The 56190-nt window shown below is 60.1% G+C and carries 50 protein-coding genes, 1 tRNA gene and 2 pseudogenes (2 of these 53 running past the window's edge); 15 read left to right on the forward strand and 38 right to left on the reverse strand.

Translation table 11 applies throughout. From position 1 onward, the window contains the following. The 7 genes and pseudogenes from PSH65_RS30555 to PSH65_RS30580 form a co-directional block, all read left to right on the forward strand. Positions 1-572, forward strand: partial view of an SfnB family sulfur acquisition oxidoreductase gene (locus tag PSH65_RS30555; RefSeq protein ID WP_305424222.1) — the end only. 622 nt of this gene lie to the left of the window's left edge; only the last 572 of its 1194 coding nucleotides appear in the window; the start codon falls outside the window, past its left edge; its stop codon occupies positions 570-572. Then, positions 572-1924: an LLM class flavin-dependent oxidoreductase gene (locus PSH65_RS30560; RefSeq protein ID WP_305424223.1), complete on the forward strand. Its 1353-nt coding sequence runs from the start codon at positions 572-574 to the stop codon at positions 1922-1924. Before PSH65_RS30555 ends, PSH65_RS30560 begins: the two co-directional genes overlap by 1 nt. Before the next feature lie 127 nt (positions 1925-2051). Further along, a complete protein-coding gene (locus tag PSH65_RS30565) occupies positions 2052-2879 on the forward strand; it encodes a MetQ/NlpA family ABC transporter substrate-binding protein (RefSeq protein ID WP_305424224.1) in 828 nt (275 codons plus the stop codon). A gap of 2 nt (positions 2880-2881) precedes the next feature. Further along, a complete protein-coding gene (locus tag PSH65_RS30570; RefSeq protein ID WP_305424225.1) occupies positions 2882-4003 on the forward strand; it encodes a methionine ABC transporter ATP-binding protein in 1122 nt (373 codons plus the stop codon). Continuing rightward, a complete protein-coding gene (locus PSH65_RS30575) occupies positions 3993-4637 on the forward strand; it encodes a methionine ABC transporter permease (RefSeq protein WP_019581723.1) in 645 nt (214 codons plus the stop codon). The genes PSH65_RS30570 and PSH65_RS30575 overlap by 11 nt, the downstream gene beginning before the upstream one ends. Before the next feature lie 105 nt (positions 4638-4742). After that, positions 4743-5006: pseudogene (locus PSH65_RS32030) on the forward strand (hypothetical protein); the annotation flags it as partial. A gap of 163 nt (positions 5007-5169) precedes the next feature. Continuing rightward, a complete protein-coding gene (locus PSH65_RS30580; RefSeq protein ID WP_305424226.1) occupies positions 5170-5799 on the forward strand; it encodes a bifunctional 2-polyprenyl-6-hydroxyphenol methylase/3-demethylubiquinol 3-O-methyltransferase UbiG in 630 nt (209 codons plus the stop codon). A 197-nt stretch (positions 5800-5996) separates the two neighbouring features. On the opposite strand, the pseudogene PSH65_RS30585 reads toward PSH65_RS30580, so the two are convergent. The 3 genes and pseudogenes from PSH65_RS30585 to PSH65_RS30595 form a co-directional block, all read right to left on the reverse strand. Continuing rightward, positions 5997-9052 (reverse strand): annotated as a pseudogene (locus PSH65_RS30585) (efflux RND transporter permease subunit). Continuing rightward, positions 9049-10116 (reverse strand): efflux RND transporter periplasmic adaptor subunit, encoded by a 1068-nt coding sequence (locus tag PSH65_RS30590; RefSeq protein ID WP_305424227.1) that lies wholly within the window; start codon positions 10114-10116, stop codon positions 9049-9051. The pseudogene PSH65_RS30585 and the gene PSH65_RS30590 overlap by 4 nt, the downstream one beginning before the upstream one ends. Continuing rightward, positions 10113-11216: an efflux RND transporter periplasmic adaptor subunit gene (locus PSH65_RS30595; RefSeq protein ID WP_305424228.1), complete on the reverse strand. Its 1104-nt coding sequence runs from the start codon at positions 11214-11216 to the stop codon at positions 10113-10115. Before PSH65_RS30595 ends, PSH65_RS30590 begins: the two co-directional genes overlap by 4 nt. A gap of 213 nt (positions 11217-11429) precedes the next feature. On the opposite strand from PSH65_RS30595, the gene PSH65_RS30600 reads away from it, so the two are divergent. Further along, positions 11430-12590, forward strand: a complete 1161-nt coding sequence (locus PSH65_RS30600; protein ID WP_305424229.1) for an AAA family ATPase — start codon at positions 11430-11432, stop codon at positions 12588-12590. A 143-nt stretch (positions 12591-12733) separates the two neighbouring features. Here the strand turns inward: PSH65_RS30600 and PSH65_RS30605 are convergent, their stop codons facing one another. The 8 genes from PSH65_RS30605 to PSH65_RS30640 form a co-directional block, all read right to left on the reverse strand. Next, positions 12734-13615 carry a transporter substrate-binding domain-containing protein gene (locus PSH65_RS30605; protein WP_305424230.1) on the reverse strand — a complete coding sequence of 294 codons (882 nt, stop codon included), beginning with the start codon at positions 13613-13615 and terminating at the stop codon, positions 12734-12736. Next, complete coding sequence (locus PSH65_RS30610) at positions 13612-14394, reverse strand: amino acid ABC transporter ATP-binding protein (RefSeq protein ID WP_305424231.1); 783 nt, start codon at positions 14392-14394, stop codon at positions 13612-13614. Before PSH65_RS30610 ends, PSH65_RS30605 begins: the two co-directional genes overlap by 4 nt. Beyond that, complete coding sequence (locus tag PSH65_RS30615) at positions 14391-15050, reverse strand: amino acid ABC transporter permease (protein ID WP_305424232.1); 660 nt, start codon at positions 15048-15050, stop codon at positions 14391-14393. Before PSH65_RS30615 ends, PSH65_RS30610 begins: the two co-directional genes overlap by 4 nt. Next, on the reverse strand, positions 15031-15696 hold the full coding sequence (locus tag PSH65_RS30620; protein WP_305424233.1) for an amino acid ABC transporter permease: 666 nt from the start codon (positions 15694-15696) through the stop codon (positions 15031-15033). Before PSH65_RS30620 ends, PSH65_RS30615 begins: the two co-directional genes overlap by 20 nt. A gap of 638 nt (positions 15697-16334) precedes the next feature. Then, the gene (locus tag PSH65_RS30625; RefSeq protein ID WP_305424234.1) at positions 16335-17117 is read right to left on the reverse strand and encodes a MetQ/NlpA family ABC transporter substrate-binding protein; all 783 of its coding nucleotides are present in this window, start codon (positions 17115-17117) and stop codon (positions 16335-16337) included. A gap of 192 nt (positions 17118-17309) precedes the next feature. After that, positions 17310-18242 carry a sigma 54-interacting transcriptional regulator gene (locus tag PSH65_RS30630; protein ID WP_305424235.1) on the reverse strand — a complete coding sequence of 311 codons (933 nt, stop codon included), beginning with the start codon at positions 18240-18242 and terminating at the stop codon, positions 17310-17312. A 59-nt stretch (positions 18243-18301) separates the two neighbouring features. After that, positions 18302-18883, reverse strand: coding sequence for an alpha/beta hydrolase (locus tag PSH65_RS30635; RefSeq protein ID WP_305424236.1), 582 nt, complete (start codon positions 18881-18883; stop codon positions 18302-18304). Between the two features lie 424 nt (positions 18884-19307). Next, positions 19308-20381: a fatty acid desaturase gene (locus tag PSH65_RS30640; protein ID WP_305424237.1), complete on the reverse strand. Its 1074-nt coding sequence runs from the start codon at positions 20379-20381 to the stop codon at positions 19308-19310. A gap of 100 nt (positions 20382-20481) precedes the next feature. Here PSH65_RS30640 and PSH65_RS30645 point away from each other — a divergent pair, with 100 nt between their 5' ends. Further along, the gene (locus tag PSH65_RS30645; RefSeq protein WP_305424238.1) at positions 20482-21486 is read left to right on the forward strand and encodes an AraC family transcriptional regulator; all 1005 of its coding nucleotides are present in this window, start codon (positions 20482-20484) and stop codon (positions 21484-21486) included. A 154-nt stretch (positions 21487-21640) separates the two neighbouring features. Here PSH65_RS30645 and PSH65_RS30650 read toward each other — a convergent pair whose 3' ends face one another. Continuing rightward, positions 21641-22006 (reverse strand): response regulator, encoded by a 366-nt coding sequence (locus PSH65_RS30650; protein ID WP_030131593.1) that lies wholly within the window; start codon positions 22004-22006, stop codon positions 21641-21643. 75 nt (positions 22007-22081) lie between these two features. Next, positions 22082-22768, reverse strand: coding sequence for a Crp/Fnr family transcriptional regulator (locus PSH65_RS30655; protein ID WP_305424239.1), 687 nt, complete (start codon positions 22766-22768; stop codon positions 22082-22084). A gap of 84 nt (positions 22769-22852) precedes the next feature. Here PSH65_RS30655 and PSH65_RS30660 point away from each other — a divergent pair, with 84 nt between their 5' ends. Continuing rightward, positions 22853-23371 carry a DUF962 domain-containing protein gene (locus tag PSH65_RS30660; RefSeq protein WP_305424240.1) on the forward strand — a complete coding sequence of 173 codons (519 nt, stop codon included), beginning with the start codon at positions 22853-22855 and terminating at the stop codon, positions 23369-23371. Between the two features lie 89 nt (positions 23372-23460). On the opposite strand, the gene PSH65_RS30665 is transcribed toward PSH65_RS30660, so the two are convergent. From PSH65_RS30665 to dibA, 6 genes are all read right to left on the reverse strand, one after another. Continuing rightward, on the reverse strand, positions 23461-24450 hold the full coding sequence (locus PSH65_RS30665; RefSeq protein WP_305424241.1) for a sulfate/molybdate ABC transporter ATP-binding protein: 990 nt from the start codon (positions 24448-24450) through the stop codon (positions 23461-23463). A gap of 3 nt (positions 24451-24453) precedes the next feature. Beyond that, the gene (cysW, locus tag PSH65_RS30670) at positions 24454-25323 is read right to left on the reverse strand and encodes a sulfate ABC transporter permease subunit CysW (RefSeq protein ID WP_305424242.1); all 870 of its coding nucleotides are present in this window, start codon (positions 25321-25323) and stop codon (positions 24454-24456) included. A gap of 13 nt (positions 25324-25336) precedes the next feature. Continuing rightward, the gene (gene cysT / locus PSH65_RS30675) at positions 25337-26155 is read right to left on the reverse strand and encodes a sulfate ABC transporter permease subunit CysT (RefSeq protein ID WP_033058556.1); all 819 of its coding nucleotides are present in this window, start codon (positions 26153-26155) and stop codon (positions 25337-25339) included. A gap of 183 nt (positions 26156-26338) precedes the next feature. Beyond that, positions 26339-27352, reverse strand: a complete 1014-nt coding sequence (locus tag PSH65_RS30680; protein ID WP_305424243.1) for a sulfate ABC transporter substrate-binding protein — start codon at positions 27350-27352, stop codon at positions 26339-26341. Positions 27353-27499: 147 nt separating this feature from the next. Continuing rightward, positions 27500-27682 (reverse strand): sulfur starvation response protein OscA, encoded by a 183-nt coding sequence (gene oscA, locus PSH65_RS30685; protein ID WP_007941032.1) that lies wholly within the window; start codon positions 27680-27682, stop codon positions 27500-27502. A gap of 211 nt (positions 27683-27893) precedes the next feature. Further along, positions 27894-29813 carry a phosphodiesterase DibA gene (gene dibA, locus PSH65_RS30690; protein ID WP_305424244.1) on the reverse strand — a complete coding sequence of 640 codons (1920 nt, stop codon included), beginning with the start codon at positions 29811-29813 and terminating at the stop codon, positions 27894-27896. 148 nt (positions 29814-29961) lie between these two features. Here dibA and desA point away from each other — a divergent pair, with 148 nt between their 5' ends. Both desA and PSH65_RS30700 read left to right on the forward strand, forming a co-directional pair. Further along, the gene (gene desA / locus PSH65_RS30695) at positions 29962-31146 is read left to right on the forward strand and encodes a delta-9 fatty acid desaturase DesA (RefSeq protein ID WP_305424245.1); all 1185 of its coding nucleotides are present in this window, start codon (positions 29962-29964) and stop codon (positions 31144-31146) included. Between the two features lie 271 nt (positions 31147-31417). Beyond that, complete coding sequence (locus tag PSH65_RS30700; RefSeq protein WP_305424246.1) at positions 31418-32407, forward strand: sensor domain-containing diguanylate cyclase; 990 nt, start codon at positions 31418-31420, stop codon at positions 32405-32407. A gap of 26 nt (positions 32408-32433) precedes the next feature. Here the strand turns inward: PSH65_RS30700 and PSH65_RS30705 are convergent, their stop codons facing one another. From PSH65_RS30705 to gabD, 3 genes are all read right to left on the reverse strand, one after another. Then, positions 32434-33654 (reverse strand): response regulator, encoded by a 1221-nt coding sequence (locus tag PSH65_RS30705; protein ID WP_305424247.1) that lies wholly within the window; start codon positions 33652-33654, stop codon positions 32434-32436. A 134-nt stretch (positions 33655-33788) separates the two neighbouring features. Further along, on the reverse strand, positions 33789-35066 hold the full coding sequence (gene gabT / locus PSH65_RS30710) for a 4-aminobutyrate--2-oxoglutarate transaminase (protein ID WP_305424248.1): 1278 nt from the start codon (positions 35064-35066) through the stop codon (positions 33789-33791). A gap of 175 nt (positions 35067-35241) precedes the next feature. After that, positions 35242-36684 carry an NADP-dependent succinate-semialdehyde dehydrogenase gene (gene gabD, locus PSH65_RS30715; protein WP_018929370.1) on the reverse strand — a complete coding sequence of 481 codons (1443 nt, stop codon included), beginning with the start codon at positions 36682-36684 and terminating at the stop codon, positions 35242-35244. Positions 36685-37033: 349 nt separating this feature from the next. On the opposite strand from gabD, the gene PSH65_RS30720 reads away from it, so the two are divergent. Then, positions 37034-37110: transfer RNA gene (locus PSH65_RS30720), tRNA-Arg, on the forward strand. A 76-nt stretch (positions 37111-37186) separates the two neighbouring features. Here the strand turns inward: PSH65_RS30720 and PSH65_RS30725 are convergent. After that, positions 37187-37579, reverse strand: a complete 393-nt coding sequence (locus PSH65_RS30725) for a type II toxin-antitoxin system RelE/ParE family toxin (RefSeq protein WP_370694674.1) — start codon at positions 37577-37579, stop codon at positions 37187-37189. After that, positions 37488-37787, reverse strand: coding sequence for a type II toxin-antitoxin system prevent-host-death family antitoxin (locus tag PSH65_RS30730; RefSeq protein ID WP_019581695.1), 300 nt, complete (start codon positions 37785-37787; stop codon positions 37488-37490). The genes PSH65_RS30725 and PSH65_RS30730 overlap by 92 nt, the downstream gene beginning before the upstream one ends. Positions 37788-38506: 719 nt before the next feature. Here PSH65_RS30730 and PSH65_RS30735 point away from each other — a divergent pair. Beyond that, entirely contained in the window at positions 38507-38800 is a 294-nt protein-coding gene (locus PSH65_RS30735; protein ID WP_305424249.1) for a DUF3077 domain-containing protein, read from the forward strand. A 63-nt stretch (positions 38801-38863) separates the two neighbouring features. On the opposite strand, the gene PSH65_RS30740 is transcribed toward PSH65_RS30735, so the two are convergent. From PSH65_RS30740 to PSH65_RS30765, 6 genes are all read right to left on the reverse strand, one after another. After that, positions 38864-39082, reverse strand: coding sequence for a hypothetical protein (locus PSH65_RS30740; RefSeq protein WP_305424250.1), 219 nt, complete (start codon positions 39080-39082; stop codon positions 38864-38866). Beyond that, a complete protein-coding gene (locus tag PSH65_RS30745; RefSeq protein WP_258671894.1) occupies positions 39079-39348 on the reverse strand; it encodes a hypothetical protein in 270 nt (89 codons plus the stop codon). The genes PSH65_RS30740 and PSH65_RS30745 overlap by 4 nt, the downstream gene beginning before the upstream one ends. 20 nt (positions 39349-39368) lie before the next feature. Further along, complete coding sequence (locus PSH65_RS30750; protein ID WP_305424251.1) at positions 39369-39968, reverse strand: hypothetical protein; 600 nt, start codon at positions 39966-39968, stop codon at positions 39369-39371. Further along, positions 39965-40546 carry an RNA polymerase sigma factor gene (locus PSH65_RS30755; RefSeq protein WP_305424252.1) on the reverse strand — a complete coding sequence of 194 codons (582 nt, stop codon included), beginning with the start codon at positions 40544-40546 and terminating at the stop codon, positions 39965-39967. Before PSH65_RS30755 ends, PSH65_RS30750 begins: the two co-directional genes overlap by 4 nt. An 8-nt stretch (positions 40547-40554) precedes the next feature. Next, a complete protein-coding gene (locus PSH65_RS30760) occupies positions 40555-42276 on the reverse strand; it encodes a VWA domain-containing protein (protein WP_305424253.1) in 1722 nt (573 codons plus the stop codon). A gap of 87 nt (positions 42277-42363) precedes the next feature. Beyond that, complete coding sequence (locus tag PSH65_RS30765) at positions 42364-42924, reverse strand: YbhB/YbcL family Raf kinase inhibitor-like protein (protein WP_305424254.1); 561 nt, start codon at positions 42922-42924, stop codon at positions 42364-42366. 139 nt (positions 42925-43063) lie between these two features. On the opposite strand from PSH65_RS30765, the gene PSH65_RS30770 reads away from it, so the two are divergent. After that, complete coding sequence (locus PSH65_RS30770; protein ID WP_305424255.1) at positions 43064-44593, forward strand: apoptosis inducing factor family protein; 1530 nt, start codon at positions 43064-43066, stop codon at positions 44591-44593. 45 nt (positions 44594-44638) lie between these two features. Here the strand turns inward: PSH65_RS30770 and pgaD are convergent, their stop codons facing one another. The 8 genes from pgaD to PSH65_RS30810 all read right to left on the reverse strand — a co-directional run. Further along, positions 44639-45166 carry a poly-beta-1,6-N-acetyl-D-glucosamine biosynthesis protein PgaD gene (pgaD, locus tag PSH65_RS30775; RefSeq protein ID WP_305424256.1) on the reverse strand — a complete coding sequence of 176 codons (528 nt, stop codon included), beginning with the start codon at positions 45164-45166 and terminating at the stop codon, positions 44639-44641. Beyond that, entirely contained in the window at positions 45163-46518 is a 1356-nt protein-coding gene (gene pgaC / locus PSH65_RS30780) for a poly-beta-1,6-N-acetyl-D-glucosamine synthase (RefSeq protein WP_305424257.1), read from the reverse strand. Before pgaC ends, pgaD begins: the two co-directional genes overlap by 4 nt. Before the next feature lies 1 nt (position 46519). Then, positions 46520-48517 (reverse strand): poly-beta-1,6-N-acetyl-D-glucosamine N-deacetylase PgaB, encoded by a 1998-nt coding sequence (pgaB, locus tag PSH65_RS30785; protein WP_305424258.1) that lies wholly within the window; start codon positions 48515-48517, stop codon positions 46520-46522. A 12-nt stretch (positions 48518-48529) separates the two neighbouring features. Continuing rightward, positions 48530-51010, reverse strand: coding sequence for a poly-beta-1,6 N-acetyl-D-glucosamine export porin PgaA (gene pgaA / locus PSH65_RS30790; RefSeq protein WP_305424259.1), 2481 nt, complete (start codon positions 51008-51010; stop codon positions 48530-48532). A gap of 414 nt (positions 51011-51424) precedes the next feature. Next, entirely contained in the window at positions 51425-52936 is a 1512-nt protein-coding gene (locus tag PSH65_RS30795; protein ID WP_305424260.1) for a YdgA family protein, read from the reverse strand. A gap of 282 nt (positions 52937-53218) precedes the next feature. Beyond that, entirely contained in the window at positions 53219-53854 is a 636-nt protein-coding gene (locus tag PSH65_RS30800; protein ID WP_305424261.1) for an NADH:ubiquinone oxidoreductase subunit N, read from the reverse strand. 81 nt (positions 53855-53935) lie between these two features. After that, entirely contained in the window at positions 53936-55384 is a 1449-nt protein-coding gene (locus PSH65_RS30805) for an efflux transporter outer membrane subunit (RefSeq protein WP_305424262.1), read from the reverse strand. Further along, positions 55381-56190: the 3' portion of an HlyD family secretion protein gene (locus PSH65_RS30810; protein WP_305424263.1), read on the reverse strand. 78 nt of this gene lie beyond the right edge of the window; 810 of the gene's 888 nt are visible here — the last part of the coding sequence; the start codon falls outside the window, past its right edge — the gene reads right to left on this strand; it ends in the stop codon at positions 55381-55383. Before PSH65_RS30810 ends, PSH65_RS30805 begins: the two co-directional genes overlap by 4 nt.

Here is a 56190-nt window from a genome sequence, read left to right on the forward strand (position 1 = left end):
TGGTGTTCGAGGATGTCTACGTCAATGCCGGGGATGTGATCCCGTTTCAAAGCGCGTTCGAACGCCCGACCACCGTCGGCCCGCTGGCACAGATTCTCCACGCCGCCATCGACACCGGCATCGCCCGCGCCGCCTATGAAGATGCCCTGCATTTCGTGCGGACCAAAACCCGGCCGTGGATCGACGCCACGCATGAAACAGCCACCGAAGACCCGCTGACGATCAAGAGTTTCGGCCACTTGAGCATTCGCCTGCACGCCACCGAAGCCTTGCTGAAACGCTCCGGAGAGTTCCTCGACCAGGCCCAGGCCAACACCAATGCCGAGACCGTCGCCGCCGCATCGATTGCCGTCGCCGAAGCCCGGGCCATCAGCACCGAAATCTCCCTCGCCGCCGGCAGCACGTTGTTTGAACTGGCCGGCAGCCAGGCGACCCTGGTCGAACACGGCCTGGATCGCCACTGGCGCAACGCCCGGGTGCATACGCTGCACGACCCGGTGCGCTGGAAATATCACGCGGTGGGCAATTACTACCTCAACGATGAAAACCCGCCGTTGCGGGGGACCATTTAATGAGTAAAAAGAAGATCCTGCTCAATGCTTTCAACATGAATTGCATCGGGCACATCAACCATGGCCTGTGGACCCATCCACGGGACAATTCCACTCAATACAAAACCATCGAATACTGGACTGAACTGGCTCAATTGCTGGAACGCGGACTGTTCGACGGTTTGTTCATCGCCGACATCGTCGGCGTGTACGACGTCTATCAAAACTCGGTGGACGTGCCGCTCAAAGAGTCGATCCAGTTGCCGGTCAACGACCCGCTGCTGCTGGTTTCGGCTATGGCCGCAGTGACAAAAAACCTTGGCTTCGGCCTCACCGCCAACCTGACTTACGAACCGCCGTATCTGTTCGCCCGACGCCTGTCGACGCTCGATCACCTGAGTCGCGGACGGGTCGGCTGGAACATCGTCACCGGCTATCTGGACAGCGCCGCCAAGGCCATGGGCCTGAGCGAACAGGTGGAACACGACCGCCGCTACGACCAGGCCGATGAATACCTGCAAGTGCTCTACAAACTCTGGGAAGGCAGCTGGGAAAACGGCGCGGTACTCAACGACCGCGAGCAACGGATCTATGCCCAACCCGAGAAAGTGCACAAGGTCGAGCACAAGGGTGAGTTCTATCAGGTCGAGGGTTATCACCTCTGCGAACCGTCGCAGCAACGCACGCCGGTGCTGTTCCAGGCCGGCAGTTCCGATCGTGGTCTGCTGTTCGCCGGTCGGCATGCCGAGTGCGTGTTCATCAGCGGCCAGAACAAACCGGCGACACGGGTTCAAGTGGACAAGGTTCGCGCCAGCGCCGTCGAGGCCGGGCGCAATCCTTGGGACATCAAGGTGTTCATGGGCCTGAACGTGATCGTCGGCGCCACCGAAGCGCTGGCCTGGGCCAAGCATGCCGAGTACCTGAGCTACGCCAGCGCCGAGGCGGGCGTGGCGCACTTTTCGGCGTCCACCGGGATCGATTTTTCCGAGTACGAACTCGACGAACCGATCCAGTACGTGAAGAGCAACGCCATCCAGTCCGCCACCAAGAACCTGCAAAACAACGACTGGACCCGCCGCAAACTGCTGGAACAACACGCCCTCGGTGGCCGCTACATCACCGTGGTCGGCTCGCCCGAGCAAGTGGCCGATGAGCTGGAATCGTGGATCGCGGAAACAGGGCTGGATGGTTTCAACCTGACGCGGATTGTCACGCCGGAAAGCTATGTGGATTTCATTGAGCTGGTGATTCCGGAGTTGCAACGCAGGGGGTCGTACAAGACCGCTTATGACGACGGCAGCCTGCGAGAAAAACTGTTTCACGGCGAGGCGCATTTGCCCGAGCAACACACCGGATCGGCTTTTCGCCGCTAAAAGCATCGCGGGCAAGCCCGCTCCCACAGGGATTGTGTGAACACCCGAGAACACTGTGGGAGCGGCTTGCCCGCGATGAGGTCCGAACAGACACCAAAATTTCAATGCACTGACTGGAAAACTCATCATGACCAAAAAACTGTTCAACCACCCAGTCAAAGCACTGGCACTGGCACTGGCACTGGCCCTGGCCCTCGGCCTCTTCAGCTCCATCACCTTCGCCGCCGACGCACCACTGAAAGTCGGCACCACCGCCGCCTTCGCCATTCCCCTGGAAGCAGCCGTAGAAGAAGCCAACAAACAAGGCCTGAAAGTTGAACTGGTGGAGTTCAGCGACTGGATCGCCCCCAACGTCAGCCTCGCCTCAGGCGATATCGACGTGAACTATTTCCAGCACATCCCCTTCCTGGAAAACGCCAAGGCCGCCGCCGGGTTTGACCTGGTGCCGTTCGCCCCAGGCATCATCAATAACGTCGGCCTCTACTCGAAAAAATACAAAAGCTTCGACGCGTTGCCCGAAGGCGCCAGCGTGGCCATCGCCAACGACCCGATCAACAGCGGTCGTGGCCTGCAACTGCTGGCCAAGGCCGGGCTGATCACCCTCAAACCGGGCGTCGGCTACAAGGCCACCGAAGAAGACATCATCGCCAACCCGAAGAAAATCAAAATCCTTCAAGTCGAAGCCGTGCAACTGGTGCGCGCCTACGACGATGCGGATCTGGTCCAGGGTTACCCGGCCTATATCCGTCTGTCGAAGACCTTCGATGCCAGCTCTGCCCTGCTGTTCGATGGCCTCGATCACAAGGAATACGTGATCCAGTTTGTGATCCAGCCGAAAAGCAAAACCGACCCGCGCCTGCTCAAATTCGTCGACATCTACCAGCATTCGCCGGCCGTTCGTGCGGCGCTGGATAAGGCCCACGGCAAACTCTATCAAGCCGGCTGGGAAAGCTGAGTATGACGGCCGCTATCCAACGGCGACTGGAACTTCCGGAGCCACATAACGCCACACAAACCGAACTGCACCCAGACCTCAATCGCGCCCACCTGCGTTTCATCGGCCTGGGCAAAACCTACAACGGCCAGCAAGGTCCGGTGGCGGCCTTGCACGGCATCGACCTGGCGATCCAGCACGGCGAAGTGTTCGGCATCATCGGCCGCAGCGGCGCCGGCAAGTCGTCGCTGATCCGCACTATCAACCGCCTCGAACAACCGAGCAGCGGGCGGGTGCTGATCGATCAGGTCGACATCGGCGAGTTCGGTGAAGACCGCCTGGTGGCGCTGCGACGGAGGATCGGCATGATCTTCCAGCACTTCAATCTGATGTCGGCCAAGACGGTTTGGCAGAACGTCGAATTGCCGCTGAAAGTCGCGGGTATCCCGAAGCAAAAGCGTGAACAGAAGGTCCGTGAACTGCTGGAACTGGTCGGCCTGCAAGGCAAGCAAAAGGCATATCCGGCGCAGCTTTCCGGCGGGCAGAAACAACGCGTCGGCATCGCCCGCGCCCTGGTGCATGACCCGGAAATTCTGCTGTGCGACGAGGCGACCTCGGCCCTTGATCCGGAGACCACGCAATCGATCCTCGGCCTGTTGCGCGAGATCAATCAACGGCTGGATTTGACCATCGTGCTGATCACTCACGAGATGGCGGTGATCCGCGATATCTGTGATCGGGTGGTGGTGTTGGAGCACGGGCGAATCGTCGAGCAAGGGCCGGTCTGGGAAGTCTTTGGCAACCCGCAACATGAGGTCAGCAAGACCTTGCTCGCACCGCTGCAACACGGTCTGCCGCAAGAGCTGCAAAGCCGCTTGCGTCCACAACCGCAGTCTTCGGATGCCGCTGTGGTGCTGCGTTTGCAATTCACCGGCAGCGCGAGCGACGAGCCAGACCTGGCGGCGCTGTTCAGCGCCCTCGGTGGCCGCGTGCGCTTGCTGCAAGGGGGCGTGGAACGGATTCAGGGGCATGCGCTCGGGCAATTGCTGCTGGCTGTGACCGGTTCGTCCCTCGGCACCGAGGAATTGCGTCAGCGCGCCGGCCACTGGGCGCAACAGGTGGAGGTGCTGGGTTATGTGGTTTGATCGGTTGCTTCAGGGTTTTATCGACACCTTTTTGATGGTGGGTGTGTCGTCGCTGATTGCGTTGTTGGCGGGCATTCCGCTGGCGGTGATTCTGGTCACCAGCACCAAGGGCGGGATCTACGAAGCACCGGCGCTGAACCGCGCATTGGGCGCGTTCGTGAATCTGTTTCGCTCGATTCCGTTTTTGATTTTGATGGTGGCGTTGATTCCGTTCACGCGGCTGATCGTTGGCACTACTTATGGTGTTTGGGCTGCCGTGGTGCCGCTGACCATTGCGGCCACGCCGTTCTTCGCACGCATTGCCGAGGTCAGTTTGCGCGAGGTCGACCATGGGTTGATCGAAGCGGCGCAGGCGATGGGCTGCCGACGCTGGCATATCGTCTGGCATGTGCTGCTGCCCGAAGCGCTGCCGGGGATTGTCGGTGGCTTCACCATTACCTTGGTGACCATGATCAACTCCTCGGCCATGGCCGGGGCGATTGGCGCTGGTGGGTTGGGCGACATTGCTTATCGGTATGGGTATCAGCGCTTTGACAGCCAGATCATGTTGACGGTGATTGTGTTGCTGGTGGTGTTGGTGGCGGTGATTCAGTTGGGTGGGGATCGGTTGGCTCGGGGCCTCAACAAGCGCTAAGCATGGTGGAGGTCGCAGGCTTTTGTGGCGAGGGAGCTTGCTCCCGCTCGATTGCGCAGCAATCGCAAAACCTGCCCCCCCGGTTTATCTGACCCACCTCATGGAATGGCTTTGGGGCTGCTTCGCAGCCCAGCGGGAGCAAGCTCCCTCGCCACAAAAGCACCGCTGCCACAGTTAATGACCCACTCCAGAAGGGAATTTTTCGCACAGGTAAATCAGAGTGCCAGCAGGCCAGATCCCTTTGACGTGAGCTTCGAAGATGCCCAGCTCTATGTGGCGGATCTGTTGCGCTGCGCCTCGGTCACGGCGTATCAGTGTGGTGATCAACTCAAGGGCGCCGATCGGGCATTGGTGTTTTCTGTCTGGCATTTTGGTGGCTGTACGCTGGGCACCCTCGGGCGCACCGGTTTTCCTATTGACCGGCCTACTAACCTGCGTACAGCCGCCACCCAACAACCCGCGAATGGCTGCGCAGCAGCCCCCGGCTTCATGGCGTATATTCGACACATCCCCATTGCCTGCGCAGCCAACCATGAAACAGACTCCCGCCGATCTGGAGCAGATCACCTCCACCACGTTGGGCCATTACAACGCGGTGGCTGAAGACTTCCGTGAAGGTACTCGCGATCACGATGTCAGCCAGAACATCGATGCCCTGCTGCGACATATTCAGGGTGAGGCGCCGTTCACCCTTCTCGACTTTGGCTGCGGCCCTGGCCGTGACCTGAAAACCTTCACGCGCCTAGGCCACATCGCAGTCGGCCTCGACGGTTCGGAAAAGCTTGCGCAGATGGCGCGCGAAGACAGTGGTTGCGAAGTCTGGCAGCAGGATTTTCTGAAACTCGATTTGCCGGCCGAGCGGTTTGACGGGATTTTTGCCAATGCGGTGCTGTTCCACATCCCGAGTCAGGAGTTACCGCGAGTATTGAAGCAACTGCGCGAGGCGTTGAAGCCGGGTGGGGTGTTGTTCAGTTCCAATCCGCGAGGGGAGAATCAGGAAGGCTGGAACGGGCCGCGTTATGGCGCGTATTACGATCTTCAGGCGTGGCAGGAGTTGCTGACTGAGGCGGGTTTTGTGGAGCTGGAGCATTACTACCGGCCGGCGGGGCTGCCCCGGGAGCAGCAGCCTTGGTTGGCGAGTGTTTGGCGTAAGCCGGTGTAGTCTGACAGGACGCCATCGCGGGCAAGCCCACTCCCACAGGAACCGAGTTGTCCAGGCGAACGCGATCCAATGTGGGAGCGAGCCTGCTCGCGATGACGCAAGCGTTCGCCCTTACTCTCCCACAGGGACCGAGTTTGCCCGAACGACTCGATCACTGTGGGAGCGGGCTCGCCCGCGATGAGCGCGCAGCGCTCGCCTTACTGCACCTCTTTCTTCGGCTCACGAACCTTGTACCAAGCCACGTACAGCGCCGGCAAAAACAGCAGCGTCAGCAACGTCGCGATGATGATCCCGCCAATCATCGCGTAGGCCATCGGCCCCCAGAACACTTCCCGGGCAATCGGGATCATCCCCAGGCTCGCTGCCGCCGCCGTCAACAAAATCGGTCGGCGCCGATGTTCCGTGGCCTGCACCACCGCGTCCCACGGCGTATAACCACTCTTCTCGAAAGAGTCGATCTGGGTCACCAGAATCACCGAGTTGCGGATGATGATGCCAATCAGCGCCAGAATCCCGAGGATCGCCACGAAGCCCATCGGCGTGCCGGTCGGGATCAGCGCCAGCACCACACCGATCAGCCCGAGCGGCGCGACGCTGGCCACCAGGAACAGCTTCTGCACGCTGTGCAACTGGATCATCAGGAAGGTCGCCATCAAAAACAGCATCAACGGCACGACTTTGGCAATCGGCCCCTGGGCCTTGCCGCTTTCCTCCACCGTACCGCCAGTGGCGACTTTGTAGCCGACCGGCAAACTGGCGGCGAATTTGTCGATGTCCGGTTGCAGCTGTTGCACCAGATCGGTCGGCTGAATCTCGTCGCGCACGGCAGCCTTGATGGTGATGGTCGGTTTACGATCGCGACGCCACACCAGCGGCTGTTCGAGTTCATAACGCACCGTGGCAAATGCCAACAGCGGAATCGAGGTGCCGCCGGGGGTGACGATCTGCAGGTTTTGCAGCGTTTCCGGGCTGCCGCGCTCGGCATCTTCGGCGCGACCGACCACATTGATCAGGTAGATATCGTCATCGACCTGCGTCACCGGCGAGCCGACAACGATGCTGTTCATCAGGTTCGCCACGTCTTCCGACGACAGCCCCAGTTGCCGCGCCTTGTCCTGGGCGATGTCGATGCGCAGCACTTTGCCCGGCTCGTTCCAGTCGTAAATGATCTCGCCGATGTGCGAGTTCTTATCCAGTTCGGTGGCCAAAGCAATAGCGTGTTTGCGCACCTGATCGATGTCTTTGCCGCTGACCCGGTACTGAATCGGCCGCCCCACCGGCGGGCCCATTTCCAGGGCCTGGACGTAACTGCCGACACCGACGAACTCTTCACGCAGGCGCTTTTGCAGACGTGCCGTCAGGGCCGTGCGTGACTCCAGGCCTTTGCTGACGATCACCAGTTGCGCGTAGTACGGGTTCTGCAATTGCTGGTCGAGGGGCAGGTAGAAACGGATCGCCCCTTCACCGATGTAGGTGCTCCAGCGCACGATGTCCGGGTCGCCCTTGAGCGTCGCTTCGAGCTTATCCACGACCATGCGGGTTTCGGCGATCGAAGCGTTTTGCGGCAGGTTCAGGTCGACGAGAATTTCCGGGCGGTCCGAGGACGGGAAGAACTGGCTCTGCACGAACTGCATGGAAAACACCGAGAGAGCACAAACAGCGCCACGGTGATGCCGATGGCCCACCAGCGATTGCGCATCGCCCAGAGCAACCCGCCATTGAACGCCCGACCGATGCGCCCTGGCTCTTCGTCGTGAGGTTTCACATTGGCGCTCAGGATATGCACACCGAGCACCGGGGCGAACAGTACGGCGACGATCCACGACACCAGCATGGCCACCGCGATCACCGCGAACAGCGTGAAGGTGTACTCACCGGCGGAGCTTGCGTTCAAGCCGATCGGCACGAAACCGGCCACGGTGACTAGCGTGCCGGTGAGCATCGGGAACGCCGTCGAGGTGTAGGCGAAGGTCGCCGCTTGCTCTTTGGTTTCGCCCATTTCCAGGCGCGTAACCATCATCTCCACCGTGATCATCGCGTCGTCCACCAGCAGGCCGAGGGCGATGATCAGCGCACCGAGGGAAATCCGCTGCATGGTGATGCCGCTGTATTCCATGAAGAGGAAGACCATCGCCAGCACCAACGGAATCGAACACGCCACCACCAGCCCGGCGCGCACGCCGAGACTGATGAAGCTGACGATCAGCACAATCACCACCGCCTCAAACAACGCACTGGTGAAGCCGCCGACCGCTTCTTCCACCACTTCAGCCTGGTCGGAAACGTTGTGCACGCCAACACCCACCGGCAGGTCGGCCGTCAGCTCGTCCATGCGCAGGTGCAGTGCCTTGCCGAAGTCCTGAATGTTGCCGCCCTTCTTCATGGCGATCGCCAGGCCAATGGCCGGCTGGCCGTTGAAGCGAAACTCCGGGGTGGCCGGGTCGACGTAGCCACGGCTGATGTTGGCGATGTCGGCCAGGCGGTAGAAGCGATCGTTAAGCTTCAGGTTGACGTTGGCCAGGTCTTTCTCAGAGACGAATTGCCCTGAGGTGCGCACCGAAATCCGCTCCGGACCGGCCTCGATCACCCCGGCTGGGGTCACGGCGTTCTGCGATTGCAGGCTCTGCACCACCTGGCGTCGATCGATGCCGAGGGCGGCAAGTTTGCGGGGGGAGAAGTTCAGGTAAAAGACTTCATCCTGCTCGCCGATCATCTCGACCTTGCCCAAGCCCGGGACTTCACGGATTTCGGCACGCACCTGTTCCACGTAATCGCGCAACTGGCGCATCGACAGGCCGTCGGAGGTAAAGGCATACACCGAACCGAACACGTCGCCGAACTCATCGTTGAAACCCGGCCCTTGCAAGCCCTGCGGGAAGTCGCCGCGAATGTCGTTGATCTTCTTGCGCACCTGGTACCAGATTTGCGGAATGTCCTTGCCGCTGGTGGTATCGAGCAGGTTAACGAAAACCGTTGATTCGCCGGGGCGGGTGTAGCTTTTCACGTAATCGAGCGAGTCGAGTTCTTCGAGTTTTTTCTCGATCCGGTCAGTGACCTGCTTGAGGGTTTCCTCCTGGGTCGCGCCGGGCCAGCGGGTCTGGATCACCATGGTTTTGATGGTGAACGACGGGTCTTCTTCGCGCCCCAGGTTCAGGTACGAGAACACGCCCATCAGCAGCGCGACGAACATCAAATACCAGACAAACGACTGATGCTTGAGGGCCCATTCGGATAAGTTGAAACTCCCTTTCATTGCGGGCTGCCCTCATCGATTTTCACTTTCTGCCCCGGTTTGAGGCTGTTCACACCAGCACTGACCACCCGCTCGCCGGACTTCACGCCGTTAGCCAGGACCACCGTGGCATCGGTCCGGCTTATCAGGCTGACCTCCCGTGGCGCAACGGTTTGCGTCTGCGGATCAACGACCCAGATCCGCAACTTTCCATCGACTTCCTGCAGCGCGCTCACCGGCAGTTCGAGGCGTGGCTTGATCGCGGAGCTCAGGGTCACGCTGATCGCCGTGCCGAGGCGAAAGCCTGGCGGTGTATCGGTCAGGCTCAGGCGGGTGCGACGGGTACGGGTCGCACTTTGGGCCTGGGGCTCGATTTCACGCACGACGGCGGTGCTGGTGATACTCGGGTCCAGTTGCGAGGCGACCTGAAACACCACATCGGCAGGCAATTGATCGACCAGGGTGTCGGGCAAATCGATCACCGCTTCCTTGATGTCCGGCTGCGCCAGGGTCACCACTTGCTGGCCGGCCGTCACCACCTGCCCGGCTTCAGCGTTCCACGCGGTGACGATGGCTTTGTGATCGGTGCGCAGCTCGACGTAGTTGAGTTGATCTTTCGCCTGATCGACTGCGGCCCTGGCTTGATCGAGGGAGGCCTGGGTGGTTTTAAGATCGGTCTGGGCGATGTCCAGTTGCGCCTGGGCGCCGACTCCGCGATTGAACAACTCCTGCTGACGCCGGGCGTTGGCCTGAGCGTTGATGAGCTGCGCCTGCACCCGTGCCAGATCACCTTGAGCGGAGCGCAACTGGTTCTGTTGATCGGTGGGATCAAGGGTGGCAAGCAAGGCGCCCTTCTGCACTTCGGCACCGACATCGACGTTACGGCTGGCGATACGCCCCGGCACCCGGAAACCGACGTTGCTTTCGTAACGGGCCTGAATGCTGCCGGCAAACCGGCCGAGGTCTTCTTGATTGAGCGCTTTCACCTCCACGGACAACACCGGCCGAACCGGTTCTGGCGGCGCTTCCTCATTGGAGCAGGCGACCAGTAGTGCAGCGGCGGACAACAGCAACAGGCGCTTCATGGCTGGGCTCCTGTCGTTGGCGTCTTATAGGTGTTTTCGACGATCTCCACCTTCACGCCCGGATGCAGTAATTGGCCGCCTGCGGTGACGACTTTTTCGCCACCGCTGAGGCCGGCGCTGACAATGACTTTGCCGGTCAGATAACGGCCGACCGTGACCGTATGCAACTGCGCCTTGCCCTCGGCGTCCACCAGCCAAACGGCCGGGTCACTGAGGTTTTTGGTCAGGGCCGACCAAGGCAGTTCTACCGCGGTTTTGCCGACTGGCTTGGCGGTGGCGCTCACTACCGAGCCGAGCTGCATGCCCTCGGGAAGACTGTCCAGGGTGACTTTGACTTGTACCGTGCCGGTCTGCGCGGACACTGCCGGCGTGACTTCCCGAACGGTGCCCGTGGTCTTGATCTTCGGATTCTCGAGCAGACTGACCACAATCGATCTATCCGACGGCGGCTCGGCCAGCAGCGATTCGTAAACGTTGAACACCGCGTCACGTTCACCATCCCGGGCCAGGCTGAAAATCGGCACCGTGGCTTGCACCACTTGGCCAACTTCGGCCTGGCGCGCGGTAATCACGCCTGGCGCATCGGCAATCAACGCGGTGTAGCTCAGTTGATCACGGGCGTTGGCCAACTGCGCCTGAGCAGCGGTCAGCGCGCTCTGGCTGCTGCGCAAGGCGGCTTGGGCGGAGTCGTATTCGCTCTGGCTGGTGTAGCCCTTGGGCAGGAGTTTTTGTTGGCGAACGAAGGCGGCGGCGGTTTGTTTGACCCTGGCCTGTTCGGCAACGACCTGGGCCTGGGCCGAGTCGACATTGGTTTGCAGGTCTTTCGGGTCGAGTCTGGCCAGCACTTGTTTGGCCGAAACCCGGTCACCGACATCGACCATACGCTGGATGATCTTGCCGCCCACGCGGAACGACAATTCGGTTTGAACTCGCGCCTGGACGTCGCCGGTGAGGGTCACCGCGGCGGCGTAATCCGATGGCTTGACCTCTTGCACGAAGACTCGCGGGCGGTCCTTCTCGACGGGCTTTTTATCGCCACAGGCGGTCAGCAAGGCGATTAGGCTCAGGCCAACCATTAATTTCAATCCGGGACCCGCCATGCAGACTCCTTTGCGTTGTACCAACGTGCCAGTGACGATACGACTGTGAGCTTAGAACAGGGTTCCACGTCTGCACGAGCGATCCTTATACTCCATTGATCGTTCCCATGCTCTGCGTGGGAACGCCGCCATGGACGCTCTGCGTCCACTGTGACGCGGAGCGTCACGGGATGCATTCCCACGCGGAGCGTGGGAACGATCAATGAGGAACTCATGCTCAAAACCCTCGCGGTGGCCAATTACCGCTCGATCAATAAATTGGTGATTCCGCTTGGCCGGCTGAACCTGATCACCGGCCCCAACGGCAGCGGTAAATCAAACCTCTACCGCGCCTTGCGCCTGCTGGCGGAAACCGCTCAGGGTGGCGTGGTCAATGCGTTGGCACGCGAAGGTGGGCTGGACTCGACGTTCTGGGCCGGCCCCGAAAACATCACCCGACGCATGCGCAACGGCGAAGTCCCGATCGAGGCGACCGTACGACACGGCGCCAAACGCTTGCGCCTGGGGTTTGCCGGCGAAGATTTCAGCTACTCGATCGCGCTAGGCCTGCCAGAGCCAAGTCGTTCCGCGTTTTCTCTGGACCCGGAAATCAAAAAGGAATGCATCTGGTCCGGGCCGTTCTATCGCCCGGCCAGCCTGCTGGTGGATCGCGACGGCCCGATGATTCGCGCTCGGGTCGGTCGCGGCTGGGAAGTGCTGGCGCAGCACACGCCGAACTTCGACAGCCTGTTCGATCAGGTCGGCAGTTTTCGCACCTCGCCGGAAGTCATGCAGTTGCGTGAGTTCATCCGCCGCTGGCGCTTCTACGATCACTTTCGCAGTGACGCCGACGCGCCAGTGCGCCAACCGCAACTGGGCACCCGCACGCCGGTGCTGCACCACGACGGTCGCGACCTGGCGGCAGCCTTGCAGACCATCATCGAAATCGGCGATCCCGAGGCATTGCAGGCGGCTATCAGCGATGCCTTTCCCGGCGCGCGGCTGAGCATCGAACCGTTGCAGGGCGGACGGTTTGCGATCGAGTTTTATCAGGAAGGATTGTTGCGGCCGTTATCCGCCGCCGAGTTGTCGGACGGGACGTTGCGTTATCTGCTGCTGGTCGCGGCATTGCTGACCCCTCGCCCACCGACGTTGATGGTGTTGAACGAGCCGGAAACCAGTCTGCATCCGGACCTGCTGCCGGCGTTGGCGCGGTTGATCATTCGGGCGTCCGAGCAGTGTCAGGTGTGGGTGGTGTCTCATGCGCGGCGCTTGATCTCGGCGTTGCAGCAAGACCCGGAATGCAATTGCATTGTGCTGGAGAAGAACTTCGGCCAGACCGGGATGGTCGGGCAGCGGATACTGGATGAGCCGGCGTGGTACTGGCCGGATTAGACGGTGCCTGATAAACCTCCATCGCGGGCAAGCCCGCTCCCACAGGGTTCAGTGTGGACGCAGATTTTGTGTCTACTGAAGATCATTGTGGGAGCGGGCTTGCCCGCGATGACGGCCGAGAGATCGCCGCAAAGGTTAGAGACTCACCCCTGCCACTTCCCACCCTCGACAATCACGCTCTCCGGCTTGGTGTCATCGCTCAGCTCTTTACGCACATATTGGTCATACAGCTTGAGCAGGTACTTCTCCTCACCCAACTTCGCCAACTCCACATTCACCCAGTCGCGCAGTTCGATATTGCCCTTCTTCACTGCCGGCGCAATTGGCGCTTCAGCACCCAGTTTGTCCTCCAGCACGCGGTAACCCGGGTTCTGCTTGGCCCAACTGAACAACACCAGATTGTCCTGCGCATAAGCGTCGCCACGACCATTGGCCAGGGCTTGCAAAGACTCGGAGTTTTTCTCGAACTTGAGCAGTTTCCAGTCCGGATGATTCTTGGTCAGCCAGATATCCGCCGTGGTGCCCGTGGTCACGATAGTCGTGCGGGTCGCAAGGTCATCGAGGCTCTTCACTGAACTCGCCAGCGGCACCAGTGCCTGCACCGCAACCTTGAGATTCGGATTGGTGAAGTCCACGGCTTCCTTGCGCTCCGGAGTGACGGTCATGTTGGCCAGGATCAGGTCGACCTTGTCGCTTTGCAGGAACGGAATCCGGCTCGCCGGCTCCACCGCCACGAACTCGACCTTGTTCTCATCGCCCAACAGATCCTTGGCGAATTGGCGACCGATGTCGGTATCGAACCCCACGTAGCGCCCGGCCTCATCGACAAAACCGAACGGCGGTTTGTCGGTGAAGACGCCGACGATCAGCTTGTCCCGGGCTTTGATTTTTTCCAGATACCCGACCGGTGCGGTGCTGACGCTGGCGACTTTCGGCTTCGTCGGTTCTTCGGTTTTGTTGCAGCCGGCCAGCAGCGCCAGGCCGAACAGCGGGAGTAACAGCAGAGAAGACTTGGCAGTTTTCATGGCAGTTCCAGTTCCTTTGTTTGAGTCGTTTTGGGTAGTGCGGCGACGTAGGAGAACTTCTCCAGGAACTGCTGCGCTCGTGCGGTTTGCGGGTTCGTAAAGAAAATCTCGGGTGGGTTTTGCTCAAGGATGCGCCCGGCATCCATGAACACAATGCGATCGGCCACGGCGCGGGCGAAGGCCATTTCGTGGGTGACGATCAGCAGCGTCATGCCTTCGCGGGCCAGGCCCTGAATCACCTCGAGCACTTCCTTGACCATTTCCGGATCGAGGGCGGCGGTGACTTCGTCGAAGAGCATGACCTTGGGGTTCATGCACAGCGAACGGACGATGGCGATGCGTTGCTGCTGGCCGCCGGAGAGCTGACGCGGGAAGGCGTCGCGCTTGTCCAAAAGCCCCACACGCTCCAGCAAAGCCTCCGCCTGAGCGCGGGCCTCACGGCGTTCGCGTTTTTGCACCTTGAGCGGGCCGAGCAACAGGTTGTCGAGCACGCTCATGTGCGGGAACAGGTGGTAGCTCTGGAACACCATGCCGATCTGCTGACGCACTTCGCGCCAGTCGGTGCCCTTGTCCAGCAACTCGCGCCCGGCAAAATTCAAGCTGCCGCTGTGAGCGATTTCCAGGCCGTTGAGGCAACGCAGCAAAGTGCTTTTGCCACAGCCGCTGGGGCCGAGGATGACGATCACTTCGCCAGGCTTTACCTTCAGATCAATGCCGTCGAGCACCTGCTGTTCGCCGAAAAACTTGTTGAAACCCTTGAACTCGATCAATGCATTCATGCTTGCGTCCAGCGCCGCTCCAGCACACGCGAGGCGGCTGACAGCGGGTAGCAGATGAAAAAGAAAAACAGGAACAGCGCGCCGTAGATCAGCACTGATTCGTAGGTGCGCTCGATGATCTGTTGGCCGACTTTGATCACGTCCACCACGCCGATCAACACCGCCAGGGAACTGGTCTTGATGATGCGCGTGTAGACGTTGATGGTCGGCGGCGTCATGCGTTTCAGCGCTTGGGGCAACAGCACGTAGCCGTAGAGTTGCGGACCGTCCAAACCGATCGACAACCCCGCTTCACGCTGCCCGCGCGGCAACGAATGCAACGCACCGCGTACCACTTCACCGACTTCGCTGGCGCCCCACAGCGACAACACCAGCACCGCGCACCAGAAGCTCGGAATGCTCAGCCCGAGAAAAATCGGCAGGCCGAAGAACAGCAAATACAGCCAGACCAGCACCGGGATCGCCCGGAACAGTTCCAGATAAATCCGCAAGATTGAGTTGAGCCATTTTGAATTCAACATGCACAACACGCCGTAGAGCACGCCGCCGACGGTGCTGAAGGCGATGCTCAGAAAAGAGATCGACAGGGTTTGCGCAGCGCCCTTGCCCAGTTGCGGCAACGACACCATGAGCAACTCAAGACCCGAACTGGCCATGCTGGAGCCTCCTTTCCAGACGGCTGAGCAGCAGCGACAGCGGCAAAAACAGCAGCACGCAGATCAGCGTCAGCACGGCGAGCATTTCGTAGGTTTTGTAATAGAGCGCGATGTAGCTCTTGGTGGTGTAGAGAATCTCCGGCACCGCCACCGCCGAGACCACGGTGGTTTCCTTGAGCAGGAAAATGAAATTGGCAAACAGCGACGGCAAACTGAGGATGCCGGCTTGCGGCAGGATCACGTAGCGCAGCAATTGCCCGTGGGACAGACCAATGGAGCGGCCGGACTCAAGTTGCGCCTGGGGCACCGCATCCACGCCGGCGCGCAGCACTTCAGTGAGGTAGGCACCGCCAAGGAAAGTCATGGTGATGATCGCCGCTGCGAAGCCCGAGACCTTGATACCCAGGGCCGGCAAGGCGAAGTAGACGAAGAACAACTGAATCAGCAGTGGCGTGTTGCGTGCCAGCTCCACGTACAGCCCGACCAGGCGTTGAAGGTAGGGGGGGCGAAACACCAGAATCGTCGCGTTGATCAGCGCCACCAGCAACGAAGTGCCGATGGCGATAAAGCCGACCTGCAGCGTCACGCCCACGGCGTTGAGAAACGCCGGCAGGGTGCTGAGGATAAAAGCGTAGTCGAAAGTCATTGAACATCCTGTACGCCGCTCGGTAAGCGACGATGGCGCAGTCCATGGGCAGTGGATAACCACCCGGCAGGAACCGACTTTAAAGGTATAAAAAGAACAATTTAAATACCGTTAAAGCATATTGATATCACGCAAAAAACTATCCTGCGGTTTTGCGGAGGCAGTGGAGGACGACTATTTTTCTTTGCGCTGTAGGAAGGATCTTTTTTTCAAAATACCCCTCCAAGGACGTACAGCTTTTGGCCAGACTCCCGGCCGAACCATCACAAGGAAGAGAAAAATGGCTGACGTAAACGTGCCACAGCGGCTGGATCCGCAGGACATCGTGAAATTGCTGGTGGCGTTGCGCAAGGCGTTGAAGGCCAGCGTGGCCTGAACGATCTTGAGGTGAGCAGGTTCCTCGGTGGCGAGGGAGCTTGCTCCCGCTGGAGGCCGAAGGACTCCCAAAGCGTTGGCTGGGTTTCTGATCGTTCCCACGCTCTGCGTGGGAATGCTGCCCGGGACGCTCTGCGTCCCATCCAAAAGCCGAACGCGGAGCGTCCGTTGAGACATTCCCACGCAGAGCGTGGGAACGATCACGCCGACGCTGTATTAGCCGTCGGCGTTGAAATCTGGAAGGAGTTCGAGACTGCGATCGATCAGAACGCCGGCAGTACCGCGCCGCTGTATTTCTTGGCGATGAATGCTTTCACTTCAGGACTGGTCAAAGCCTTGGCCAGTTTCTGGATGGCAACGCTGTCCTTGTTGTCCGGACGAGCCACCAGGAAGTTCACGTAAGGCGAATCGGCACCTTCAATCACTAGCGCATCTTTAGCCGGGTTCAGGCCCGCATCCAGCGCGTAGTTGGTGTTGATCATGTCCAGATCGACCTGATCCAGAACACGCGGCAGCATGGCCGATTCCAGCTCCTTGAATTTGAAGTTGTGCGGGTTCTTGGCGATGTCTTTCGGTGTGGCCACGGCGTTTTTCGGGTCTTTCAACTCGATCAAGCCTGCCTTTTGCAGCAGGATCAGGGCACGGCCGCTGTTGCTGCCTTCGTTCGGGATGGCGATGGTTGCGCCGTTTGGCAGGTCAGCCAGTTTTTTGTACTTCTTCGAGTAGCCGCCGAAAGGTTCGACATGCACGCCGATCACGGTCACCAGATTAGTGCCTTTGCCTTCGTTGAAGTTTTTCAGGTACGGCAGGGTCTGGAAGTAGTTGGCGTCCAGACGCTTCTGGTCGACCTGCACGTTCGGCTGAACGTAGTCGGTGAAGACTTTGATCTCCAGGTCCACGCCTTCTTTGGCCAGGGTTGGCTTGATCAGTTCAAGAATTTCAGCATGTGGAATCGGCGTCGCCGCAACCACCAGTTTCTCGCCAGCCTGGGCCAGGCCCGCAGTCAGGGCAGCCGCCAATGCGGTGAACAACAGAACCTTTTTCATGCAGTGTCCTTATCGAAAAATCACGGTCGTCATCGACGACGGGCTTGTTTAGTACGAGTGCCAGTGAAGTGCCATCGGTGGCGTGACGCGGACAATACCGGGATTTTTTATTCCCGAACAATATCTTTTATTCACTTTCATATTCCATTTTGTTCATGCAACCGCCGCTCCCACGTAGATTGCGCTTCGCGCCTACAAGAGCCCGGTGTCTTTGAGCAGTTGTTTCAAGGTCTCTTTTTCGGTGGAGGAACCGTTGGCGAGGATTTTTTTGAGTTGCTGCTCGATCTGCACCAACGACACAGGCACCTCGGGCAGATTCAGATGCTCCGGCAAAATCTCATCGCCGGTACTCACCAACAGCGCAAAGTGAATGACGTTCTCCAGCTCCCGGGTATTGCCCGGCCAACTGTGCTGCTCCAGCAGATGCTGCGCGGCTTCGCTGATCAATGGCACCGGCAGGTCGAGGCGTTGGCTGTAGATGCCGAGGAAGTATTCGGCCAGCGACAGAATATCGCCCACCCGTTCACGCAAGGCCGGCAGTTCGAGTTGGCCTTCGCTGAGGTAGTGATAAAGCCGTTCATGGAATTTCCCGGCAGCCACCGCCTGAGCCAGATCAATGCTGGTGGCGGCCACCAGACGTACGTCCACCGGGCTTGGCTGCTGAGCGCCGACGCGAGTGACTTCGTGGTTCTCCAGGGCGGCGAGCAACTTGATCTGGATTGGCAACGGCAAGTCCCCGATCTCGTCCAGATAGAGCGTGCCGCCATTGGCCGAACCAAACCAGCCAGCGCGACTGCTGGCCGAACCGCTGTAGCTGCCGGCGGCGTAGCCGAACAGTTCAGCGTCGGCATAGGTCGGGCTGATCGCCCCGCAATTGACTGATACAAACAACCCGCTGCGGTTACTGGCGCGATGGATGTGTCGCGCCAGCAGTTCTTTACCACTGCCGGTTTCACCGCGGATCAACACCGAGATCGAACGTGGCGCCAGTTGTTCCAGCTCCTGGCGCAACTGCCGGGAACGCGGATCGACGAACACCAACGCCTTGGCGCGAATGCTCAGCGGGCTTTTTTCCGCGTCAGGAAAGGTCAGCAGCGGCTGACCGAAGGTTTCATGCAAACTCATGGCAGACTCCCGCCCAAAACCGCCGGGAGACGGGGGCGTTCTAAATCAAGGAAAAAGGTTCAAGCGCGGCGCAGGGCGTGTTGCTCCATGCGGTTTTGCAGACGATAGAGGTATGCAAAACCCTGTTCCCAGCGCTGGTGACCGGACTTCACGTTAATGTGCCCGGCACCCGATAAAATCCCCGCCTCGGCGCCCCAGTTGCGCGCCAGTTCAAGCGCACGTGGCGCGCTCACGGCGGCGTCGTTGTCAGAGCTGACGACCTGGCTGGGGAACGGCAGCAAATGGGTCGGAATCGGCGCGAAATTGCGCAGGGCTGGCGCGCAAGCCGGACGCTCGACATCCGCCGGTGCGACCAGCAACGCGCCGCGCACCTGACGCAAAAAATGCAGCGGCGCCGTGGCTGCCCAATGGGCGACGGTGATGCAGCCCAGGCTGTGTGCGATCAGAATCACTGGCGTGCTGTCGGCGGCGATCGCCTCGGCCAGTGCCGCGACCCAGTCCTCACGACGAGGCGTCAGCCAGTCGGCCTGCTCCACCCGCGCACTGTTTGGCAGGCTGTTCTGCCAGTGACTTTGCCAATGATCTTCTGGCGATCCTTGCCAGCCCGGCACAATCAGGTAGCGAATTGATTCGTTGCGCATGGGGGAGCTCTCCTGCTGCGTGTCTGTTCCTGATCGAGTATAGGGAGGAGAGTTATATTCGTTAAGGAATAAGAAGCTATTTATTAAGACCCATATAGAATAACAGACCAATCACCTGATGTGCGGGCTTGCCCGCTCCCACAGGGTTTGGTGTTTGTCCTGAATAAAAAAGGGACCGCACCCTGCCAAGGAGACGGCCCCGGAAACTCAAAATCTGTTTGCGCTGATCAACAATCCTTAAGCCGATGATTGGCGAAATCAGTCATCCAATAAAGGAATATTTAATTACTTTATTAGACCTAAATTGAATATATCAATCACCCTCAACAACCGCCGAACCATCGCTGCTTGCGTCACAACGTAGCGTCCCTTTGGGTCAAATTGATGACGAACGTTTTCGCCCTTGAGTTTCCGGAGGCGTTGCTCATACCTGAGCAGCACGCACCTGCTGTGGTTCTGTCGTTTCCTTTCGCACAAACCGGTTCGCCCGCCCGAACGTCCCGAAATCATTGAACCTCACACCCATCTCGCGCATCACCTCATGCGCCACCGGGACGGTCATCTGGCGGATGTAAAACGGCTCCTTCACCACAAAATGATGGATCCCGTGGCTGCTGCCGAAGTTGAAGCAGAACGCCTGCAACGGCCACATCCACCACGGGTTCAACACTTGGGTCTGCTGAATCACATTCCCCGGCTCCACATCCCCGTAGAAGTGCATGTTCGAACTGACAAAGTGCAGGCAAAACGTGCGTAACACGTTCGGCCCGATGATCACCACGGCAGCGATGTCTATTACCTGCATCACCGCCAAAGTAGTCGCGGACCATTCGATGGGCGCCCCCAGCAGATGCGCGATGCCGTTGGCAGCGTGAAAACCGAGGAACACGTACCACGCCCCCCAATGCACCAGCGCCAGTGGCGCATAGACTTTCACAGAACGCTTGAGGATGCTGAGCTTGTGCGCCCGGGTCTTGGCCCGCAGCAGGCGGATGAACGCCGACATCACGTTGTCGCCGACCATCAACAGCCGCGCGATGCCCCAAGGCTCACCGTTGGTGATCGCCCGCTCTTCCATGTCGGCTTCGGTGCCGGACACCTTGTGGTGGTTGAGGTGCAAATGGCGGCGGATCCAGGGGTTGATGGTGCTCGGTCGCGCCAGCCACACCAGGCCCATCATCAGGTTGTGCGGCACGCGCTGCTTGCGGAAATACATGCTGTGGATCAGGTCATGCTCCAGCTCGTGGGTCAGCGAGGCGAAAAACGCGTTGAGTAACAGGCATACCCACCAGGCCATGTACCCGGTGATGTACAGCGCTGCCGAACCGACCATCCCGGCCAGGGCGAAGGCCAGAATGCCCGCGCCCAAGGCGTCCTGATGATTGAGAATCGGGTAGCGCTGACGCAGTTCGACGCCCTTGGCCAATACCACCTCGCGAATATGCGCTGATCGCTGTGCTGCATTCAGTCGCTGGGGACTTGCAGAAGTACCGTCCATGCTTCCATCCTCTGGTTATTGATGTTCGCATCCTGCCCTGTGATGATTTACAGAGCGGTAGCCGTGAACGCCAACCTGTTGACCGGACGCGCCAATCAACATGACTGAACCGACCTCCCTCGCCAGCTGGACCCGCGCCCTGCGCAAGCAGCTCGACGCGCTGGGGTTCGACAGCACAGCCCTGTGCCAACAGGCGGGGCTCGACCCGCAGTTGATGGACGACCCGAACGCCCGTTACCCGTTATCCGGTACCACGCGCCTGTGGCAAATCGCGGTACAGGTCAGCGGCGATCCGTCGATTGGCTTGCGGGTGTCGCGTTTCGTCAGCCCCACCACGTTTCATGCGCTGGGTTATGCGTTGGTGGCCAGCGGCAGCCTGCGGGAAGTCTTCGAGCGCATCGTGCGTTATCACCAAGTGGTCAGCAACGCGCTGGATCTGGAGTTGATCCGCGCTGAGGATCGTTACTGCTTCCGCCTGAAAATCCCCCAAGGCAACCCCGCGCCCGCTTTCGAAGCCATCGACGCCTTCGCGGCGATTTACGTGCGCACCTGCCGCAATCGCCTGGGCCGGGACTACGCCCCCCTGGCGGTGTACTTGCGGCGTCCGGAACCTGCCGACCCGCATCAATGGCACAAAGTGTTCCGCTCGCCGGTGTATTTCAACGCCGATGAGGACCGACTGGAGTTCGCTCTGCTGGACTTCGACAGCCATCTGGACGACGCCAACCCGGAACTGGCCGAGCACAATGAAACCGTGCTCAAACGCACCTTGGCGCAACTCAAACCCCTGACCTGGGAGCGCAAGGTTCGCGACGCCATTGAAGAGCAATTGCCCGAAGGCGAACCGGCGGCTGAACGCATCGCCGAGGCGCTGCACTTGAGTCTACGCAGCCTGCAACGGCACCTGGCGGACGAAGGTTGTCGGTTCGATACGCTGCTCAACGAAAGTCGGGAAAACCTGGCGCTGCTGCATCTGCGCGACCCGCTGTGCTCATTGGGCGAAATCAGTTATCTGCTGGGTTTCGCCGACACCAGCAGCTTCAGTCGTGCGTTCAAACGCTGGACCGGGATGACGCCGGGGCAGTTTCGGGATGGGTTGCGGTGACAGATCCGAGAGGTGTTTTGTATGTTCCGGCCTCTTCGCGGGCAAGCCTCGCTCCCACAAGGTTTTCGGTTGCTCACAAAGCATTGACTCACACACGTCCACTGTGGGAGCGGGCTTGCCCGCGATAGCAATTTCTCAAACAACACTAAAACCGCTACCGCCCCCGATCCCGCCGCAACAGCTTGCGCACCCGCTTCACCAGCTCACTGACGGCAAACGGCTTTAGCAGGTAATCATCCTCATGCAATTCCAGCCCACGCAGGCGATCTTCGATGCCGTCCTTGGTGGTGAGGAGCAGCACCGGCGTGTCGCCGAGCTTGCGGATCTGCTGCAGCAACTGCCAGCCGTTGAGCCCCGGCAGCATCACGTCGAGGATGATCAGTTCGTATTCGCCGGATTCGATAAAGCGCCGGCCGTCCATGCCATTGAGCGCCACATCCACCGCGTAACTCGCTTCGCTCAGGCCTTTGGCCAGGAGACTGGCGGTCTCGGGTTCGTCTTCCACTAGCAACACACGCATGGCACACCTCGATTATCGTTGTCACAGGCTAGGCGCGTTCGCGGATAAAGCCCACCAATACCGTGGCGATCATTTTCAAATCACCGCCAACGCTCGCAACCGCTCGGCATCCAGTATCTCGATCTCGCCATACTTGAGATTCAGAATCCCTTGCCCCTGCAAATCCTTGAGGAGTTGGTTGGTGGTCTGGCGCGACAGCGACAGCATCGACGCCAGTTGCTCCTGGGGCAGTTGCAGGACACGCCGCGGCGGATCGATTTCGCCGTAGCCCTCGGCGATCATCAACAAGCGATGAGCCAGGCGCGCCGGAGCTGGCATCAGGCTGAGCTGTTCGAGGCTGATGAAGGTCAGGCGCAGTTTTTGGCTCATCAGCAACGCCAATTGCCGCCAGTACACCGGGTGTTCGTCGAGTAACGCCAGCAGCGTCGTTTGCGGAATGTGCAACAGGATGCACTGGCCAACGGCATAGGCATCATGGGTTCGCGGCTGGCCATCGAACAGGCAGATTTCGCCGAACCAGTGCGGCGGTTCCACCAGACTCAACAAGGCTTCCTTGCCCTGCTCGCTCACCGCGCCAATGCGCACCGCCCCTTCAAGCACTGCATATAGGCCGCACGGCGGATCACCGCGTTTGAATAGCAATTGCCCCGATGGCAGGCGCCGAACCCGGGCCGCAGCCAGCAGACTATCCTGTAAAGGAACAGGTACATGACTGAACCACTGCCCCGTATCCAGGCGCGAACGCCAAACCTGCATGTCCATGAAAACTCCTGGAGATTGTCGCCTGGCTGACAGAGCGAGAGATGAACCCGGGGCATCATCCATCACCCTACAGGAGGAATAACAATGAAAAGCCTCGTTGACCATCTCAGTCAATACGCCGCCTACCACCGTGACCCGCGCAATATCGCCAGCCACTTCGTGGGTATTCCGTTGATCGTGGTGGCGGTGGCCGTGCTGCTGTCGCGTCCGCAATGGGCCGGGGGCTGGCTGTCACCGGCAGTGCTGGTATCACTGGCGTCGGCGTGGTTTTACCTGCGCCTGGAACTGCGGCTGGGGGTGCTGATGACGGTATTACTGGGCTTGTCAGTCTGGCTGGGGCACGTGCTTGCGCAGCAAAGCACGCTGGTCTGGTTGGCCAGCGGCCTTGGAATGTTTGTGATCGGCTGGGCGATTCAGTTTGTCGGTCATCATTACGAGGGACGCAAACCGGCGTTTGTCGATGATGTAACGGGGTTGATTGTCGGGCCGTTGTTTGTGGTGGTTGAGTTGGCGTTTTTGCTCGGAATGCGGCATGAGCTGAAAGAGCAGATCGAGGCGCGGGTGGGTGGTGTGCGTTTGCGTCAGAAAAACGCAGCAACGTAGGACGCCATCGCGGGCGAGCCCGCTCCCACAGTGATCTGTGTCGTTCACAAATCCCCTGTGGGAGCGGGCTTGCCCGCGATGCTTTTGCTTTAGAGGTTGGCGACTTTCTGCCAGACCTTCGGTTTGAAGAACAACGTCTCACCCTTCGCCAATCCAACCAGGCTGTCGTGATCCTTCACCACTTCAGCTTCGATCAGCTCGCTCTGGCCTTCGACCTTCAGCGTCACCCGCGTGGTGGCGCCCAGCGGACGAATATCGCGCACTTCAGCCGCGTGGTGGTCTTCCAGTTCATGGCGCGACAGCGACACTTCGTGTGGGCGGAACAACACGTGCCGGTCTTCACCCAAATGCAGACGGTTCGAATCGCCGAGGAAGTGATAGACGAAATCGCTGGCCGGGTTTTCGTAGACGTCGCCCGGTGAGCCGATCTGCTCGATCACACCTTTGTTCATCACCACGATCCGGTCGGCAACTTCCATCGCCTCTTCCTGGTCGTGGGTCACGAATACCGAAGTCAGGTTGATGTCTTCGTGCAGCCGTGCAAGCCAGCGACGCAGCTCTTTACGGACCTTGGCGTCGAGGGCGCCGAAGGGCTCGTCGAGCAGCAAAACTTTCGGCTCCACCGCCAGGGCGCGGGCCAACGCGATGCGCTGACGCTGGCCGCCGGAGAGTTGTTCCGGGTAGCGATCGGCCAACCAGTCCAGCTGCACCATGTTCAGCAGCTCATGGACTTTCACCGCGATCTGGCTCTCGTTCGGGCGCTGGCTTTTCGGCTTCATGCGCAGGCCGAACGCGACGTTGTCGAACACCGTCATGTGGCGGAACAGGGCGTAGTGCTGGAACACAAAACCGACGTTGCGATCCCGTACATCATGGCCGGAGACGTCTTCGCCATGGAACACGATGTTGCCCTGATCCGGGGTTTCCAGGCCGGCGATGATTCGCAGCAACGTGGTCTTGCCGCAGCCGGACGGCCCCAGCAACGCCACCAGCTCGCCGCTTTGAATGTCCAGGCTGATGTTGTCCAGCGCCTTGAACGCGTGGAAGTTCTTGCTGACGTTACGCACTTCGATCGACATGACTTATTCCTCCGCGGCGCTGGCGCGCAGGCGGTTAATACGGTTTTCGCTCCACTGCTTGAGCAGCAGGATGAAGAGCGCCAGGATCAGCAACAGGCTCGCCACGGCGAACGCGGCCACGTGGTTGTATTCGTTGTAAAGGATCTCGACGTGCAGCGGCAGGGTGTTGGTCACCCCGCGAATGTGCCCGGATACCACCGACACCGCACCGAACTCACCCATGGCCCGCGCGGTACACAGCACCACGCCGTAGATCAGGCCCCATTTGATATTGGGCACGGTGACGTGCCAGAACATCTGCCAGCCATTGGCGCCAAGCAAACGCGCGGCCTCTTCCTCCTGGGTGCCTTGTTCCTGCATCAGCGGGATCAATTCACGGGCCACGAACGGCACAGTGACGAAAATCGTCGCCAGCACGATGCCCGGCAAGGCGAAGACGATCTGGATGTCGTGATCCTGCAACCACGGGCCAAACAGGCCCTGGGCGCCGAACATCAGCACGTAGACCAGACCTGCGATCACCGGCGATACCGAGAACGGCAAGTCAATCAGGGTCACCAGCATGCTCTTGCCGCGGAACGAGTATTTGCTCACGCACCATGCCGCGCTGACACCGAACACCAGGTTCAGCGGCACCGAGATCAGCACGGCGATCACCGTGAGCTTCAACGCCGACAAGGCGTCCGGTTCGAAGATCGCCGTGAAGAACGCACCCAGACCCAGCTTCAGGCCTTGGGACACCACGATGAACAGCGGCAGCAACAGAAACAGCGTAAAGATCAGCCAGCCCAGGCCAATCAGGATTCGCCGCGAAGTAGCACTGCCACGGCGGGCGGCGTTCGAGGAGGCTGCTGCAATAGACGATTGGGACATTTTTCGCGCCTCCTTATGGGGTTTCGATGCGCCGCTGCAACAAGTTGATCAGCAGCAACAAGACAAAGGAAACCACCAGCATCAGTACACCAATGGAGGTGGCGCCGGTGTAATCGTACTGGTCGAGTTTGACCATGATCAGCAGCGGCAGAATTTCGGTTTTCATCGGCATGTTGCCGGCGATGAAAATCACCGAACCGTACTCGCCGACCCCACGGGCAAAGGCCAAAGCGAAACCAGTCAGCCAGGCTGGCAGCAGCGCCGGCACCAGAATATGGCGGAAAACCTGCAACGGTTTTGCCCCCAGGCACGCCGCCGCCTCCTCCACTTCACGGGGGATATCGGCCAGTACAGGCTGTACCGTACGTACTACGAATGGAAGTGTTACAAAAGTCAGCGCCAAAGTGATGCCGAGGGGGGTGTAGGCGATCTTGAAACCCAGGTCCGCCGCGAACTGACCCACCAGGCCGGTGGGGGTGTACAGCGCGGTCAGCGCGATACCGGCCACGGCGGTGGGCAATGCGAACGGCAAATCGATCATCGCATCGATGACTTTGCGTCCCGGGAAGGTGTAGCGCACCAGCACCCAGGCCAGGAGTGTGCCGATGATGCCGTTGATGATCGCGGCATAGAGCGCGGTGCCGAAGCTCAGCTTCAACGCCGCCAGCACCCGTGGCGCCGAGATGATGGCCCAGAACTGGTCCCAGGTCAGTTGAGCGGCATGCACGAACATCGCCGCCAGTGGAATGAGCACAATCAGGCTGAGGTACACCAAGGTGTAGCCCAGCGTCAGCCCGAAGCCGGGTATGACGGGGGAGATACGACGCGACATAAAAGTCCTTGGTTGAGAACGCGCTAAGCCCCGACGGTGAAATCGGGGCCGTTGGTGCGTAACCTGTGGGAGCGGGCTTGCTCGCGAAAGCGGTGTGTCAGACAACATCGATATTGACTCTACCGCCGTCTTCGCGAGCAAGCCCGCTCCCACATGAGTTGCGTTTAACTGATCGTTTTCAGGTTACTGCGCCTGATAAATCTGGTCGAACACGCCACCGTCATTGAAGAATTTCGGTTGCGCGGTTTTCCAGCCGCCGAAGTCCTTGTCGATGGTCACCAGCTCCAGTGTCGGGAACTGCTTGGCGTACTTGGCGGCCACGTCCTTGTCACGTGGACGATAGAAGTTTTTCGCCGCGATTTCCTGGCCGGCCGGGCTGTACAGGTGTTTGAGGTACGCTTCGGCGATTTCGGTATTGCCCTTTTTCTCGGCGTTCTTGTCGACCACAGCCACCGGTGGCTCGGCCAGAATCGACAGCGAAGGCACGACGATGTCGAATTTGTCGGCGCCGCCGTCTTCTTTCAACGCCAGGAAGGCTTCGTTTTCCCAGGCCAGCAACACGTCGCCCTGACCGTTGTTGACGAAGGTGATGGTCGACCCGCGAGCGCCGGTGTCCAGCACAGGCACGTGTTTGAACAGGGTCTGCACGTACTCTTTGGCCTTGGCTTCATTACCGCCGTTGGCTTTCAGGCCATAGGCCCAGGCCGCGAGGAAGTTCCAGCGTGCGCCGCCGGAGGTTTTCGGATTCGGGGTGATAACTTCCACGCCATTTTTGGTCAGGTCGCCCCAGTCCTTGATGCCTTTCGGGTTGCCTTTGCGCACCAGGAACACGATGGTCGAGGTGTAAGGCGTGCTCGCTTCCGGCAGACGCTTCTGCCAGTCGACCGGCAGGCTCTTGCCCAGCTTGGCGACTTCATCGATGTCACCGGCCAGGGCTAGGGTCACCACGTCGGCCCGCAGACCGTCGATCACCGCCCGGCCCTGCTTGCCCGAACCACCGTGGGACTGCTGGATTTTCACATTGTCGCCAGCGTGGTCTTTTTTCCAGAAGTTGATGAACTCGGCGTTGTACTCCTGGTACAGCTCACGGGTCGGGTCATACGACACGTTGAGCAGCTCGTAATCCTTGGCAACCGCGGAACCAGCAAAAAGGGCACTGGCCAAGGCGGCCAAAGCAAAATGACGAATCGACGACATGGTGAAAGCTCCTGGAATTCTTGATGTGTTGGCTTTTTCTTATGGCCTGGAACGGGTTGCCTGTTCAAAGATCGCAGCGTTCGAAAGCCCTCAGTCTCCCGCAGGAGCTGCCGAAGGCTGCGATCTTTTGATCTTCAATCTTTCGCTTCAGCTCGGCTTGTTGCCCGGGTTCTGCAAACGGAATTTCTCTTTGCGTTCGATCTGAACCACCTGGGCGTTGTGCACGGTGATTTCCACCGCGCCAAAGCGCAGATCGCGCAAGGCGCTCTGAATCTCACGCAAAATAGTGGCTTCGTCCTGCCCGTCAACACTACGTAGGGATGCGCTCATGGTGCTGCTCCTTTAATGAGATATGCCTGGCAGTGGCGGGCACTGCTTACGGCGTAGGGGCAATAGTAGATAGGCGCGGATATTCTTAAAAAGACTATTTAAGAATGTTTATATAACTAGAGTGCATTATTTGATGGAGCAAGGGGTTGCGCAGGACCAACTACTTTCAAGGGCACACAAGCCCCCTCGCCACAAAAAGCAGATCAGGCGCTCATCCAATCGTTGGCGCCCGAGCCCAATCCAATGCTGCCGCCGGCATTGGCCGTCCAAACCAGTACCCCTGCCCCAGATCGCAATCGTGTTCGAGCAGGAAAGCCGCCTGCTCGACCTGCTCGATCCCCTCGGCATGCACTTGCATCCCCATGCTCTGCGCCAGCGCAATGATTACCCGCGCGATCGCCGCGTCATCCTCATCACCCGGCAAGCCTGCGACAAATCCCTGATCGATCTTGAGCTTTTGCACCGGCAAACGCTTGAGCCGCAGCAACGATGAATAGCCCGTGCCGAAGTCATCGATGGCCAGCCGCACGCCCAACTCGCGCAAGCGATGCATCTGCTCCAGCGCCACTTCCGGGTCCTCCATCACCGCGCTTTCGGTAACTTCCAGCTCCAGATACGCCGGATCCAGCCCGGTGTCGTGTAGCACCTGAGCCACTTGCTGATACAACTCGCGGCGGGCAAACAGGCGAGAAGAAACGTTCACCGCGACAAACGACAACCCCACGCCCGCCGCTTGCCACTGGCACATCTGCTGACAGGCCTGGCGCATGATCCAGGCATCGATCTCGGCAATCAGCCCGGTGCGTTCGGCGATGGGGATGAACTCTGCCGGCGACACAAGCCCACGCTGCGGATGCTCCCAGCGCACCAACGCCTCGACGCCAATCAGGCGACTGGTTTTGAGGTCATGCACGGGCTGGTAATAAACCCGCAATTCCTGCTCCTCCAAAGCTCGACGCAATTCGAATGCAATCTCGACGCGTTGCTGGGCATGCGCGGTCAATTCTTCGGTGTAGAGGGCATAGCCGTCGCGGCCAGCGCTCTTGGCCTTGAACAGCGCCGAATCGGCGTTGCGCAACAGTTGCTCGGCGCTCAAGGCATCGCTGGGGAACAGGCTGATACCGATGCTGGCGTTGATGAACAGCGGATGCCCGTCGATCTGGAACGATTCTCTAAGGCCATCGATGACCCGCTGAGCCAGAGCCGCGGCGTGCCCCGGCTGCGGGCAATTTTCAGCCAATACCGCAAATTCGTCGCCACTGAGCCGCGCCAGCGTGATGCCCGGACCGAACAAGACATTCAGGCGCTCAGCCACAGCCTTGAGCAACTGATCGCCGACACTGTGGCCGAGACTGTCGTTGATCAACTTGAAATGATCGAGGTCGATCATCAACAACGCGCAACCGCGCTTGTGGACCTGCGCCGAGGCCACGGCCTGCCCGGCACGGTCGGTAAGCAGAAGGCGATTGGGCAGATCGGTCAGCGGATCGTGATAGGCCAGGTGCGTCAGTTCATGTTCGGAGTTCTTGATCGCGCTGATGTCGGAAAACACCGCAACGTACTGGCTGAGCCGCCCCTGATCGTCGCGAATGAGGCGGATCGTCTGCCATTGCGGGTAGATCTCGCCGCTCTTGCGACGGTTCCAGATTTCCCCGCTCCACTCACCAAGGCTTTCGAGTGCCGCGAACATCGCCTGGTAGAAACCCGGTGGGTGATGACCCGACTTGAACATGTTCGGTCGCTGACCCAACACTTCCTCGCACTGATAGCCGGTGATTTCCATGAATGCCCGGTTCACATGGACGATCAAGCCTTTGCTATCAGTGACCAGCACCCCTTCACGGGTGCAATCGAACACCGCTGCCGCCTGACGCAAACGCTCCCGGTCTGCAGTGCGCCCACGCAATTTGGCGCCGACACCCAGGCAGCGAAACAATCGTGCCCGCGCAATAAAGATCAGCCCCGCACTGAACGCCACCCAGGCATAGCCGTTGATCAGTTGCCAGCGCAGCAGGTCGGTGGAACTATCGAAGAACCTGTTCAATAAATAACCACTAAACTGGAGCCAGGCTACGGAAAGCGCCAGATAGAGCAGCGCTGCACGCAAAGCATCGCGATAGGTGGCTGACATTAGAGCGTCCATGTCCCTACAAAAAAGGCTGGAATTATAGATTAAAGAAACATCCGGCCACTCTTATCTGAAAGGGCGACTGGTTTTATCTGTGGGCTAAGTGATAATGCAACGGCTGTTTTTTTCTTTATCGAGGGTCCTATAGGCTATGTGGTACGAAGGTTTTCTTGGCTTATCGCCCTGGTCACTGGTGGCAGTCACCCTGCTGATGACCCACGTGACGATCGTCGGCGTCACGGTTTATCTGCATCGCTATTCAGCCCATCGCTCGCTTGAGCTCAATGCCGGCCTGAAACATTTCTTCCGCTTCTGGCTGTGGCTGACCACGGCGCAGAACACCCGCGAGTGGACGGCTATCCACCGCAAGCACCACGCCAAATGCGAAACCGTCGATGACCCGCACAGCCCGGTCATCAAGGGTCTGTCCACCGTTCTGCGCAAAGGCGCCGAGTTGTACCGCGCCGAAGCGGAGAACCCCGAGACCTTGCGCATCTACGGCAAGAACTGTCCCGAAGACTGGATCGAACGCAACCTTTACAGCCGCTTCCCGCTGCTGGGCGTGGCGATCATGGGCGTCATCGACCTGCTGCTGTTCGGCACCATCGGCATCACCATCTGGGCCATCCAGATGATGTGGATCCCGGTCTGGGCCGCCGGCGTGGTCAATGGCCTGGGCCATGCCATCGGCTACCGCAACTTCGAATGCCGCGATGCGGCGACCAATCTGGTGCCTTGGGGCATCCTGATCGGCGGCGAAGAACTGCATAACAACCATCACACCTACCCTAACTCCGCCAAACTGTCGGTGAAGAAATGGGAATTCGATCTCGGCTGGGCCTGGATCCAGGTCTTCAGTTTCCTGCGTCTGGCCAAGGTCCAGCGGGTTGCACCCATCGCCCACCGCGTTGAAGGTAAAGGCAGCCTGGACATGGACACCGCCATGGCGATCCTCAACAACCGCTTCCAGATCATGGCTCAGTACCGCAAGCTGGTGATCGCGCCACTGGTCAAGCAAGAGCTGGAAAAGGTCGATCACTCGGTCCGTCACCAGTTCCACCGGGCCAAGCGCCTGCTGTCGCGGGAAACCAGCCTGCTGGATGACAAGCACCATGTACGCATCCAGACCATGCTCGAGCACAGCCAGGCGCTGAAGGTAATTTACGAGAAACGTCTGGCCTTGCAGCAGATCTGGGTCAAGACCAGCTCAAATGGTCACGACATGCTGGCTGCCATCAAGGATTGGGTACACGAGGCCGAGGCCAGCGGGATTCAATCCCTGCGTGACTTCGCCGACCAGTTGAAAACCTACTCGCTGCGCCCTGCCAACGCCTGATCCTTTGTGATGACGGCTTGCCTCTGATAAGGAGCTTGCCTGTGGCGAGGGAGCTTGCTCCCGCTCGGCTGCGCAGCAGACGCAATACCTGACGACGCGTTTTAACTGACAAAACGCGTCGCCAGTACCGCCCGGCGGGAGCAAGCTCCTCTCGCCACGAAGAGCGGGAACTTCGCTCCAAATCCCCTATCTCAAAGACACTTCGCCATCCAGGCGGGCTTTGTTCTTGGCCGCTGTCGACATAGCGGCACGCCCTTTGAGATTTGTGCCGATGGTTAATAAATGCCTACAAGACACATCCCTTCCACAGTGGCCCGAGGCCGCGCAGACTCTGATGGCGCTGATGCATGCCCAGGGTGAAGTGGCGCGCCTGAGCGAACGCGAACAGCTGTTCAGCTCGCTGCTGGTTAGCGTCAACGCCGTGCTTTGGGCATTTAACTGGGAAACCCGTCAGGTGCTCTATGTCAGCCCGGCCTATGACCGGATTTTCGGCCGTCCCGCCGGCCTGTTGCTGTCCGACTACAACCACTGGCGCGACAGCGTCTATCCCGACGATCTGGACTACGCCGAGCGCAGCCTGGCGCAGGTGCTGGTCAAAGGCGCCGTTGAAAACCGCGAGTACCGCATCATCGCCGCCGACGGCCAGGTGCGTTGGCTCAGCGACAAATGCTTCATCAACCGTCAGGCAGAGCCGGGCCAACCGGTGATCATCGTCGGCATTGCCGAAGACATCACCGAAAAAAAGCAGATGGAAGCCGAGTTGCAGCGCCTGGCCAGCACCGATGTGTTGACCCAAAGCAGCAATCGCCGACACTTCTTCGAATGCGCCAATCGTGAATTCGAGCAGGCGCGGTTGAACGGTGCGCCGATGGCGTTCCTGCTGCTGGACATCGATGACTTCAAAGTGGTCAATGACACCTACGGCCATCAGGAAGGCGACAAGGTGCTGCAACGCATCGCCGAGAGCGGTCGCGCGGCCCTGCGGCGAGGTGATCTGTTCGGACGGATCGGCGGTGAGGAATTCGCGGCGGTGTTTCCCGGCTGTGCACCGGATATGGCCATGCAGGTGGCCGAGCGCCTGCAACGGGAAATTCAGCGGTTAAGCTTCAGCCATGACGACCAAACCTTCGGCATCACCGTCAGCCAGGGCCTGAGCAGCCTCACACACGAGGATGAAAGCATCGACAGCCTGTTCGCCCGCGCCGATGCGGCGATGTACCAGGCCAAGCGCCAAGGCAAGAACCGCATCATTTCTGGCTGATCGGCCCGCTCCCACAGGGTTCGGTGTCAGATTCGCTTTTTGCGCAGACGCATCAACTCCGGCAATCCAATCTTGAGCAATCTTGCCGTACGGCTTTTGGACAACGCCTCGATCCCCTCATGCTCGGTCAGGCGCGCCAGTTGCGCGGCCATGTTCATCACCAGCGCTTCGCGGGAGTAAACCCCGCCACCGAGCTGGTAAACCGCCGCAATCAGCTCCCGCAACTCCAGGGGCAGGCGCCAGCGGGTCCGCAGTGCCGAACCATAGGCCGCGCCGAATTCGGCCAATGCTTCGCCAACCTCTTCCCACTCATCCAGCTCACCGCCGGCCTGCTTCCACTCCTGCAAACAGCGCAGCAAGGCCAGGTCGCCGAGACGATGCAGCATGCCCGCGCAATAACAACGCTCCTGATCCAGATCCAGCAAACGCGCCAGCGTCCGCGCGTATTCGGCGGTGTGCAGAGACAACTCCCAATAACGCTCGGCATAGTCCGCCAACTGCGGATCGCTGAGCCGGGCGCTGCGCTTGAGGGCGAGGCCCAGAATAAGATTCATGCTTTGCCCGGTGCCCAAGCGGTGCAGCGCCTGGGCCAGGGTTTGCACAGCGACGCCATGATGCTGGGCCGCGCTGTTGGCGGCGGCGATCAGGACAGCGGTGATTTGCGGGTCGGTGCGGATCTCGTCTTCCAGCCGTGTCAGATCGAGGCCATTGGGATTGAGGCTACGTTTGATCGCCACCTGCACATCGGTCATCAACGGCGCCCCCTCCGCCAGTTCGCGACGCCGCTCCAGGTACACCGACAAGGTCATGCCCGGCGCCAATGAAGGCACCTCGCAGGACACCTCTTCACCGGCGTTCAGCAACAAATCCTGCAGGCGCTGGGTCAGGCTTTCCATGTTCAAGGGTTTGGTCAGGTACGCCGTGGGCGCCAGGGGCAAGACTTCACGCACGCTGGCGCTGTCATTGCGGCTGCTCATCAGGATGAAGGGCAGAGGTGGATTACGTTTGCGCTGACGGACACTGCGCAAGACGTTCAGACCATCGACGCCAGGCAACTCCCAGTCGACGATCACCAGGTCGTAAGGATTTTCCGCTAACAGGTGCAGTGTCTCCTGGCCATCGGCACACAAGTCCAGCCGCGCGTCGCAGCGCACATTCAACAACACCTGCTTGAGCAGGTCGCGAGACCAAGGGTCGGCCTCGGCAATCAGCACTCGCGGTACAGCGGGTAACACCACAGCAGTCATCGCACACTCCAACGGCAATGCTTGCACCTTAGTCAATGATGGCCATTCGATACAGCTCAATTGCCCCTGATGTGTTTCAAGCCCCATAAAAAAACCCGCCGAAGCGGGTTTTTGTCGATCAGATCACAAACGGATCAGAGCTCGGCGAAGCACTCTTCGATGATCGCCAGGCCTTTGTCCAGTTGCTCGTCCGGCGCGGTCAGCGGTACCAGCACGCGCAGAACGTTGCCATAGGTGCCGCACGACAGCAGGATCAGGCCCTTGTCGCGAGCCTTGGCCACAACGGCGGCTACAGCAGCCGGGTTCGGCTTGTGGCTGTCGCCGTTTTCAAACAGCTCGACGGCGATCATCGCACCCAGGGCACGCACGTCGCCGATCACCGGGTATTTGGCCTGAATGGCTTTCAGACCAGTCACCAGACGCTCGCCAACCGCTTTGCAGCGATCCAGCAGGTGCTCTTCTTCGAACACTTCCATCACGGCCAGGGCCGCGGCGCAAGCGATCGGGCTACCGGCGTAAGTGCCGCCCAAGCCGCCTGGAGCGATGGCGTCCATGTATTCGGCCTTGCCGCACACGCCGGCCAGCGGGAAGCCGCCAGCGATGGATTTGGCGAAGGTGGTCAGGTCGGCGGCAACGCCCATCTGTTCCATGGCGAAGAAGGTGCCGGTACGGCCAGCGCCAGTCTGCACTTCGTCAGCGATCAACAGAATGCCGTGCTGGTCGCACAGGGCGCGCAGACGCTTCATGAACTCTTTAGGCGCGACGTAGAAACCACCTTCGCCCTGAACCGGCTCAATGATGATGGCAGCGATGTCACGCGGCTCGGCGTCGTTCTTGAAGATGCGCTCGATGCTGGCGATCGAATCGTCGATGCTCACACCGTGCAATTCGTTCGGGTACAGCGCGCGGAAGATGCCGCCTGGCATCAGGCCCATGCCAGCCGAGTAAGGCACGACTTTACCGGTCAGGCCCAGGGTCATCATGGTGCGACCGTGGTAAGCGCCGGTGAACGCGATCACACCGGCACGGCCAGTGGCGGCACGGGCGATCTTGATGGAGTTTTCCACGGCTTCGGAGCCGGTGGTCACCAGCAGGGTTTTCTTGGCGAAATCACCCGGTACCTTGGCGTTGATTTTTTCGCACACTTCCACGTACGGCTCGTAGGCCAGTACCTGGAAGCAGGTGTGGGTCAGCTTGTTCAGTTGTTCGGTGACGGCGGCGATGATTTTCGGGTGCACGTGACCGGTGTTCAGCACAGCGATACCGCCGGCGAAGTCGATGAACTCACGACCTTCAACGTCGGTCACGGTGGCGTTCTTCGCGTGGTCGGCGAAGATCGGGTGAATCTGGCCAACACCACGGGGTACAGCAGCGGTGCGGCGGGCCATCAACTCAGCGTTAGTCTTGCTCATACATTCCTCATTCGCCGCTCATCGGTCGGCGTGGTTCAAGGATTAAGCGGTGGGGAGGCAACTACGGCAGCATGCGATGATCGACTGCCACAGCGTTCCCGGCCACAGAGAAAATTCCGTTTGAAGCGCGCAAAGGGGCAGCGCTCTCGTGCCCTTTGCGCTTGAAGCAATGGACTCAGATACCCAGGCAGAGGTATTTGATTTCCAGGTAATCCTCAATGCCGTACTTGGAGCCTTCACGGCCCAGGCCCGACGCCTTGATGCCGCCGAACGGCGCGACTTCGTTGGAGATCAACCCGGTGTTGACGCCGACCATGCCGTACTCCAGGGCTTCAGCCACACGGAACACACGACCCAGGTCGCGCGCATAGAAGTACGAGGCCAGACCGAACTCGGTGTCGTTGGACATCGCGATCACGTCGGCTTCGTCTTTGAAGCGGAACAGCGGCGCCAACGGACCGAAGGTTTCTTCCTTGGCCACGGCCGCGTTGTTCGGCACGTTGGTCAGGATGGTCGGCTCGAAGAAGTTGCCTTGCATGCTCTTGCCACCCGCCAGCACGGTAGCGCCTTTGCCGACAGCGTCAGCAATGTGCTCTTGAACCTTGGCCACGGCTTTTTCGTCGATCAGCGGGCCAGTGGTGGTGCCGTCTTCCAGACCGTTGCCGATCTTGAGTTTGGCCACGGCCACTTTCAGCTTCTCGGCGAACGCGTCGTAGACCGAATCCTGAATGTACAGGCGGTTGGCGCAGACGCAGGTCTGGCCGTTGTTGCGGTACTTGGAAATGATCGCGCCTTCGACGGCCTTATCCAGGTCCGCGTCGTCGAACACAATGAACGGCGCATTGCCGCCCAGCTCCAGCGAGACTTTCTTGATGTCCTTGGCGCACTCGGTCATTAACTGACGACCGATTTCGGTCGAGCCGGTGAACGACAGTTTGCGTACGATCGGGTTGCCGGTCAGCTCGCTGCCGATGTCGCCGGCGCTGCCGGTCACCACGCTGAACACGCCGTTCGGAATACCGGCACGCTGAGCCAGTTCAGCCAGGGCGAACGCGGAAAACGGGGTTTGCGAAGCAGGCTTGAGCACCATGGTGCAACCGGCGGCCAGGGCCGGGCCGGCTTTACGGGTGATCATCGCGGCCGGGAAGTTCCACGGGGTGATTGCAGCGGTCACGCCGATCGGCTGCTTGATCACGATCAGGCGCTTGTCTGGCTGGTGGCCCGGAATCACGTCACCGTAGACGCGCTTGGCTTCTTCGGCGAACCACTCGATAAAGGAAGCGGCGTAAACGATCTCGCCCTTGGCTTCAGCCAATGGCTTGCCCTGCTCGAGGGTCATCAGGCGAGCCAGGTCGTCCTGATTCTCGATGATCAGCTCGAACCAGCGACGCAGCTTGTTCGCGCGCTCCTTGGCGGTCAGTGAACGCCAAGCCGGCAGCGCTTTGTCAGCGGCTTCGATCGCACGGCGGGTTTCGGCAGCGCCCATTTTCGGCACAGTACCCAGAATTTCGCCCGTTGCCGGGTTATTGACCTTGATCGTCTGACCGTTGTCCGCATCGACCCAAGCGCCATCGATAAAGGCTTGCTGGCGGAACAACTGGGTGTCTTTAAGCTGCATGTCGGCTTTCCTTAACAGCACCGCGGCACGCGCGGAGCGAATTATGATTATAGAAAGGCGCCTTATAGGCTGCCGTCAGGGAAATCATTCACCGGGCTGAAGCACATAAATAGCGCACGGAACGAACTCGTGCGGTTCAGCACCCAGACAAGAGCGTTTGAAATCTCAAACGAATCCTAGGATCAAAGGGGGTAAAGGACAATAGGCTGTTCGAAAAAAAGAACGAAAACGCCGCATTTGCCTATTTTTTCGGATCAGCGTAGCAAACGCAGGTTACGCTTTGGAAAAACGCAGACGATTCAGCAGCATGGACGCCCGCAGCGCATATGAGTATCATGGCGCCCGCATTGCACCAGTAGCTCAGCTGGATAGAGTACTGCCCTCCGAAGGCAGGGGTCGTGGGTTCGAATCCCGCCTGGTGCACCATATGTAGAAGCGAGAAAGCCTCAGGCCGTTGGGTCTGGGGCTTTTTTGTGGGTAAGCCATTTTCAATGGTTTGGGTCTAGTGATCAGCACTGCCTGATTCGAATAGACGTCCAACGTCCCTTGCGGCATGCAGGACACGCTCAATCTGAACATCGCCCTCGAAAAGACTATAAAAGATCAAATATCGGCCGTGGGAAATCATTCGCAGCCCTCTGGCATAGTCATCTCGGGGAATACCTTGATTAGGCTGATCCAGCAGCCGAGCACAGCACACTCGTAGCTCACCAACAAAAGTCCGAGCTCGACCCGGATTGTCACGGGCAATGTAGCGGGCGATTTGCTGCAGATCCTCTCGTGCCAGTGGAAAAACAATTGTCTCATGGGCGCTTCTGCTCTGCTTCGACCTCATCAATGAGCGCATCAAGCTCGGCAAACACGGTATCGGCAGCAATGGCCGGACGTGGGTCATTGCGGCTGGTCGCAATAGCTACACATATTTCTGCGGCTCGTAATCTATCCAGGAGCTGCTGATAAGCGGCGTGCGGCAAAAGGTAGGCAGCAGGACGATTGTGGTTGAGAACGGCAACTGGCTCTGAGCCTGCTTGCTCAATCACAGTACTTGGGCTGCGTTTCAGCTCGGTAATACTGACCGACCGACTCGCAAGTAATTGCTCCATGACGACTCCAAAGGTACAAAAAATAGTACCTTATAGTGCTCGATTTTCCGAACAACGGTCAACGTGCAACTGACCGGGGCCATCTGCCCCACAAAAAACCATCGAAACGGGTTTCCTTTGCTGTCGTTAAATCGAGATTCGCTGGTCAAATGACCGGCAAATGAGCGGCACGAACAAAGGCGGCTGAAACCGCACCTTGGCCAGTTGCTGTCTGCTGCCAGCGCCTTGTTCAATCAAATGACCGTCAAATGACGATAATACCCAGCCGGGTACTTAGCGAACTTTGCGATTAGCCTTGGGATCATCGACGTCATCTTCTTCCGACCGATTCAGCAGAAAATCCTTACGACTTTCGACGGTTGCAGGAGATCAGCCTGCACGATACCCTTCCGCCGTCGCTGCCAATTCAGCGACCGGGCTTGGTAACCCGAGAGTTAAGCGCAACAGCGCCCCCATTGAGAATTGCAGGCGTTTGTTTACGCCCGCAATTTTGAGTTATGGCGGCTGTACGTGGGACGTCTTCGGGCGTGCCGGATTCCTTGACTCCCGGTTTACCAACCTGCGCACAGCTGCCACCCATTCGCTTGGTAACGAAAAAGTGGCAGTTCCTCGTCAAGGAGCTAGACCATGCGCAATGTAAATCCGTACGAAATTAGGCTTATCCCTCACCCCGACTTCGAATCGCGCCCCCACCGCACCTCCGTCATTGGAGGTGGCAAATGACTGAATACTCAGAAGCAAAAACCATCGGCTTCACGCCCTGCCTCTACAGTGCAGACGATCCGCTGTTTCATGTCAGCGCTGGGGTGCCTATTAGTAAAGCATTGGCACAGGCGTCCGACCTGTTGTTCCTGGCCAAGTCGTTTGCTGAGGATGCAGCCTATGCAAAAGACACCGACCGCTATGCCTGGGCCGCGCACTATTTGACGGCGATGGGTAAAGCGGTGGTTGATGATGTGGTGAAAGTTCTGACGCAACCTCCGCAGACGGCGACGCCACAAACCGTAAAATAGCGGCAACTCACCCTTGAAATGCGCCCCGATTTTTCGGGGCCTGCAATTTTTGGGTGAGTGTTTTCATCGGCGGTTACGCTCCGCTTCAACCTCATCAATGAGTGCATCAAGCTCGGCAAATAGGATTTCGGCAGGAATAGCCGGACGTGGGTCATTACGGCTGACGCCTATAGACTCACGTATTTCTGCGACTCGTTGCTGATAAGCCGCGTGCGGCAAGGGGTGAGCAACAGGATGGTTGTGGTTGAGAACGGCAACGGGCCGCCAGAGCGTTTTCTTCATTCTGTCGTCCAATCAAACTCGTCGTATTCATCATCGTCTTCTTCGTCCTCGATCAACTCATCATCAAGAACGTCTTCCTCAAGACCCTCTTCTGCCTGCTTCGCCAGAAGAAACTCCTTGCGACTCTCAGTCACTGCTCGCCTTAATTCCTCACCCTTCACCGGGCAGTTGAGCATTTGGGCGATGCGGTCGATTTTTTGTGCCACGGCATCCTCCAACGCATCGGCTATGGGCTGATAGTGCGCGCTTTCGGGTGTTGTTGCCAAATCGGCGACCGCTGTTCAGCTCATTTTTTCTGCAATTCCTTGAGTCGGGCCGCAAGGTTTTCCTTGGGAAAGCGCTTGTGCAATGTCGTCATCAGTGCCTCGGCGGCTTGGGTTTGTCCGGCGTCTTGCAGGCGTATCACCTCGCGTAATTGATCATCCAGTGACTTAACCGGCGCGGCGGCGCGTTTGCTGAGTTTGGCTTCGTCGGCCATTTCGCTGTTGATCGATTCACGTTGCATAGGTGCAGCAAAATCCGCCATCGGCGCAGCCGGTGCGGGCGCAGCCTGGGAGCGCGCGGCGGCTTCCGGTTTGGCGAGCGGTACGGAGGCTTTCGGCGCAGGCACGAAGTCGTAACTCGGCAATTGCTCGGGCGTGCGTTGCACCAGCGCCAGCATCAACGCCACGCCAACGAGACTGGCGAAAGCCACTTGCCAGCGGGGTTGTTGGCAGGCGCGGAGCCAGCGTTGCCACAGGTTTGGCTTCCGCGCGGGAGCTTCTCGGTGCGCGGTGGCGAGGATGAAGGCGTCGAGATGGGCCGGTGGTTCGCCGCTGCTGTGGTCGCGGAAGTGCTTGAGCACTTCTTCGTCGGGCGATGGCGGTGTTTGTTTGGCGTCAGTCATGTCAGTACCTCCTCGGCCAGCAGCCGACGCAGTTTTTGCTGGGCGTAGCGCAAGCGACTTTTGACGGTTTCCAGCGGGGTTTCGGTGAGGGTGGCGATTTGCGGCAGGTCGAGGTCGCCGTGGGCGCGCAGCAGGAACACTTCGCGCTGGTCGGCGGGCAGGGTTTGCAGAGCGGCTTCGAGGCGTTGACCGTCGCGGCTCAGGCTCAGCAGTTGTTCGGGGTCGGCGGCGTCATCGATGACGGCGTGTGATTGCTCGTCATAGCTGTCGTGCAAGGGGTTTTGGATGCCGTGTTTACGCCAGTGATCGATCAGTCGGTTGCGGGCAATCTGGTAGAGCCAGGTACGAAAATTCGCCCGGCCTTGTGGCTGACTGGTGCTGCGGATCAGGCTCAGCCAGGTTTCCTGATACACCTCTTCGGCCAGTTCGGGTTTGCCGCTGAGGCCGAGGAGGAATCGATACAGGCCCTGGCGGTGGCGGGCATACAAAACTTCGAACGCTGCCCCCTCGCCAGAGCGATAACGCGCCAGCAGCGATTCATCGCTGCCGGCGGTTGAGCTGATTGCAGGATCGGACATGTCAGCTTTCACTCTATCCGGTTGTCATTGGGCTGCTGATTGGAGGCGGTCGAGGTTCGCAGGCTCTGCGCCAACTCCACCAATTGCACGAATTCACCGCGCAGGCCGAACTGATCATCGCCCCGTGCGCCACGGGCCAGGGCTTCGGTGTCTTTCAGGCTGAAAACACCGGTGTAACGTCCGTCCTTGAGCTGTTGGGAGAAAGCTGCAACGGCGGCGGCAAAGCGCAGATCATCACTGGCGGCCGAGAGTTTTCCGGCCTCATCCTTCAGGATTGGCCGTTCGATCAAGCGACTGCTCCCACCTTCCGGCGACTGATATCGCACCCGCAGCATCGCCAATTCCCCGTTTTTTGCGGAAACATCGGCCGCAGATTTGCCATAGCGCAACGGCTCCAGCCAGCCCTTCTCGCCGTTGGGCACAATTTCATACAACGCCGTCACCGTATGCCCTGCGCCGATTTCTCCGGCGTCGACTTTGTCGTTGCTGAAATCCTCACGCTTCAAGGCACGATTCTCATAACCCAACAGCCGATATTCACTGACCTGAGCCGGATTGAACTCCACCTGCAGCTTCACGTTTTTCGCTACTACTGCGAGGGTTGAGCCGAGTTGATCCACCAGCACTTTGCGCGCCTCGCGCAGGTTGTCGATGTAGGCGTAGTTGCCATCACCGGCATCGGCCAGTTGTTCCATCAGGTGTTCATTGTAGTTATCCACACCAAAACCCAAGGTGGTCAGGGACACGCCGGTCTTGCGTTTATCCACAGCCATTTGCTTGAGGCTGTCGAAGTCGCTGATGCCGACGTTGAAGTCACCGTCGGTGGCCAGCAGGATGCGGTTGATGCCTTTGGGGATAAACGCCTGTTGGGCCATTTGATAAGCCAGTTCGATACCCGACGCGCCGGCGGTCGAGCCGCCTGCGGTCAATTGATCGATGGCGGTACGAATTTTCGCTTTTTCCCGTCCGGAGGTCGGCTCCAGCACCACGCGAGATTGTCCGGCGTAGACCACCAGCGAAACCCGGTCCTGCTCGCGCAGTTGATCGACCAGCAATTTCAGGGTGCTTTTGACCAAGGGCAAGCCTTCGCGACGGTCCATGGAGCCGGACACGTCCACCAGAAACACCAGGTTCGCCGGGGCCAGTTCCGCCACCGCGCGATCAGACGCCTTTATGCCGATACGCAACAATCGTGTATGCGGGTTCCAGGGTGACGGCGCCAGCTCGGTGGTCACGCCGAATGGCGAGCCGTCGGTGGGCAAGGCGTAATCGTAGGGGAAGTAATTGACCATTTCTTCCAGCCGCACCGCCCCTTCGGGAGGTAAGCGCCCCTGATTGAGCAAGCGCCGGACGTTGGCGTAAGCGCCGGTGTCGACATCGGCACTGAAGGTCGACACCGGCGCCTCGGTCACGCTGTGAATCGGGTTATCGGCCAGCGTCTGATATTGCTCCCGCTGTTCATCCCGGTAGCCCTGTGGATAAGCCTCGCCGGCCGGCGTAGGCGCAAAAGAGACCAACGGCGCCGGTCGCGCGCTGTGCTTGGCCATCGCAGAGTCAGCCATGACGGCTTCGCGACGCACCAGCGCTTCTGTTTTCGGTTCACTTTGAGCCGGCGGCGCCACCACTGCCGAGTCTGGCGTGGATGAAGCGCCGCAACCGGCAACGGCCAGCAGCAACCCGGCGGCGAAACCCTGGGCGGCCGGGCGGAGAAAATGCAGAGGGAGGGACATGGGGGCTGACCTCAGGAGGAAATTGACTCATTCATCCTCTGAGACGGACAGCCCGCCGGGTTCGGGTTAACTCACCGGAAAAAATCTTCAGCGGTGATAACGCCGCACCACGCTGCTGTTTTTCAGCACATGGCCTTTGATCTGTTCCAGCAGCTGCGCGCGGGTCAGGCCGGCGGGCAAGGCGTCTGGCGCCAGGTCCAGGGCGTAGAGCTGGATGATGTAGTGATGGGAGCTGTCGCCGATGGGCGGGCACGGGCCGATGTAGCCGGTGGTGCCTTTGCTGTTGCTGCCGCCCACGCCTTCGAGGGCGGATTTGGCGCCGACGCCGGCCGGGATCTGACGCGTCGCGGCCTTGATCCCGTAATGAATCCAGTGATCGACACCCTGGCCTTTCTGGCCATCCGGATCATGCATGACGATGGCGTAGCTGAGGGTGCCAGGAGGGCCAGCGTTCCAGCTCAGGGCCGGGGACTGGTTCTTGCCGCCGCAGCCGCTGGCATCGCTGGCCTGCGCCGACGTGAACAGCCGATTGTCCGAAACACCGGGAATGCTGAGGGTGAAACGCTCCTGGGCCTGCGCCGGAAACTGCACGCAAAAGGCGACTGCAACGGCCGCCAGCCAAGGGTTCAAAGAGGTCAATCGGGTCATACCGGAGCACCTTGTGCGGGTGGGGCCGTCGTCGGCTCGCAAACTATAGCCGGACCGTTCGTGCGGTGGCAGCGGCAATTGGCTGAACCTCGGAATAAGCGCCAAACTCCTAAGTGAAACACCTGTCTGGAGATCGATCATGGCACTGCACCGCGTCGCCCGTTTCGCCGATGTGCCCCTTGACCGTGGCCTTGAGGTCCGGATCGACAAGATGAAAATAGTCTTGCTGCGGGTCGGCGATCAATTGCGCGCCTATCAGGGCAAATGTCCCCACGCCGGGGCGCCCTTGGCCAAGGGTGCGCTGTGCGAAGGACGGCTGATCTGCCCGTGGCACAAGGCGGCTTATCGGCTTGAAGACGGCGCGTTGTGCGAGCCACCGTCCCTGGACAGTCTGCGGCGCTATCCACTCGAAATCCGCGACGATGAGGTTTGGGTCGACGATCAGCCGATGCCCACCCCCAGCACGCCGCCGGCGGACGATAAGCGAAGCTTTGTGATCATCGGTGCCGGTGCAGCGGGTACGGCCTGCGCGGCGGCGCTGAGGGAGAAAGGTTTCGGCGGCCGGGTGCTGCTGATCGACCGTGAACCCGAGGCTGGTTACGACCGTACCGTTTTGAGCAAATTCGTGATTGCCGGGGAGATGCCGCCGGACGAAGTCCCGCCGCTGCGGGATGAAAGCTTTTACAGCGAACAACGCATTGAACGGATAAACAGCGATGTGATGGGCCTGGATGCAGTCAACCGGACGCTGCGCCTGGCCGATGGCCAATCGCTGAGCTATGACGCCGCCGTAATCGCCACTGGCGGCATCCCCAAGTCCTTGGCGCTGCCCGGTGCCGATCTGCCGCAGGTATTCGTGCTGCGCTCAATGGCGCAGGCGCAGCAGATTCTGACTGCCGCGAAACCCGGTCAACGGGCAGTGATTGTCGGTGGCAGCTTCATTGGTCTGGAATCCGCTTCATCCCTGCGCCAGTACGGCCTGGACGTCACCGTCCTGACCCGCCATGCCATCCCTTTCGCGGCGCAATTCGGCGATACCGTCGGCAAGGCAATTCGTGCCCTGCACGAGGCCAACGGCGTGGTGTTTCATACCGATGGCGAAGCCGCGCAGATCGAAGGCACAGACAAAGTCGAAGCGGTGCTGCTGGACAACGGTCAGCGCTTGCCGGCGGATCTGGTGCTGGTCGGCATTGGCGTCACCCCGGCGACCACCCCGTTTACCGATCTGCCGAAGGAAAAAGATCAGTCATTGAAGGTCGACGGTGGAATGCGCGTGACCGACGGGCTCTGGGCCGTCGGCGACATCGCGACCTTCCCGCTCAACGGCCAGCCCCAACGGATCGAACACTGGCGCCTGGCCCAGCAACAGGCGCGAATTGCGGCGACGAATATGCTCGGCGGTGACGAGCGCTACCTCGACGTACCGTATTTCTGGACCTGGCACTTCGGCAAAAACTACGACTACCTCGGACACGCCGAAGCCTGGGACGAGGTCGAGTTCAAAGGCGATCCTGACCATCCACCGTTTATCGGCCTGTTCGGCAAGAACGGCGTGGTGGCGGCGGCCGTTGCCTGCGATCAGGAGCGAGCCATGGCAATGCTCGCCGAACGCATGAAACAACCGCTGTCAGTGGATGAGGCCTGGCGCCTGATTCGGGACGTTGGCTAACCGACCTCTTCCAATCCTCCGCATCCCCCCGGAGCTGCCGCAAGCTCAGACGTGGCTCAGCGGCTCTCGATTGTCGTCATCTTCGGCCGACAGACGGATCACCAGCGGATGCTCCAGTGGCGCCAAAGGCGGCGGTAGGTCAGCCGGGTCGACTGGGAAGAAGTGCGTAACGACATGGCTGACATCGCCATCCTGATTGTTATGAATGGTCATCGAGCCCGGCGTTCGTAGCTTCTCCAGCCGATCGCCGGTCAGCTTGAAGCTTTTGCTCAGCCCTTGATCGTCCACCACCGGCGCCGGTAAACGGCGCTGGGCAAAGCTTTTGCTTTTGCGCTGTTGATAACGCGCCCAGCCGATCAGGATCACCGCGTTGAACAGTGCCACCCACAGGTAAATCTGCAACGTGCCGAGGGCGTCGAAAAGCGATGCATCGATGCGCGGGCCGTCATGGGTATCGATCAACGGCCACAGACCACGCATCAGCAAATACAGCAGCCCGATCCAGGCCAATACGGTGAAGAAAACATCGATCACGATCAGAAAGGGCCGCTGCCGGGTTCTGATGATTCTCATAGGAAGACTTCCTCTTCATCGTCGTTCAGCGGCTTGATGCCCCGGTCCGGGCTGACCCAGCGTGCGCGCTTCTGATGTTGGCCGAACAATACTTTGGGAAAGCTGACCAGGGTGGTGAACAGACTGATGAACCAGAACACCAGCGGATACCAGACCACCCAGAACATGGTCTTGCCGAGGCCCTTTTCATAGCGGCGGTCGATCAGGATGCTGACCGCGAATTGCACCAGGCAAACCACTGCCAATAGCAGCCCGGTAAACGCCGGTGGCATGAGGTGATCGACGGCAATGGCTGGCGGCATTTCGACGAATTTGCCGATGCCCCAGAAAATCACCGACAGCAGAAAGGTGAACGCCCAACCGGTAGACAGGCAGTACTCGAACAGCAGCGGCCACAGGTAACGATGGCGGTATTGCCAGATGCCACGGATATTCTTGAACAGCACCTCGGCGCCGCCCTGGGCCCAGCGCAGGCGCTGCTTCCACAGACCACCGAGGGTTTCCGGCATAAGGATCCAGCACAACGCGCGGGGCTCGTAGAAAATGCTCCAGTGATCCAGTTGCAGCTTCCAACTGATGTCGATGTCTTCGGTGATCATGTCGGGGCTCCAGTAGCCGACCCGGTTCAGAGCCGTGCGGCGGAAGGCGACGATCACCCCGGAGACGGTAAAGATCCGCCCGAACACCCGCTGGGTGCGCTTGATCAGGCCGATGATCGACGAGAACTCGCCGACCTGCACGCGGCCGATCAAGGTCGAACGGGTGCGGATTCGTGGGTTGCCGGTCACCGCGCCCAGTCGCGCATTGTCGAGCATCGGCGCCACCAGATACGCCGCGGTGTTCGGCGCCAGCAGCGCGTCACCGTCGATGCACACCAGATACTCGCTGCGCGCCGCAATGGCGCCCATGCGCAGGGCCACGGCCTTGCCCTGGTTCTCTGCCAGGTGCAGCACCCGCAGACGCGGATCCTGCGCCGCCAGTGCATCGAGCACCGCGGCGGTGTTGTCCTTGGAGCCGTCGTTGATCGCGATCACTTCGATGTTCGGGTAATGCTGGGCCAGCGCCGCATGGATGGTATCGGCCGCGTTGTCGCCTTCGTTGTAGCAAGGGATCAGGATTGAGATCAGCGGTTCGCCGGCCAGCGGTGGCGGCAAAGTGTCGTCCTGCCACGGCCAGTGCCGCTCCCAGTGCAGCCAGAAATACAGGCCACCGGCGATCCACAGTCCCGACATGAACAGTGGATAGAAGAACACGAAGTCCATCAGGAATTGCCCGGTGAGCAGAAAGATCAGCCCAAGGGGAACCCCAAGGACGATCGCCAGAACCAGCAGGGCTAAAAGTCTGTCCAGCATGTTATGGATTCCACTTGTTGGAGAGCGCGGGCCGCACGGCTTTCAGGTCCGGCTGGTTCTCGAGGAAGTCGTCCGGGTAGTAGCCGAAACTGGTGGCGCCCTGACGCTTGAGGCGGCCCATCCAGTCAGCCAACTGTTCGCCGTCGATGTCGGCGTCGGCTTTTTTCGTCCAGTCACGGGCCTGCAATTCGAACACCGTGCGGTCGAGTGCGCCGGGGCGCGATTTCACCGTCGCCACCAGCGTTTCGAGCCAAGGGCCGGATTGCTGGAGGCTCTGTTTTTCCATGAGCGGCATGGCCATCGGCGCTGTCCAGTCGTAGGCCCCCAGGAAGTCGTCGAGGTTCTGCGCGAACCAGGCTTCGCTCTCGGGGTTGAGCATTGGCTCGGCGAAAATATTACGCGCCGTTTTCACTTGCGGGCCGCGAATGGCGCGGACCTTGGCGGTCAGCTCGTGAGTGAAATCAATCAGGTAGCGGCTCTTGAATCGCGTCCAGCGTTGCAGCATGGCTGGATCGTCACGCAGGGTGGCAATCGAACCGGGCAGACCGTTGGCGGCATAGACCTTCAGGGCTTCAGGCCCGGCGTCTTCGAAGTCCGACAGCACCGCGTCATCGTGATAGAGGACGCCGTCGATCGAGGTCAGGCGTGCTATGTCTTCGTAGATTTCACCGATGATGCGCCGCACGTTCGGGTCGAATGGCGACAAGCGTTTGTACTGATCCGGATCGATCGACGTGGTACCGGTTTTCGGGTCCCAGCGAGTGACCCGTGGCAACTTCGAGTCCAGGGCAAAACTCAGCACCGGCATCCACGCGAAGACCTTGACGTTAGCCCGAGTACGCAACTGCCAGGCCACGCGGTCGAAAAGGTCGGCGCGCACCGGCAGGTGACGGTTGGGGAAGTACAGCGAATGCACCAGGCCATCGCCCACTGGGTCGGCGAAGGCTTGCAGGAATACGGTGTTGGCGCCCATGTCGGCCATGCGCTGGATCAGTTTGCCGAGGTTGATTTCCTGTTGGGCCGGGTCCGCGTCGTAGACGTTGTCCAGGTCCACATGCACCACGCGCATCGGCGATTCGGTCTGTACCGAGACGATGCTGTTGGCGAAGTGTTCGCCATCCGGGTCCGAGGCCACCAGAAAGCGCGGGCTGCTCATCAGGTTGTCGAGAGCATCGAGGCCGTCTTCCAGGGTCAGGGCCAGCTGATAACCCTGCTCGTTGACCACTTGCAGCGAGGTGCCGTCCGCCGCGCCATAAGGCCAGACCCAGACCCGCGGTTTGTAACCGGTGACCTTGCGGATCTTCTCCGAGATGGCCGCCACGTCGGCACGCATCCGGGCCTGGAATTGGGCTTCGGTTTCATAGCGCCCGGTAGCGGCGTCATAACGCCGAGTGGCGGCCGCCGGTTGCAGGTTGCCTTGCGGGTTGGCCAACACGCCTTTGTGGCTGGCGTCGGTATGGGCGGCGATTTCCACCAGGCCGGATCGGGAAATTTCGCGGATCTGTTCCCAGGTCAGGAAGTCCGACCGCTTGCGCGGTGTACCGGCGAAATCCACCGGCTGGTTCAGCGGTGTATCGATCCACACCCCGACCGGCGCCAGCAAGGCATGCCAGTTATAGGCACGCAGCACTGGCAACACGCGGGTATAGAAGCTCGAATAACCGTCATCGAAACTCAGCATGATCGCCCGTGGCGGCAGTTCGGGGCCACCGTTGCGAGCAGCCATGATCTGGTCGACGGTGACCGGTTTGTAGTTGTTCTCCCGCAGCCAGGCCAGTTGCTCGAGCAGGCGCTCGGTGCGCACGGCCACTACCGCCTGATCGGGGTCACGGTCTTCGACATCGTGGTAAGAGATCCCGAGTACATGGTTTTTCGGCCACGGCTTTTCATTGGCCGACACCGGGCGTTCGGACGGCGGTGCGAAGGCCGGGGCTTGCTGGGCGCAGGCGCTGATCAACAGCGCTCCCAGCAGAAGGATGAAACGCGAAATAAAAGGCATCTTCAAACTCTTCTAGAAGCGGTAAGTAAGGTCGACGAGCAGGCGCAGATCGGTTTCGCGGTCGCCGTCATAAGGCCGGTTGATCACGCTCAGCAGGCCGCCCACCTCGAATACGTCGTTCCAGCTGTAGCGCTGGCCGTAACCCAGCAGGCCGACGACGCCGGTCCCGTGATCGCGCTGGCTATAGGTGCCCGCACCGGCCTGGAACTGTTGGCTCCAGGAGGTTTCATAGCGGCGGTAGAGCACGTGGTTGACGTTCACCGTCGGCAGCACGCTGAAATCGGATTTGGGGTTGAAGTACGGCACATCGTCGGACTTGGAGTTATGGCTGGTGCCGACCTCCAGGCCCAGGTCGACCTGCAAGGCCGGCGCGCGGTAAACACCCTCGCGACCGGTGAGCAAGGCTTCGACACGGTTGTTGCCGTCACTGAAGTGCGAGGGGCTGACCGCCAGCCTCCACTCGCGGCTCTCATTGGCGCGCCAACGGATGAAACCGCTGCCGCCGTTGGCGGTGATGTCGCTGTTCAAGGCCCGCAACGGCGTTTGCGCCGACAGGTATTCGAGGCTGCCGCCGTACTGCCAGTGATCGTCGATATCTCGGGCAATCGCCAGGCGCGCACCCTGTTTGTCACCGAAGCCATAGGAGTGGTTGGAGACTTCCGCTTCCAGGGTCATGTCGCGGCTCCGACGTTCAAGCCCGACGCGCTGAAAACGGTGGTGGCCGGTGCCTTCCTGGAAGTCGCCGGTGGCGTAACCGGCACCGGCGAACAGACGCCAGTCTTCATCGATGGGCGGGCTGTACAGCGTGGTTTCGATGCCGAAATCGCGACTGCCGTTGACCGCCCCAGCATCGCCGTTGCCCCCGCCATAACTCTTGCCGCCATAGGCCTCCACCCGCAGCTCGGCCATGTCATGGACCGCACGCTGGCGCTGCAAACGCTGGACCTGACGGTTGTCGGGGAAACGCGCGACCACATCGTCGGTCAGCGCATCCATCTGCCGCCATTCCTGCAGGTCCATGGCGGTGTGGCCTTGCGCAATTTCCAGGCCGATGTCCCGTGGCACCATACTCTCGGTTTCCTTGAGCTGATTTTCGGCGCGCCGTGGCCAGTCCCGGGCCAGGTACAGATCGGCCTGGGCCAGACGCAGGCCAAGGTTGCCCGAGGCCTGATTCACCAGCACCTGCAAACGCTGCTCGCCCGATGGCAGATCAGCGCCATAGGTGCCGGCCTGGGCGGCGAGTTGCTGCGCGTCCATCCATTCATCGTTGGGATTGCCCACCGGCAAGCCCTTGAGTTCGACCCGTGGCTTCTGGGTCTTGGCCAGGTCTTCAGCGACCTGACGCGCTTCATCGGCCTTATCGCTTTCGAGCAAGGCGTAATAGAGCGCGGTGCTGTCTTCCAGGCGGTCGCCGACATCGGCATCCGGTGCCACCAGCACCTGACGATACAAATCGGTGGCGATTTCTGGCTGACGCTGGTCCAGATAGGAAGACGCCACCCAACGCAGGGCGTAGGTCGGAATCTTCACGCCTTCGGCGAGCAGCTTCTGGTATTCGGCGATCACATCGGCGGTGCGCGCACGGGCCTTGAGGGCGCCCATGCGATCGATTCGCCAGCGGATGACGTCATCGTGGGCCTGAGGATCCGGCGTCCAGGTCGACAGCAACTGGTCGTAATCGGCCAGCGCCCGATCGGCGATCATATAACGTTCTTTTTCGCTGCGAGTGGCCAGTTCGGCCAGGCGCACGCGCTCTGCGGCCAGGTCACCTTCAAGGCGTCGCAGCGTGACCGGATCCAGCAACCCCGACCGCTGACGCGCCAGGCGCAAGGCCGGTTCCGGCAGGCGGGCGCGTTGCAGGGCAATCACGTATTCCCGAGCGACGTCGGGCTTGCTGCCGGCGCGAATGAAAGCCTGGTCGTATTCAAACAACGCGTCGTAGGTGGCGCCGGCGCGGGTCAAAGCGTAGGCCAGGGCCAGGCGGCGGGAAGGATCCTCCGGTTGCGCCGCCACCAGCGCCCTGGTGCGGGCAACGGCCTCGTCAGGTTTACCGGCGTCGGCCTGGGTCATTGCCAGGCCCAGTTGAAGGTCGGGATTTTGCGGTGCAAGGGTCAGGGCCTTGTTGTACACCTGGGTCGCCGAGTCCCAACGCTTGAGGTTGCGATAGGCACGTGCGGTGGCGGTCAGGGCCTGAACCGGCAGCGCCCGATTGTGCCCCTGGGTTTCATAGACCTGGGCCACTTCGGCGTCCAGACCCGCCCAGCTGGCGATCTGCAAGTGATCGCTGATCTGGCCGGTGGTGGCCTGGTTTACCGGTACCTGGCGCAACACAGTCAGCGCAGGCGTGTAGTTGCCGGCCCGTGCATCACGAACCATTTGGTCGTAGGGGGTGTCGGCGAGCGCCTGCATCGGCCACAGCAACTGGCCGCACAGCGCAACGCGAAACAAGGGGCGCAAACCACGATGAATAAAGGGACCAGCAAAACACGGCATTCGTCAGCATCCTTACATGGCCAGCCGGGTCGCAATGTCCCTTGCCCATTCGTAGCGGAAAGCCGGGTCGAAAGACCCAGCCAAGCTTTATCGACGCAGTTTTGCATGCAGGCGTAGTCGACTCTTCAGAACACAATAATTGTTCAGATTCGTGACGCTCGGGCCTTCTCCAATGCCGATCCGCCGGGTGCGGAACCTGTGGGAGCGGGCTTGCCCGCGATGAGGTCGCGTCAGTCGATAAAGATGTGGCTGATAGATCGCTATCGCGGGCAAGCCCGCTCCCACAGGTTCCGTGCCTTGATTGACGGGCATTGGAACCTCCTCCCCCCTCTCCCCGTTTCGAAACCCCCAGACAGCAAAACGCCCGGCGTCTGCATGTTGCAGAGGCCGGGCGTTGCGCTGAAGCCTGCGGTTTTACTGGAGGGTGACGTCGCCCGTGCCGCCGAGTTTGCTCATCACGAAGCCGACAAATTCCTCGAGGGTCATTTTCTGGCCGTTGAAGTCCACCTGATTGTTGGCGTAGTGCAGCTTGGTGACGACATTGTTACCGTCCAGTTTCGCCAGTTGCGTGCCCACCGCCATGCTGCTGAACATGTCGGCAGTTGCGCTCGCCTGATCGGCGATTAGTTTGGCGTCGGTCTGGCCGTCGATTTGCGACTGCACGGTGAGCACGTCAACCAGCATCGGCTTGGACACCAACAGGTTGAAGTCCAGCAGGGCGATCAACTGCTTGACCAACTGGTCTGGCGGCAGGTCCATGGACTGCGGTTTGGTCAGGTCCAGCACCAGGTTGGCGCGGCTTTCGCCGTTGCTGGTGTTGAACGACAGGTTTTCCAGGGCCACCTGCGGGCCGGCGGCCAGCAGTTTCTCCAGGCCGGTCTTGACCTGTGCCTCTTCGGCCGGCGTCAGCTTCAGCTCCGGCACCGGCAGACCGGCGGCAGCAGCTTCAGCGGCGGCCTTCTCGTACGGTTGCAGTTTGGTCTGGTAGATCTGCATCAGCGACATCGTTGACGGAATGTCGAGGTTTTTCAGGCTCATGGCCATCTGCGCAGAACCGACAACCTTGCCGTTCAAAGACACTTCACCGACCTTGTAATCGGCACGCCCCGAAGCATTGGTGCCCGATTCCTCGGTCTTGTTCTTCATTTCAAAGTTCTTGACGCCGAGTACCGACTGCTTGGCGCCGAAGGTGGTCTTGCTGTTGGTCAGCTCGACGGTGTTTTCGCCGGTGTAATAGCCGTACGTGCTTTTGTTCAGGTTACTGGCCACGGTCAAGCCGTTGAGCTCGACCTGCACCGGGGTCTGATCTTCGGCCACGGTGGTCAGTTTCAGGCTGTCCATGTAACCGTCTGCCTTGACCTTTTGCGCCTGGGCACTGGCGGCTACATCGAGTTTCATACCGGAGAAGGTCAGATTGGATTTGTCATCCAGCGCTGTTTCCAGCGGCAGAAATTCGAGGGTGCCCTTGGTGGAATTGTCGTAGCCGATGTTGACCACGCCTTTGACCGGGGAATTGTTCTTGGCGGCGGCGAACCATTTCTCGGTCAGCGGGGTCTTTTCCAGCTCGTAGTGACTGGTGGCCAGGACCGGCAACCACTTCAGCGACACCAGGCGCGAGAACGGCAGCGGGCCGTGTTCGATACGGTCGACGAACAGCAACTCGACCGGCGCTTCACCAAACATCTCGCCCTCGCCCTTGAGGCGGTAGTGCGCGGTGCTGCTGAACACATGGCGGTCCAGCGACACCAGCTCCAGCGACGCCGTGCCGTTGGAACCAGCCAGAGCGGCTTGCAGCTCTTTGTTGGCGTCGGCGATCGAGGTGTTCAGCACCCCATCGAGTTTGCTGCCGGTGTACCACGCACCGCCAGCGCTGATTGCACCGATGGCCACGACAATTCCTAGAAGCACGCCTGCTGATTTATTCATGAAGTACCCGTTCAATGTCCGTTGTTGAAAGTGTGGTCGTCTTCCCTGAACCCATGACAGGTTGCGGTCACGACTGTGCGAAAAGTGGGATGGAGATTAGCATTTGCGCCGCAAGGCGGCCCAATGATTAAAGGTGAAAGAGTGTCTATGGACCGCGCAGAAGAAGCGAGAGTTTCGGCGGCTGTAAGATTGCCATCGCGGGCAAGCCCGCTCCCACAAGGATCGCGCTGAACCTGTGGGAGCGGGCTTGCCCGCGATGGCGTCAGTCCAGCCAACCTCAATTCACGAATACTGCACTTCAATTTCATCAAGCTGATGATCGAAGCTTTTCAGCCGTGCCGTCCACGTATACACCAGCACTTCAAAATCCCGATTGATCACCGCCCCGCCGGTCACTTCCGCGCGCGGGTCGCAGAAATCCAGCTGATAGCGTTCGCGGGCCATGGCGTTGGCGACATCGGACAGCTCTCGCGCATTGTTGAGCCAGTGCCAGCCCTCGTCGGCCACTTGCTTGTCCAGCGCCAGGCATTGTTTTTTCAAGGTTTCGAGGCTTTTTTCCAGCGGTGTACCGGTGAGTTCGCCCATCACCTCCTGGAACGTGCGCCCCGGTTGCCAGTAACTGCCCCAGAAATACCGGTCGAACACCGTTTCGACGCGACGCAAAGCCACCTTGGTGTCCCAGATCAGCACCAGGGTCTTGCCTTGTTCGAGTTGTCGTTTCTTGATGCGCTGGTTCTGAAGCGAAGCCCACGCGACCACCACGATAGCCATCACGGCGATCAACGCCGCCGCGCTGTCGAGGAATATCAGCGCCGTGTCGAGCTGGTGGGCCAGCATGATGCCGTAGAAATAGGTGGCCGACAGCAAAACCAATGCCGCAATGGCGCACCAAAAGCCGGGAGCGTAAGGGTTTTTCATTATTAGATCCCCATGACCAACGCAAGCCTTGATCGACGGGTTCGCCGCGCGCCCCCATCAAATCAAAGCATAGCAACGGCCTCAGGGTTTGCCGGGTTGTGACCCTTGCGTTCGTCCGCTTTCCCAGCCGCCGCCCAAAGCAAGGAACAAATCGATCTGGCTCATCGCGACTTGGGTGTTGGCCGAGGCCAGTTGCGCCCGTACGTCGGTGTAGGTGCGGGTGGCTTGCAGGTCCGCCAAAAACGACTCGCGACCGGCCTGAAAGAAGCGGTGGGTCTGGTCTGCCGCCCGTTGTGCCGATTGCTCGGCGTCTGCCAACGCATCGCGGCGTTGAAGCTGCGCGGAATATTGCGCCAGGCCGGTCTGAGTTTCGCGGATGGCGTTGAGCACCACGCCATCGAAATGCGCCAGCGCGCCTTGGGTCGCGGCCTCGGCCTCACGGATTCTCGCGCGGGAGCCGTTGGACGGCACGGTCCAGCTCAGCAACGGGCCGAAGCCCCAGCGATTGGTCGCCGGTTTGCCGAGGTTTTCCAGTATCCCGACGGTGCCAACGCTCGCGCCAATGCTGATGTCCGGGTACAACTCGCCGGTTGCAATGCCAATCCCGGCGGTCGCGGCCGCCAATCTGCGCTCGGCCTGCCGCACGTCGGGTCGACGCTTGAGCAGCGTGGCGCCGTCACCTACCGGTAACAATTGCGCAATTTTCGGCAGCTCGGCGCAGTCACTGGTGCCCGCAGGCAATTGCTCGACCGGTTTGGCCAGCAGCATCGACAAGCGGAACAATCCGACCTGACGTGCGGCTTCATAACGTGGCAATTCGGCGCGCAAGGATTTGAATTGGGTTTGCGAACGGGTGACCTGGGTTTCATCACCGCGCCCGGCATCGCGCAAGCGCTGGGTCAGCGTGGTGCTCTGGGCCTGCAGATCGAGGGAATGCTGAGCGATCTCCCGCTCTTCGTTGGCCGCGCAGACTTGGGTGTATGCCCGCACCACATCGGCCACCAGGGTGATGCGCGCGGTGTCCGCTGCCGCCTGAGTCGCATCGGCATTGGCTTTGGCCGCTTCGATGCCGCGTTGCAACGTGCCGAACAGGTCGAACTGATAGGACGTGGTGATACCGATATCGCCGACGTTGGCCACCGGCACTTTATCCGCCAGCAAGAACGCCTCGCCGGACTCCTGCAGACGCTGGGCGCCGACTTTCACGCCGCCGCTCCAACCACCCGCCGCCTGCGCTTCGTCGACCTGAGCGCGAGCCCGCGAAAGATTCGCCGCCGCCACCCGCAGATCGGTGTTGGAGGCCATGGCCTGCTGCACCAATTGGTCCAGACGCGGGTCCTGATACAACCGCCACCAATCGCTGGGCACCGGTGCCGAGACGACATTCTTGCCGTTCACCGCCAGCTCGCCCTGAAAGTCTTCACGGTGCACGGCGGCCTCGACCGGCAAGTGATAATCCGGCCCGACCACCTGACAGGCCGACAGCAGCAGCCCTAACCCGGCCACTGCCAAACCCCAGGCCCTGCTCATTTCGCTGGCTCCCCGGATTGATCGTCGATGATCGACACCGTGGCCGTGCGGCCGGCAATCATGCGGAAGTCCGCTGGCACCTCGTCGAAAGCGATTCGCACTGGAATCCGCTGCGCCAGCCGCACCCAGCTGAACGCCGGATTGACGTTGGGCAACAGGTTGCTGCCGCTGCTGCGGTCGCGGTCTTCGATGCCGGCGACAATGCTTTCCACATGCCCGCGCAGCCGAGCGCGGTCGCCGACGACCCGAATATCGACGCTCTGGCCGACATGAATGCCGTCCAGTTTGGTTTCTTCGAAATAACCGTCGATGTGGAACGAGTTGCTGTCCACCACCGACAACACCGGCCGTCCGGCGGTGACGAACTCCTGGGAGCGCGGCGCCCGGTCGTTGACGTAGCCATCCACCGGGCTGCGGATCACCGAGCGGTCGAGGTTGAGTTGAGCGCTGTCCACCGTCACCTGCGCCTCCATCAACGCCACTTCGGCGCGGGCAACACGGGATTGGCTCTCTTCCAGTTGCTCGGCCGGGACCAGATTGCCCAGGCCCCGGTTACGCTTGGCCTCGCGCTGGGCCTGGGCCAGGGTTTCCTGGCGGTCGGCGACGGCCGCTTTTGCCTGGCGCAGTGCCAGTTTGAAACGGTCCTGATCGATGCTGAACAGCACCTGGCCGCGTTTCACCCATTGGTTGTCGCGCACCTCTACTTGCTGGATCAGGCCGGATACATCCGGAGCAATCTGCACGATGTCGGCGCGGATGTGGCCGTCCCGGGTCCAGGGCGCGAACATGTAATACATGACCATGCG

Origin of the sequence: Pseudomonas sp. FP603 (assembly GCF_030687415.1) — a bacterium.
Lineage (GTDB): Bacteria > Pseudomonadota > Gammaproteobacteria > Pseudomonadales > Pseudomonadaceae > Aquipseudomonas > Aquipseudomonas wuhanensis.

Excerpts from the sequence above, each read along its gene's own strand:
- oscA (WP_007941032.1), bottom strand. The coding sequence starts at position 27,682 with ATGAGCGCATCCCTACGTAGTGTTGACGGGCAGGACGAAGCCACTATT.
- pgaA (WP_305424259.1), bottom strand. The coding sequence starts at position 51,010 with ATGCCGTGTTTTGCTGGTCCCTTTATTCATCGTGGTTTGCGCCCCTTG.
- gabT (WP_305424248.1), bottom strand. The coding sequence starts at position 35,066 with ATGAGCAAGACTAACGCTGAGTTGATGGCCCGCCGCACCGCTGCTGTA.
- PSH65_RS30630 (WP_305424235.1), bottom strand. The coding sequence starts at position 18,242 with ATGAGTTTGCATGAAACCTTCGGTCAGCCGCTGCTGACCTTTCCTGAC.
- PSH65_RS30570 (WP_305424225.1), top strand. The coding sequence starts at position 2,882 with ATGACGGCCGCTATCCAACGGCGACTGGAACTTCCGGAGCCACATAAC.
- PSH65_RS30625 (WP_305424234.1), bottom strand. The coding sequence starts at position 17,117 with ATGAAAAAGGTTCTGTTGTTCACCGCATTGGCGGCTGCCCTGACTGCG.
- PSH65_RS30565 (WP_305424224.1), top strand. The coding sequence starts at position 2,052 with ATGACCAAAAAACTGTTCAACCACCCAGTCAAAGCACTGGCACTGGCA.
- PSH65_RS30805 (WP_305424262.1), bottom strand. The coding sequence starts at position 55,384 with ATGAGCAGGGCCTGGGGTTTGGCAGTGGCCGGGTTAGGGCTGCTGCTG.
- PSH65_RS30725 (WP_370694674.1), bottom strand. The coding sequence starts at position 37,579 with ATGACCCACGTCCGGCCATTGCTGCCGATACCGTGTTTGCCGAGCTTG.
- PSH65_RS30650 (WP_030131593.1), bottom strand. The coding sequence starts at position 22,006 with ATGCGTGTGTTGCTAGTGGAAGACGAACCCGAGACCGCCAGTCTCCTG.
- PSH65_RS30620 (WP_305424233.1), bottom strand. The coding sequence starts at position 15,696 with ATGACTTTCGACTACGCTTTTATCCTCAGCACCCTGCCGGCGTTTCTC.
- PSH65_RS30605 (WP_305424230.1), bottom strand. The coding sequence starts at position 13,615 with ATGAAAACTGCCAAGTCTTCTCTGCTGTTACTCCCGCTGTTCGGCCTG.
- PSH65_RS30735 (WP_305424249.1), top strand. The coding sequence starts at position 38,507 with ATGACTGAATACTCAGAAGCAAAAACCATCGGCTTCACGCCCTGCCTC.
- PSH65_RS30705 (WP_305424247.1), bottom strand. The coding sequence starts at position 33,654 with ATGACTGCTGTGGTGTTACCCGCTGTACCGCGAGTGCTGATTGCCGAG.
- PSH65_RS30575 (WP_019581723.1), top strand. The coding sequence starts at position 3,993 with ATGTGGTTTGATCGGTTGCTTCAGGGTTTTATCGACACCTTTTTGATG.
- PSH65_RS30740 (WP_305424250.1), bottom strand. The coding sequence starts at position 39,082 with ATGAAGAAAACGCTCTGGCGGCCCGTTGCCGTTCTCAACCACAACCAT.
- gabD (WP_018929370.1), bottom strand. The coding sequence starts at position 36,684 with ATGCAGCTTAAAGACACCCAGTTGTTCCGCCAGCAAGCCTTTATCGAT.
- pgaC (WP_305424257.1), bottom strand. The coding sequence starts at position 46,518 with ATGCTGGACAGACTTTTAGCCCTGCTGGTTCTGGCGATCGTCCTTGGG.
- PSH65_RS30635 (WP_305424236.1), bottom strand. The coding sequence starts at position 18,883 with ATGCGCAACGAATCAATTCGCTACCTGATTGTGCCGGGCTGGCAAGGA.
- PSH65_RS30730 (WP_019581695.1), bottom strand. The coding sequence starts at position 37,787 with ATGGAGCAATTACTTGCGAGTCGGTCGGTCAGTATTACCGAGCTGAAA.
- PSH65_RS30660 (WP_305424240.1), top strand. The coding sequence starts at position 22,853 with ATGAAAAGCCTCGTTGACCATCTCAGTCAATACGCCGCCTACCACCGT.
- pgaB (WP_305424258.1), bottom strand. The coding sequence starts at position 48,517 with ATGCCTTTTATTTCGCGTTTCATCCTTCTGCTGGGAGCGCTGTTGATC.
- PSH65_RS30645 (WP_305424238.1), top strand. The coding sequence starts at position 20,482 with ATGACTGAACCGACCTCCCTCGCCAGCTGGACCCGCGCCCTGCGCAAG.
- PSH65_RS30770 (WP_305424255.1), top strand. The coding sequence starts at position 43,064 with ATGGCACTGCACCGCGTCGCCCGTTTCGCCGATGTGCCCCTTGACCGT.
- PSH65_RS30795 (WP_305424260.1), bottom strand. The coding sequence starts at position 52,936 with ATGAATAAATCAGCAGGCGTGCTTCTAGGAATTGTCGTGGCCATCGGT.
- PSH65_RS30590 (WP_305424227.1), bottom strand. The coding sequence starts at position 10,116 with ATGAAGCGCCTGTTGCTGTTGTCCGCCGCTGCACTACTGGTCGCCTGC.
- cysT (WP_033058556.1), bottom strand. The coding sequence starts at position 26,155 with ATGTCGCGTCGTATCTCCCCCGTCATACCCGGCTTCGGGCTGACGCTG.
- cysW (WP_305424242.1), bottom strand. The coding sequence starts at position 25,323 with ATGTCCCAATCGTCTATTGCAGCAGCCTCCTCGAACGCCGCCCGCCGT.
- PSH65_RS30655 (WP_305424239.1), bottom strand. The coding sequence starts at position 22,768 with ATGGACATGCAGGTTTGGCGTTCGCGCCTGGATACGGGGCAGTGGTTC.
- desA (WP_305424245.1), top strand. The coding sequence starts at position 29,962 with ATGTGGTACGAAGGTTTTCTTGGCTTATCGCCCTGGTCACTGGTGGCA.
- PSH65_RS30610 (WP_305424231.1), bottom strand. The coding sequence starts at position 14,394 with ATGAATGCATTGATCGAGTTCAAGGGTTTCAACAAGTTTTTCGGCGAA.
- PSH65_RS30560 (WP_305424223.1), top strand. The coding sequence starts at position 572 with ATGAGTAAAAAGAAGATCCTGCTCAATGCTTTCAACATGAATTGCATC.
- PSH65_RS30800 (WP_305424261.1), bottom strand. The coding sequence starts at position 53,854 with ATGAAAAACCCTTACGCTCCCGGCTTTTGGTGCGCCATTGCGGCATTG.
- PSH65_RS30765 (WP_305424254.1), bottom strand. The coding sequence starts at position 42,924 with ATGACCCGATTGACCTCTTTGAACCCTTGGCTGGCGGCCGTTGCAGTC.
- PSH65_RS30700 (WP_305424246.1), top strand. The coding sequence starts at position 31,418 with ATGGTTAATAAATGCCTACAAGACACATCCCTTCCACAGTGGCCCGAG.
- PSH65_RS30750 (WP_305424251.1), bottom strand. The coding sequence starts at position 39,968 with ATGACTGACGCCAAACAAACACCGCCATCGCCCGACGAAGAAGTGCTC.
- PSH65_RS30600 (WP_305424229.1), top strand. The coding sequence starts at position 11,430 with ATGCTCAAAACCCTCGCGGTGGCCAATTACCGCTCGATCAATAAATTG.
- pgaD (WP_305424256.1), bottom strand. The coding sequence starts at position 45,166 with ATGAGAATCATCAGAACCCGGCAGCGGCCCTTTCTGATCGTGATCGAT.
- PSH65_RS30580 (WP_305424226.1), top strand. The coding sequence starts at position 5,170 with ATGAAACAGACTCCCGCCGATCTGGAGCAGATCACCTCCACCACGTTG.
- dibA (WP_305424244.1), bottom strand. The coding sequence starts at position 29,813 with ATGTCAGCCACCTATCGCGATGCTTTGCGTGCAGCGCTGCTCTATCTG.
- PSH65_RS30615 (WP_305424232.1), bottom strand. The coding sequence starts at position 15,050 with ATGGCCAGTTCGGGTCTTGAGTTGCTCATGGTGTCGTTGCCGCAACTG.
- PSH65_RS30755 (WP_305424252.1), bottom strand. The coding sequence starts at position 40,546 with ATGTCCGATCCTGCAATCAGCTCAACCGCCGGCAGCGATGAATCGCTG.
- PSH65_RS30665 (WP_305424241.1), bottom strand. The coding sequence starts at position 24,450 with ATGTCGATCGAAGTGCGTAACGTCAGCAAGAACTTCCACGCGTTCAAG.
- PSH65_RS30640 (WP_305424237.1), bottom strand. The coding sequence starts at position 20,381 with ATGGACGGTACTTCTGCAAGTCCCCAGCGACTGAATGCAGCACAGCGA.
- PSH65_RS30680 (WP_305424243.1), bottom strand. The coding sequence starts at position 27,352 with ATGTCGTCGATTCGTCATTTTGCTTTGGCCGCCTTGGCCAGTGCCCTT.
- PSH65_RS30595 (WP_305424228.1), bottom strand. The coding sequence starts at position 11,216 with ATGGCGGGTCCCGGATTGAAATTAATGGTTGGCCTGAGCCTAATCGCC.
- PSH65_RS30760 (WP_305424253.1), bottom strand. The coding sequence starts at position 42,276 with ATGTCCCTCCCTCTGCATTTTCTCCGCCCGGCCGCCCAGGGTTTCGCC.